53 protein-coding genes (2 of these 53 only partly in view) are annotated in these 56,548 nt (G+C 66.6%); 29 read left to right on the forward strand and 24 right to left on the reverse strand.

Annotated elements, in window-relative coordinates; genetic code table 11:
• The 7 genes from araD1 to BVG12_RS26825 all read left to right on the forward strand — a co-directional run.
• Positions 1–60, forward strand: partial view of an AraD1 family protein gene (gene araD1 / locus BVG12_RS26795; RefSeq protein ID WP_075795057.1) — the end only. Its footprint begins 933 nt before the window's first position; only the last 60 of its 993 coding nucleotides appear in the window; its start codon lies off the left edge, out of view; its stop codon occupies positions 58–60.
• Positions 57–1,631 (forward strand): aldehyde dehydrogenase (NADP(+)), encoded by a 1,575-nt coding sequence (locus BVG12_RS26800; RefSeq protein ID WP_075795058.1) that lies wholly within the window; start codon positions 57–59, stop codon positions 1,629–1,631. The genes araD1 and BVG12_RS26800 overlap by 4 nt, the downstream gene beginning before the upstream one ends.
• 65 nt (positions 1,632–1,696) lie before the next feature.
• Positions 1,697–2,464, forward strand: coding sequence for an SDR family NAD(P)-dependent oxidoreductase (locus tag BVG12_RS26805; protein ID WP_075795059.1), 768 nt, complete (start codon positions 1,697–1,699; stop codon positions 2,462–2,464).
• A gap of 209 nt (positions 2,465–2,673) precedes the next feature.
• On the forward strand, positions 2,674–4,227 hold the full coding sequence (locus BVG12_RS26810) for an alpha-N-arabinofuranosidase (protein WP_075795060.1): 1,554 nt from the start codon (positions 2,674–2,676) through the stop codon (positions 4,225–4,227).
• Between the two features lie 3 nt (positions 4,228–4,230).
• Positions 4,231–5,781 carry a glycoside hydrolase family 43 protein gene (locus BVG12_RS26815; RefSeq protein WP_075795061.1) on the forward strand — a complete coding sequence of 517 codons (1,551 nt, stop codon included), beginning with the start codon at positions 4,231–4,233 and terminating at the stop codon, positions 5,779–5,781.
• Between the two features lie 15 nt (positions 5,782–5,796).
• Positions 5,797–6,825: an arabinan endo-1,5-alpha-L-arabinosidase gene (locus BVG12_RS26820; protein WP_075795062.1), complete on the forward strand. Its 1,029-nt coding sequence runs from the start codon at positions 5,797–5,799 to the stop codon at positions 6,823–6,825.
• Complete coding sequence (locus BVG12_RS26825) at positions 6,822–9,185, forward strand: glycoside hydrolase family 127 protein (protein ID WP_075795063.1); 2,364 nt, start codon at positions 6,822–6,824, stop codon at positions 9,183–9,185. The genes BVG12_RS26820 and BVG12_RS26825 overlap by 4 nt, the downstream gene beginning before the upstream one ends.
• Positions 9,186–9,289: 104 nt before the next feature.
• Here the strand turns inward: BVG12_RS26825 and BVG12_RS34295 are convergent, their stop codons facing one another.
• Positions 9,290–9,436, reverse strand: a complete 147-nt coding sequence (locus tag BVG12_RS34295) for a hypothetical protein (RefSeq protein WP_156895750.1) — start codon at positions 9,434–9,436, stop codon at positions 9,290–9,292.
• Between the two features lie 499 nt (positions 9,437–9,935).
• Between BVG12_RS34295 and BVG12_RS26830 the strand changes: the two genes are divergently transcribed.
• From BVG12_RS26830 to BVG12_RS26875, 10 genes are all read left to right on the forward strand, one after another.
• Positions 9,936–10,898: an ABC transporter substrate-binding protein gene (locus tag BVG12_RS26830; RefSeq protein WP_075796579.1), complete on the forward strand. Its 963-nt coding sequence runs from the start codon at positions 9,936–9,938 to the stop codon at positions 10,896–10,898.
• An 11-nt stretch (positions 10,899–10,909) separates the two neighbouring features.
• Positions 10,910–12,427, forward strand: coding sequence for a sugar ABC transporter ATP-binding protein (locus BVG12_RS26835; RefSeq protein WP_075795064.1), 1,518 nt, complete (start codon positions 10,910–10,912; stop codon positions 12,425–12,427).
• 56 nt (positions 12,428–12,483) lie between these two features.
• A complete protein-coding gene (locus BVG12_RS26840) occupies positions 12,484–13,458 on the forward strand; it encodes an ABC transporter permease (protein ID WP_370662852.1) in 975 nt (324 codons plus the stop codon).
• Complete coding sequence (yjfF, locus tag BVG12_RS26845; RefSeq protein WP_075795066.1) at positions 13,455–14,438, forward strand: galactofuranose ABC transporter, permease protein YjfF; 984 nt, start codon at positions 13,455–13,457, stop codon at positions 14,436–14,438. Before BVG12_RS26840 ends, yjfF begins: the two co-directional genes overlap by 4 nt.
• Positions 14,439–14,618: 180 nt before the next feature.
• The gene (locus BVG12_RS26850; protein ID WP_075795067.1) at positions 14,619–15,572 is read left to right on the forward strand and encodes a glycoside hydrolase family 43 protein; all 954 of its coding nucleotides are present in this window, start codon (positions 14,619–14,621) and stop codon (positions 15,570–15,572) included.
• Between the two features lie 53 nt (positions 15,573–15,625).
• Positions 15,626–16,567 carry a LysR family transcriptional regulator gene (locus BVG12_RS26855; protein WP_075795068.1) on the forward strand — a complete coding sequence of 314 codons (942 nt, stop codon included), beginning with the start codon at positions 15,626–15,628 and terminating at the stop codon, positions 16,565–16,567.
• Between the two features lie 101 nt (positions 16,568–16,668).
• Entirely contained in the window at positions 16,669–17,367 is a 699-nt protein-coding gene (locus tag BVG12_RS26860; protein ID WP_075795069.1) for a fumarylacetoacetate hydrolase family protein, read from the forward strand.
• Positions 17,364–18,290 (forward strand): 2-hydroxyacid dehydrogenase, encoded by a 927-nt coding sequence (locus BVG12_RS26865; protein WP_075795070.1) that lies wholly within the window; start codon positions 17,364–17,366, stop codon positions 18,288–18,290. The genes BVG12_RS26860 and BVG12_RS26865 overlap by 4 nt, the downstream gene beginning before the upstream one ends.
• 85 nt (positions 18,291–18,375) lie before the next feature.
• Positions 18,376–19,404 (forward strand): M4 family metallopeptidase, encoded by a 1,029-nt coding sequence (locus BVG12_RS26870; RefSeq protein WP_075795071.1) that lies wholly within the window; start codon positions 18,376–18,378, stop codon positions 19,402–19,404.
• Complete coding sequence (locus BVG12_RS26875) at positions 19,404–19,694, forward strand: protealysin inhibitor emfourin (protein ID WP_229503936.1); 291 nt, start codon at positions 19,404–19,406, stop codon at positions 19,692–19,694. Before BVG12_RS26870 ends, BVG12_RS26875 begins: the two co-directional genes overlap by 1 nt.
• A gap of 2 nt (positions 19,695–19,696) precedes the next feature.
• Here BVG12_RS26875 and BVG12_RS26880 read toward each other — a convergent pair whose 3' ends face one another.
• From BVG12_RS26880 to BVG12_RS26900, 5 genes are all read right to left on the reverse strand, one after another.
• Positions 19,697–20,851, reverse strand: coding sequence for an HlyD family secretion protein (locus BVG12_RS26880; protein WP_075795073.1), 1,155 nt, complete (start codon positions 20,849–20,851; stop codon positions 19,697–19,699).
• Positions 20,852–20,855: 4 nt separating this feature from the next.
• Complete coding sequence (locus BVG12_RS26885; RefSeq protein WP_169926841.1) at positions 20,856–22,289, reverse strand: efflux transporter outer membrane subunit; 1,434 nt, start codon at positions 22,287–22,289, stop codon at positions 20,856–20,858.
• A gap of 24 nt (positions 22,290–22,313) precedes the next feature.
• Positions 22,314–23,816, reverse strand: a complete 1,503-nt coding sequence (locus tag BVG12_RS26890) for an MDR family MFS transporter (RefSeq protein WP_075796581.1) — start codon at positions 23,814–23,816, stop codon at positions 22,314–22,316.
• 26 nt (positions 23,817–23,842) lie between these two features.
• Positions 23,843–24,289, reverse strand: a complete 447-nt coding sequence (locus BVG12_RS26895) for a MarR family winged helix-turn-helix transcriptional regulator (RefSeq protein WP_075796580.1) — start codon at positions 24,287–24,289, stop codon at positions 23,843–23,845.
• Positions 24,290–24,504: 215 nt separating this feature from the next.
• Entirely contained in the window at positions 24,505–25,554 is a 1,050-nt protein-coding gene (locus BVG12_RS26900) for an asparaginase (RefSeq protein WP_075795075.1), read from the reverse strand.
• 2 nt (positions 25,555–25,556) lie between these two features.
• Here BVG12_RS26900 and BVG12_RS34300 point away from each other — a divergent pair, with 2 nt between their 5' ends.
• Together BVG12_RS34300 and BVG12_RS26905 are read left to right on the forward strand one after the other, a co-directional pair.
• Positions 25,557–25,781 (forward strand): hypothetical protein, encoded by a 225-nt coding sequence (locus tag BVG12_RS34300; RefSeq protein WP_156895751.1) that lies wholly within the window; start codon positions 25,557–25,559, stop codon positions 25,779–25,781.
• A 102-nt stretch (positions 25,782–25,883) separates the two neighbouring features.
• Positions 25,884–26,249 (forward strand): hypothetical protein, encoded by a 366-nt coding sequence (locus BVG12_RS26905; RefSeq protein ID WP_075795076.1) that lies wholly within the window; start codon positions 25,884–25,886, stop codon positions 26,247–26,249.
• A gap of 66 nt (positions 26,250–26,315) precedes the next feature.
• Here the strand turns inward: BVG12_RS26905 and BVG12_RS26910 are convergent, their stop codons facing one another.
• Positions 26,316–27,170: a pirin family protein gene (locus BVG12_RS26910; RefSeq protein ID WP_075795077.1), complete on the reverse strand. Its 855-nt coding sequence runs from the start codon at positions 27,168–27,170 to the stop codon at positions 26,316–26,318.
• A 116-nt stretch (positions 27,171–27,286) separates the two neighbouring features.
• On the opposite strand from BVG12_RS26910, the gene BVG12_RS26915 reads away from it, so the two are divergent.
• The 6 genes from BVG12_RS26915 to BVG12_RS26940 all read left to right on the forward strand — a co-directional run bounded on the left by BVG12_RS26915 (position 27,287) and on the right by BVG12_RS26940 (position 37,037).
• On the forward strand, positions 27,287–28,822 hold the full coding sequence (locus BVG12_RS26915) for a dipeptidase (RefSeq protein WP_156895752.1): 1,536 nt from the start codon (positions 27,287–27,289) through the stop codon (positions 28,820–28,822).
• A gap of 347 nt (positions 28,823–29,169) precedes the next feature.
• Positions 29,170–30,264: a galactose-1-phosphate uridylyltransferase gene (galT, locus tag BVG12_RS26920; RefSeq protein ID WP_075795079.1), complete on the forward strand. Its 1,095-nt coding sequence runs from the start codon at positions 29,170–29,172 to the stop codon at positions 30,262–30,264.
• The gene (locus BVG12_RS26925) at positions 30,261–31,385 is read left to right on the forward strand and encodes a M24 family metallopeptidase (protein ID WP_075795080.1); all 1,125 of its coding nucleotides are present in this window, start codon (positions 30,261–30,263) and stop codon (positions 31,383–31,385) included. Before galT ends, BVG12_RS26925 begins: the two co-directional genes overlap by 4 nt.
• A 1-nt stretch (position 31,386) precedes the next feature.
• Complete coding sequence (gene galK / locus BVG12_RS26930; protein ID WP_075795081.1) at positions 31,387–32,487, forward strand: galactokinase; 1,101 nt, start codon at positions 31,387–31,389, stop codon at positions 32,485–32,487.
• Complete coding sequence (locus BVG12_RS26935; protein WP_075795082.1) at positions 32,474–34,282, forward strand: glycoside hydrolase family 2 protein; 1,809 nt, start codon at positions 32,474–32,476, stop codon at positions 34,280–34,282. Before galK ends, BVG12_RS26935 begins: the two co-directional genes overlap by 14 nt.
• Before the next feature lie 169 nt (positions 34,283–34,451).
• On the forward strand, positions 34,452–37,037 hold the full coding sequence (locus BVG12_RS26940) for an NAD(P)-binding protein (RefSeq protein ID WP_075795083.1): 2,586 nt from the start codon (positions 34,452–34,454) through the stop codon (positions 37,035–37,037).
• Positions 37,038–37,055: 18 nt separating this feature from the next.
• Here the strand turns inward: BVG12_RS26940 and BVG12_RS34305 are convergent, their stop codons facing one another.
• The 7 genes from BVG12_RS34305 to BVG12_RS26980 form a co-directional block, all read right to left on the reverse strand.
• Positions 37,056–37,745, reverse strand: a complete 690-nt coding sequence (locus tag BVG12_RS34305; RefSeq protein WP_156895753.1) for a hypothetical protein — start codon at positions 37,743–37,745, stop codon at positions 37,056–37,058.
• 155 nt (positions 37,746–37,900) lie between these two features.
• Positions 37,901–38,302 carry a VanZ family protein gene (locus BVG12_RS26955; protein ID WP_075795086.1) on the reverse strand — a complete coding sequence of 134 codons (402 nt, stop codon included), beginning with the start codon at positions 38,300–38,302 and terminating at the stop codon, positions 37,901–37,903.
• A gap of 103 nt (positions 38,303–38,405) precedes the next feature.
• Entirely contained in the window at positions 38,406–38,705 is a 300-nt protein-coding gene (locus BVG12_RS26960; RefSeq protein WP_229503724.1) for a hypothetical protein, read from the reverse strand.
• A gap of 572 nt (positions 38,706–39,277) precedes the next feature.
• Positions 39,278–40,039 (reverse strand): SDR family NAD(P)-dependent oxidoreductase, encoded by a 762-nt coding sequence (locus BVG12_RS26965; RefSeq protein ID WP_075795088.1) that lies wholly within the window; start codon positions 40,037–40,039, stop codon positions 39,278–39,280.
• An 82-nt stretch (positions 40,040–40,121) separates the two neighbouring features.
• Entirely contained in the window at positions 40,122–40,631 is a 510-nt protein-coding gene (locus BVG12_RS26970) for a TPM domain-containing protein (RefSeq protein ID WP_075795089.1), read from the reverse strand.
• Positions 40,631–41,497 carry a TPM domain-containing protein gene (locus BVG12_RS26975; RefSeq protein WP_075795090.1) on the reverse strand — a complete coding sequence of 289 codons (867 nt, stop codon included), beginning with the start codon at positions 41,495–41,497 and terminating at the stop codon, positions 40,631–40,633. Before BVG12_RS26975 ends, BVG12_RS26970 begins: the two co-directional genes overlap by 1 nt.
• A 9-nt stretch (positions 41,498–41,506) precedes the next feature.
• Positions 41,507–42,118, reverse strand: coding sequence for a LemA family protein (locus BVG12_RS26980; RefSeq protein WP_075795091.1), 612 nt, complete (start codon positions 42,116–42,118; stop codon positions 41,507–41,509).
• A gap of 121 nt (positions 42,119–42,239) precedes the next feature.
• Here BVG12_RS26980 and pyrF point away from each other — a divergent pair, with 121 nt between their 5' ends.
• Positions 42,240–43,061, forward strand: a complete 822-nt coding sequence (gene pyrF / locus BVG12_RS26985) for an orotidine-5'-phosphate decarboxylase (RefSeq protein WP_075795092.1) — start codon at positions 42,240–42,242, stop codon at positions 43,059–43,061.
• Here pyrF and BVG12_RS26990 read toward each other — a convergent pair.
• From BVG12_RS26990 to BVG12_RS27000, 3 genes are all read right to left on the reverse strand, one after another.
• Positions 43,042–44,277: an MFS transporter gene (locus BVG12_RS26990; protein WP_075795093.1), complete on the reverse strand. Its 1,236-nt coding sequence runs from the start codon at positions 44,275–44,277 to the stop codon at positions 43,042–43,044. The two genes, pyrF and BVG12_RS26990, sit on opposite strands and share 20 nt — an antisense overlap.
• 59 nt (positions 44,278–44,336) lie before the next feature.
• Complete coding sequence (gene sbcB, locus BVG12_RS26995; protein ID WP_075795094.1) at positions 44,337–45,785, reverse strand: exodeoxyribonuclease I; 1,449 nt, start codon at positions 45,783–45,785, stop codon at positions 44,337–44,339.
• A gap of 104 nt (positions 45,786–45,889) precedes the next feature.
• A complete protein-coding gene (locus BVG12_RS27000) occupies positions 45,890–46,843 on the reverse strand; it encodes a GGDEF domain-containing protein (RefSeq protein WP_075795095.1) in 954 nt (317 codons plus the stop codon).
• A gap of 109 nt (positions 46,844–46,952) precedes the next feature.
• Between BVG12_RS27000 and BVG12_RS27005 the strand changes: the two genes are divergently transcribed.
• Complete coding sequence (locus BVG12_RS27005; RefSeq protein WP_075796582.1) at positions 46,953–47,765, forward strand: helical backbone metal receptor; 813 nt, start codon at positions 46,953–46,955, stop codon at positions 47,763–47,765.
• Positions 47,766–47,804: 39 nt separating this feature from the next.
• On the opposite strand, the gene BVG12_RS27010 is transcribed toward BVG12_RS27005, so the two are convergent.
• The 5 genes from BVG12_RS27010 to BVG12_RS27030 all read right to left on the reverse strand — a co-directional run bounded on the left by BVG12_RS27010 (position 47,805) and on the right by BVG12_RS27030 (position 52,229).
• Complete coding sequence (locus BVG12_RS27010; protein WP_075795096.1) at positions 47,805–48,179, reverse strand: HPF/RaiA family ribosome-associated protein; 375 nt, start codon at positions 48,177–48,179, stop codon at positions 47,805–47,807.
• A gap of 74 nt (positions 48,180–48,253) precedes the next feature.
• A complete protein-coding gene (locus BVG12_RS27015) occupies positions 48,254–48,952 on the reverse strand; it encodes a DUF1345 domain-containing protein (protein ID WP_229503725.1) in 699 nt (232 codons plus the stop codon).
• A complete protein-coding gene (locus BVG12_RS27020) occupies positions 48,952–50,220 on the reverse strand; it encodes an MFS transporter (protein WP_075795097.1) in 1,269 nt (422 codons plus the stop codon). The genes BVG12_RS27015 and BVG12_RS27020 overlap by 1 nt, the downstream gene beginning before the upstream one ends.
• A gap of 114 nt (positions 50,221–50,334) precedes the next feature.
• On the reverse strand, positions 50,335–51,078 hold the full coding sequence (locus tag BVG12_RS27025; protein WP_075795098.1) for a class I SAM-dependent methyltransferase: 744 nt from the start codon (positions 51,076–51,078) through the stop codon (positions 50,335–50,337).
• 122 nt (positions 51,079–51,200) lie between these two features.
• Positions 51,201–52,229 carry a CDP-6-deoxy-delta-3,4-glucoseen reductase gene (locus tag BVG12_RS27030; protein ID WP_075795099.1) on the reverse strand — a complete coding sequence of 343 codons (1,029 nt, stop codon included), beginning with the start codon at positions 52,227–52,229 and terminating at the stop codon, positions 51,201–51,203.
• A gap of 12 nt (positions 52,230–52,241) precedes the next feature.
• Between BVG12_RS27030 and BVG12_RS27035 the strand changes: the two genes are divergently transcribed.
• Positions 52,242–53,135, forward strand: a complete 894-nt coding sequence (locus BVG12_RS27035) for an NAD-dependent epimerase/dehydratase family protein (RefSeq protein ID WP_075795100.1) — start codon at positions 52,242–52,244, stop codon at positions 53,133–53,135.
• A gap of 159 nt (positions 53,136–53,294) precedes the next feature.
• Complete coding sequence (locus tag BVG12_RS27040; protein WP_075795101.1) at positions 53,295–53,558, forward strand: hypothetical protein; 264 nt, start codon at positions 53,295–53,297, stop codon at positions 53,556–53,558.
• Positions 53,559–53,678: 120 nt separating this feature from the next.
• Here BVG12_RS27040 and BVG12_RS34310 read toward each other — a convergent pair whose 3' ends face one another.
• Together BVG12_RS34310 and BVG12_RS27050 are read right to left on the reverse strand one after the other, a co-directional pair.
• A complete protein-coding gene (locus BVG12_RS34310) occupies positions 53,679–54,710 on the reverse strand; it encodes a glycine-rich domain-containing protein (RefSeq protein WP_075795102.1) in 1,032 nt (343 codons plus the stop codon).
• Positions 54,711–55,005: 295 nt separating this feature from the next.
• Positions 55,006–56,548, reverse strand: partial view of a sensor histidine kinase gene (locus BVG12_RS27050; protein ID WP_075795103.1) — the 3' portion only. It continues 311 nt past the right edge of the window; only the last 1,543 of its 1,854 coding nucleotides appear in the window; its start codon lies beyond the right edge, outside the window; the stop codon is at positions 55,006–55,008.

Raw genomic sequence — 56,548 nt, forward strand, 5'->3', positions numbered from 1 at the left:
GCGCTGCGCAACAAGCTCACCGTCCATGCCACCCAATTTGCGAAAGTGAAGACCTTATGACCATCGCACAGATCACGGGCGAAGCCCTCATCGGCGGCGTCGCCCGGCGCGGCGCCGGCAATTCGTTCAAGGCGTGGAACCCGGCCGCGCGCGAGCACATCGAGCCCGCCTTCCACATGGTCGACATCGACCAGATCGACCAGGCATGCAGCCTGGCCGGCGAGGCGTTCGACGTCTTCCGCAACACCACCGACGAAGAACGCGCCGGCTTTCTGGACACCGTCGCCGACCAGATCATGGCCCTTGGCGACGCGCTCGTCGAGCGCGCGATGGCGGAAACCGGCCTGCCGCGCGGCCGCATGGAGGGCGAGCGCGCCCGCACGTGCAACCAGCTGAAACTGTTCGGCAGCCTGCTGCGCGAAGGGTCGTGGCAGGATCCGCGCATCGATCCGGCCCTGCCGCAGCGCACGCCGCCACGTCCGGACCTGCGCAGCCGCCTGATCGGCGTCGGCCCCGTCGCCGTGTTCGCCGCATCGAACTTCCCGCTCGCGTTCTCCGTCGCCGGCGGCGACACGGCATCGGCCTTCGCGGCCGGCTGCCCGGTCGTCCTGAAGGCCCACTCGGCCCACCCCGGCACGTCGGAACTGGTGGCGCGCGCCGTCGTGAAAGCCGTCGAGCTGTGCGGCCTGCCGGCCGGCACGTTCGCACTGCTGACCGGCAACGGCATCGGCCAGGCATTGGTCGCGCATCCGGCGATCCAGGCCGTCGGCTTCACCGGCTCCCGTTCGGGCGGCACGGCGCTGATGGCCGTCGCCGCGGGCCGCCAGCAGCCGATCCCGGTCTATGCCGAGATGAGCAGCATTAACCCGGTGTTGCTGCTGCCGCAGGCGCTGGAACAGCACGCCGAGCGCATCGGCCGCGAATTCGCCGCGTCGCTGACGCTGGGCGTCGGCCAGTTCTGCACCAACCCCGGCCTCGTGCTGACGATCGACGGTCCGGGCCTCGCGACGTTCTGCGCAGCCGCCACGGCAGCGCTGAACGACACGCAGCCGGCAACCATGCTGTCGGCCGGTATCGCATCGAGCTTCCGCCGCGGCGTCGCCGCGCTGGGCAGCAACGAAGCGGTGACGACCTTGCTGCGCCTGGAGCACGAAGACAACCAGGGCCACGCCGCGTTGTTCCGTGTCGACGGCGCCGACTTCCTGGCCCGCAAGGAACTGCACGAAGAGGTGTTCGGCCCGGCCTCGCTGCTGGTCGTGTGCCGGGACGTCGAGCAGATGCGCGCCATCGTCGAACATCTGGAAGGCCAGCTGACGGCCGCGATCCACCTGGAAGAGGGCGACATCGAGGCGGCGCAGGCACTGCTGCCGACGCTGGAGCGCAAGGTCGGCCGCATCCTGGCCAACGGCTTCGGTACCGGCGTGGAAGTGACGCACGCGATGGTGCACGGCGGTCCGTTCCCGGCCACGGCCGACGGCCGCAGCACGTCGGTGGGCACGGGCGCGATCTTCCGCTTCCTGCGCCCGGTGGCGTACCAGAACCTGCCGCAGGCGCTGCTGCCGGCGGTGCTGCGCGACGAGAATCCGCGCGGCATCTGGCGCCGCCGCGACGGCGCGCTGGGCAAGGAATAAGCACGAAAGACGGCGGCGCCGGGCCGTTCCCGGCGCCGCCTACAATAAGATTTTAGGAGACGACGATGGGTACTTTAGCCAAGTACGGTAGCCTCGAAGGCAAACGGGTATTCGTGACGGGCGGCGGCAGCGGGATCGGCGAAGCGATCGTCGCCGCGCTGGCGGAGCAGGGCGCGCTGGTCGGCTTTGTCGACATCGTGCGCGACGCCAGCGAGGCATTGGTCGCGCGCCTGGCCGCTGCCGGCCATAACGCACCGATGTACCGTTACTGCGACATCACCGACATCCCGAGCCTGCAGGCCGTGATGGCCGAGATGGCCGCCAAGCTGGGCGACTTCGACGTTATCGTCAACAACGCCGCCAACGACCAGCGCCACCAGATCGGCGACGTCTCGGTCGAGTACTGGGACGAACGCATCGCCATCAACCAGCGCCCGATGTTCTTCACCGTGCAGGCCGCCTTGGCCGGCATGAAGCGCCGCGGCGGCGGGTCCGTCATCAACTTCAGTTCGATGTCGTGGCATGCCAAGAATCCGAACTATCCGATCTATGCGACCACGAAGGCGTCCGTGATCGGCCTGACGCGCTGCCTCGCGCGCGACCTCGGACAATTCAACATCCGCGTCAACACCGTGACGCCGGGCTGGGTGATGACCCAGCGCCAGATCGACCTGTGGCTGGACGAGGCGGGCGAAGCCGAGATCGCGCGCTCGCAGTGCCTGCCGGGCAAGCTGATGCCCGAGGATATCGCCGCGATGGTGCTGTTCCTGTCCGCCGACGACAGCAAGATGTGCACGGGGCAGGAATTCATCGTGGATGCAGGGTGGGTGTGACGGCAATACCGTCGCATCGTTGATTGCGCGCGTATGCGCCGTGTGATCGTCGTTTTTCCGCCGCCTCCAAAACCGTCATTCCCGCGCACTCGGGAATCCATGCCGCGCCTCTCCGGCACGCGGCCTATGGATTCCCGTTTTCGCGGGAATGACGGGTTCTGTTCTTCACCAACAAAACTACCCCATCGACCAAAATAAACGGAGACCCCATGAAACCATTCCAACCCACCATCCTCGCCCTCGGCATCGCCGCCGCGTTCTGTGCCGGCACCGCGTTCGCCCAGGTGAACGTCACTGTCGACACGACCAAGCCGGGTGCGGTGATCGACAAGGACGTCTATGGCCAGTTCGCCGAACACCTCGGCACCGGCATCTACGGCGGCCTGTGGGTCGGTCCGGATTCGAAGATCCCGAATACGCGCGGCTGGCGCAACGACGTCGTCGGCGCGCTGAAGGACATGCACGTGCCGCTGGTCCGCTGGCCGGGCGGTTGCTTCGCCGACGAATACCACTGGCGCGAAGGCATCGGCCCGCGCAACAAGCGTCCGGTGAAGGTCAACACGAACTGGGGCGGTGTGCCGGAAAACAATGCGGTGGGCACGCACGAATTCTTCGACCTCGTCGAGCAGCTGGGCGCGGACGCCTACGTCAACGGCAATCTCGGTACCGGCACCCCGCAGGAAGCGGCCGAGTGGATCGAGTACATGACGTCGGAAGGCAAGTCGACGCTGGCCGAACTGCGCGCGAAGAACGGCCACCCGGCGCCGTTCAAGGTCGCGTATTTCGCCATCGGTAACGAGTCGTGGGGCTGCGGCGGCAATATGCGGCCGCAGTACTACGCCGACCTGTACCGCCAGTGGAACACGTTCCTGAAGGCGCCGCAGCACCTGCGTCCGAAGATGATCGCCAGCGGCGGCACGGCCGACGACACCACCTGGACCGACGTCCTCTCGCGCGACCTGAAGGGCCGCACCGACGGCATCAGCTTCCACTACTACACGCTCCCGACCGGCAACTGGGAGAAGAAAGGCGCCGCCACCGGCTTCCCGGAGTCGGAATGGTTCTCGACGATGTCGCAGACCCTGCGCATGGAAGACTTCGTCCGCAAGAACGTCGCGATCCTCGACAAGAACGATCCGGAGAAGAAGATCGGCTTCGACGTGGACGAGTGGGGCACCTGGTACGACGTCGAGAAGGGCACGAACCCGGGCTTCCTGTTCCAGCGTAATACGATCCGCGACGCCGTCGTGGCCGCGCTCAACTTCAACATCTTCCACGCCTACGCCGACCGCGTGCGCATGACGAACATCGCGCAGATGGTCAACGTGCTGCAGGCCATGATCATCACCGACAACGAGAAGATGCTGCTGACGCCGACGTACTACGCATTCAAGATGTACGCGCCGTTCCAGGGCGCCGCGTCGCTGCCGGTTGCGCTGTCGAACAACACGACCTACGCCTCGAACGGCCAGGGCGTGCCGGGCATCAGCGCGTCGGCCGCGAAGGGCAAGGACGGCAAGACCTATGTCGCCCTCGTCAACACGAACCCGCATGAAGCCACCGACGTCGTCCTGAACGTCGCCGGCCAGAACGTCGGCGCCGTGCGCGGCCAGCTGCTGACCGCGGATGCGATGGACGCCCACAACACGTTCGAGCACAAGGACGCCGTCAAGCCGGTGCCGTTCAGCGCCAACGCGGGCGGCGGCAAGCTGACGATCAAGGTGCCGGCCAAGTCGGTGCTGGTCGTGGCCGTGGAAGGCTGATCCATGGCGCACGCTCTCACCCCGCGTGCGCTGGCTACCGCCGTCGCCGCCGCGTTCGTCCTCGCCGGTTGCGGCGGGGGCGGTGGCGGCGGTAGCACGGCGGTGAGCACGCCGGTCGCCGCCACGCCGTCGACTCCCGCGGCGACAGCCACCGACACCCCGGCCCAGGCCGCGGTCACTTTCGCCAACGTCTCCGTGCACGACCCGGCCGTCATCAAGGTCGGCGACACGTGGTACGCGTTCGGCTCGCACCTGGCGGCCGCGAAGACGACGGACCTGATGAACTGGACGAAGATCGCCGACGGCGTCAACGACGGCAACCCGCTGTTTTCGAAAGTGACGACGGCGCTGGCCGACACGTTCGCGTGGGCCCAGGTCACGGACCTGTGGGCGCCGGACGTCATCCAGCTCGACGACGGCAAGTTCTACATGTACTACGATGCCTGCAAGGGCGATTCGCCGCGTTCCGCGCTGGGCGTGGCCGTCGCCGACAAGATCGAAGGCCCGTACGTCAACAAGCAGGTGTTCCTCAAGTCCGGCATGTGGGGCGAGGTCAGTCCCGACGGCACCGTTTACGACGCGCTGAAGCATCCGAACGTCGTCGACCCGAACACCTTCCGCGACGCGGCCGGCAAGCTGTGGATGATCTACGGCTCGTATTCGGGCGGCATCTTCATCATGGCGATGGATCCGGCCACCGGCCTGCCGGTCGCGGGCCAGGGCTACGGCAAGCATCTCATGGGCGGCAACCACGCGCGCATCGAGGGCGCCTATGTGATGTACAGCCCGGCGACCAAGTACTACTACCTGTTCACGTCGTTCGGCGGACTCGATGCCACCGGCGGCTACAACATGCGCGTGGCGCGCGCGACGAACCCGGACGGCCCTTACCTCGACGCCTCCGGCAAGGACATGGCCGACGTGAAGGCCGACCCAAGCAAGCCCCTGTTCGACGACGCGAGCATCGCGCCGTACGGCCAGAAGCTCGTGGGCAGCCACCAGTTCGCGCTGGCGGCCGGCGAATCCGGCACGCCGCTCGGCTACGTGTCGCCGGGCCACAATTCGGCGCGCTACGAAGCCGCGACGAACCAATACTTCCTGATCTTCCACACCCGCTTCCCGGGCCAGGGCGAATACCACGAGATGCGCGTGCACGAGATGTTCATCAACGACGACGGCTGGCCGGTGGCGGCGCCGCTGCGTTACGTGCCCCTGTCGAAGAGCGCGACGACGATCTCGTCGACCGTCACGAGCGCGGACACGGCCGGCGCGTACAAGATGGTCAACCACGGCAAGGACATCTCGGCCACGGTCAAGCCGTCCGTCGCGGTCCGGCTGGACGCTAACGGCACGGTGAGCGGCGCAGGATCGGGCAACACCGGCGGCACCTGGACGCACAAGGGCAACAACAACGTCGCCATCGTGATCGACGGCGTCACCTACAGCGGCGTGCTGTCGCGCCAGTGGAACCCGAATGCGAACGCGTTCGCGGTGACCTTCACGGCGCAGTCGAAGACCGGCGTGTCGCTGTGGGGCATCCGCACCGGCTCGTGATCGAAAGGATGAAGCATGCGTAAAGCGACGAAATTCGCGGCCGCGCTCGGCGCCGGCGTGATGGCGCTGGCCCCCGCGCTGGCGGCCCAGGCATCCCAGGTCAGCGTGCACGACCCCGTGATGGCCAAGGAGGGCAGCACGTACTACCTGTACAGCACGGGACCCGGCATCACGTTCTACTCCTCGATCGACATGGTGCACTGGAAGCCGGAAGGCCGCGTGTTCGCGGGCGAACCCGCGTGGGCGAAACGTGCGGCACCGACGTTCAACGACCATATCTGGGCGCCGGACGTCCACCGGCACAACGGCCGCTGGCTGCTGTATTACTCGGTGTCCGGCTTCGGCAAGAACACGTCGGGCATCGGCGTGACGACCAATGCGACGCTCCACCCGCGCGCGCCCAACTACCGCTGGGAAGACCAGGGGATGGTCGTGCAGTCGGTGCCGGGCCGCGACATGTGGAACGCCATCGACCCGAACGTCGTCGAGGACGACAAGGGGCAGGGCTGGATGACGTTCGGTTCGTTCTGGGGCGGCATCAAGCTCGTGAAGCTGGACGACAGCTGGACGAAGATCGCCGAGCCGCAGGAATGGCACACGATCGCCCGGCGCGAACGTCCCGCGTTCACGCCGGACGAGCAAGCGGCGCCGGCCGAGATCGAAGGGCCGTTCATCTTCAAGAAGAACGGGTATTACTACCTGTTCGTCTCGTGGGGCCTGTGCTGCCAGGGTCCGAAGAGCACGTACCACGTCGTCGTCGGCCGCGCGCGGGACGTCATGGGACCGTACCTCGACCGTCAGGGCAAGGACATGGCACAGGGCGGCGGCTCGCTCGTGATCCAGGGCGACAAGGACTGGAAGGCGCTGGGCCACAACAGCGCCTACACGTTCGACGGCAAGGATTACCTCGTGCTGCACGCGTACGAGACGGCCGACCGTTACAAGCAGAAGCTCAAGGTGATGGACATCCGCTGGGACAAGGACGGCTGGCCGACGGTCGACCCGAAAGACCTCAATCGTTACGTAAGCGAAGAAGTCAAATGACACTGACCCGCATCGCCGCGCTGTTGTTCACCCTGGGCGCGACGTGCGCCCAGGCCGCCGATCTGTTCCCGCTGCAGGACGTGCGCCTGGGCCCGAGCCCCTTCCTCGACGCCCAGACGACGGACCTGAACTACCTGATGGCGATGGAGCCGGACCGCCTGCTGGCGCCGTTCCTGCGCGAAGCGGGGCTCACGCCGAAGCAGCCCAGCTACGGCAACTGGGAATCGTCGGGCCTCGACGGCCACATGGGCGGGCACTACCTGTCGGCGCTGGCGTTGATGGTTGCGTCGACCGGCGATGCGGAGGTCAAGAAGCGTCTCGACTACTTCGTCGCGGAGCTGAAGCGCGCGCAGCAGGCCAACAAGGACGATGAGATGCGCGGCTATGTGGGCGGCGTGCCCGGCGGCCGCGCCGCGTGGCGCGACGTCGCCGCGGGCAAGCTCCATGCCGACAATTTTTCCGTCAACGGCAAATGGGTCCCGTGGTACAACCTGCACAAGATCTACGCGGGCCTGCGCGACGCCTACCGCTATGCCGGCAACGAGGATGCGAAGGCGATGCTGATTGCCATGGCCGACTGGGCGCTGCGCCTGACGAGCCATTTGACGGACGAGCAGATGCAGCAGATGCTGAAGGCCGAACATGGCGGCATGAACGAGGTGCTGGCCGACGTCGCCCAGATGACCGGGGACTCGCGTTACATGGACCTCGCGCTGAAGTTCTCGCACCAGGCCATCCTGCAGCCGCTCGAAAAGCACGAGGACAAGCTCACGGGCCTGCACGCCAACACCCAGATCCCGAAGGTCATCGGCTTCAAGCGCATCGGCGAACTCACGGGCCGCAAGGACATGGCGGACGCCGCCGCGTTCTTCTGGCAGACCGTCGTCGGCCACCGCACGGTGGCCATCGGCGGCAACAGCGTCAGGGAGCACTTCCATGACGACAAGGACTTCAGCCCGATGATCGACGAGGTCGAGGGGCCGGAAACCTGCAACACGTATAACATGCTGAAGCTGACGGAGATGCTGTTCGAGACGTCGGACAAGGCCAGCTACGCGGACTATTACGAGCGCGCGCTGTACAACCACATCCTCGCCTCCGAACATCCTGGCACGGGCGGCTTCGTCTACTTCACGCCGATGCGTCCGAATCACTACCGCGTGTATTCACAGGTGGACCAGGCCATGTGGTGCTGCGTCGGCTCCGGCATCGAGAGCCATGCCAAATATGGCGAATTCATCTACGCGCACGAAGGCGATGTCTTGTTCGTCAACCTGTTCATTCCGTCCACCCTCAACTGGCGCGAGAAGAACGTCAAGATCACGCAGGCGAACAACTTCCCGGACCAGGCCAGCACGCGCATCACCATCGACGGCGATGCAAAGTTCGCGCTGAAGATCCGCTATCCGGCCTGGGTCGCGCCGGGCAAGCTCGCGCTGAAGGTGAACGGCAAACTCGTCAAGGTCGATGCGAAGCCGGGCGGCTACGTCAGCGTCGATCGCGCGTGGAAAAAGGGCGACCGCGTCGACGTGAGCCTGCCGATGTCGATGCGCCTGGAGCAGATGCCGGACAAGTCGAATTACTACGCGGTGCTGTACGGCCCCGTCGTGCTGGCGGCGAAGACGAACCCGTTCCCGACCGAGCACCTGAACTTCCTCGCGGACGATTCGCGCATGGGCCACAGCCCGTCCGGCCAGGTCTGCCCACTGGAGGCGGCGCCGACCTTCGTCTCGGACAGCAAGGATTTCACGCGCCGCTTCAAGCCCGTGAAGGGCAAGGCGCTGACGTTCACGGCACCCGGCGTCGTGCAGGGCGGCGCGGGGGCGTCGACGGAGTTCATTCCGTTCTTCCGCCTGCACGACTCGCGCTACATGATCTACTGGCAGCAGAGCACCCCGGCCGAATTCGCGCGCGTGAGGCAGGAGAACGCGGAGAAGGAAGCCGAGCGCCTGGCGCTGGACGCGCAGACCATCGACCAGGTGGCGCCGGGCGAACAGCAGCCGGAATCGGACCACGGCTTCCAGGGCGAGGGCGCGGACGCGGGCCTCAACGGTGGCCGCCACTGGCGCCATGCGAGCAAGTGGTTCAGCTACCAGCTCAACGACCCGAAGCACGAGGCGAAGGCGTTGCGCCTGACGTTCGCGCGCGCGGACGCGGGCCGCAAGTTCGACATCGTCGTGGCGGGCCAGCGCATCGCGGAAGTCGAACTGCCGTCCGGCGAGGCGCAGGAATTCTATACGCGCGACTTCGCGCTGCCGCCCGCGCTGGTGCAGGGTGCGAACGGCAAGCTGGAAGTGAAGTTCGTCGCGAAGGAAGGGTCCATGGCGGGCGGATTGTACGGACTCCGGCTGTTGCGTTGACCCGGTTCCGTCGTTCCTGCGCAGGCAGGCCCCCAATTTGCACGCGTTATCGCAACCGACGCAGCACTTGGGGCCCCGCCTGCGCGGGGACGACGTCTCAGGCGCTAGCGCTTCGCCTGCGCCCGCGCCTTCGCCATCCGGTTCAACACCTTCCACTTCGACCGCGCGGCGATGCGGTCCAGCGGCGTGGCCGCCGCGTGCCGCACTTCGCGAAGCAGCTTGTGGTAGTTGCGCAGACGGTCCGCATCCACGACGCCGCGCACCGCGCATCCCGGCTCCTCCACATGCGTGCAGTCGTGGAAGCGGCAGCCTGCGGCCAGCGCGTCGATGTCGTCGAACGCCGCGTTGACGTCGTCCTCATCGGCGTCCGGCTGCGATGCGGCGCAGCGCCGCGATATCGAAATCGATCATGTCGTTGTGTTCCTGTTGAGAAGTGCGCGAGCGCGCACGGGCACGCCGCCGCAAGCGCGCGGTGGCGGGTTTCTGTCAGGGAACTCGGCGCGCTGGCGCGCCCGTTCACAACGTCTGCGGTCGACGGGAAGCGGTCAGGCAGCCGACAGGCGGGCAATATCCGGTTGGTTCATGGCACGCTCCTGTGGGGGAATGAAGCGGCCAGTATAGCTCGACCGATCCGCAGAGGGAACCGACGCTGAGATGTCAAAATGGGTATGGATTCCGTCAAAAAAATGATTGGATGAATATGTCAGTTCTGTCATAGTATCCATGCACAACAATTCCGGAGACAAAGTGATGACCGTCACCCGCAGAACCCTCCTGGGCGTTGCCGCCGCCGTCGCGTGCGCAACCGCCATCCCGGCATTTGCCGCTAAACCCCTCACGATCGGCTTCTCGCAGGTCGGCGCCGAAAGCGAGTGGCGCACCGCGAACACCGCCTCGATCAAGGACGCCGCCAAGAAGGCCGGCGTCAACCTGAAATTCGCCGACGCCCAGCAACAGCAGCAGAACCAGGTCAAGGCCATCCGTTCGTTCATCGCCCAGCGTGTCGACGTGATCGCGTTCTCGCCCGTCGTGGAAACCGGTTGGGAGACCGTGCTGCGCGAAGCGAAGAACGCAAAAATCCCCGTGATCCTGACCGATCGCGCCGTCAAGGTCAGCGATCCGTCGCTGTACGTCAGCTTCATCGGTTCCGACTTCGTGGAAGAAGGCCGCCGCGCCGGACGCTGGCTGCTCGACTACGACAAGAAGATCGGCGGCAAGCCGCTGAACATCGTCGAACTGCAGGGCACGACCGGTGCCGCGCCGGCGATCGACCGCAGGACCGGATTCGCCGAAGTCATCGCGGAGAATCCGAAGCTGAAGATCATCCGCTCGCAGACGGGCGACTTCACCCGCGCCAAGGGCAAGGAAGTCATGGAAGCGTTCCTGAAGTCCGAAGGCAAGAACATCAACGTGCTGTTCGCGCACAACGACGACATGGCCATCGGCGCGATCCAGGCCATCGAGGAAGCGGGCCTGAAGCCGGGCAAGGACATCATCATCATCTCGATCGACGGCGTGAAAGGCGCGTTCGAGGCCATGAAGGCCGGGAAGCTGAATGTCACGGTCGAGTGCAATCCGCTGCTCGGCCCGACCCTGATCCAGACCGCGCAGGACGTCGTGGCCGGCAAGCCGGTCCCCAAGCGCATCGTCGTGAACGAGGGGGTGTTCCCGGCTGAGGTGGCGGCGAAGGAACTCCCGAACCGCAAATACTGATCGGATCGAGCATGGTCGATTCGAAACATCCGGTGCTGGAAGTCACCGGCATCCATAAAGCCTTCCCCGGTGTGAAGGCGCTGTCCGACGCCGGACTGCGCCTGTTCCCCGGCGAAGTCCACACGCTGATGGGCCAGAACGGCGCGGGCAAGTCCACGCTGATCAAGGTCCTCACCGGCGTCTACCAGCCGGACGCCGGCAGTATCGTGCTGGAGGGCCGGGCCATCCACCCGCGCTCCACGCAGGATGCGCAGAACCTGGGCATCAGCACCGTCTACCAGGAAGTCAATCTGTGCCCGAACCTGTCGGTCGCGGAAAACATTTTCATCGGACGTTATCCGCGCCGTTTCGGCATGGTCGACTGGCGTTCGATGCGCAAAGAGGCCGCCGCGCTGCTGGAGCGCCTGCAGATCCACGTCGACGTCAGCAAGCCGCTCGCCGACTATCCGCTCGCGATCCAGCAGATGGTCGCCATCGCGCGCGCGCTGAACACGGAATCGCGCGTGCTGATCCTCGACGAGCCCACGTCCAGCCTGGACGAGGCGGAAGTGCAGATGCTGTTCTCGGTACTGCGCCGCCTGCGCGAAGAAGGGATGGCGATCCTGTTCGTCACGCACTTCCTCGACCAGACCTATGCGATCTCGGACCGCATCACGGTGATGCGCAACGGCGAGCGCGAAGGCGAGTACGCCTGCGCGGATCTGTCGCGCCTCGCGCTCGTCAACAAGATGATCGGCGCGCCGGCCGACGCGGAACACGCGGCCGGGACGGCGACGCAGGGCGAAGCCAACGAACACGGCGACGTCTTCCTGCGCGCCCGCGGCATCGCGCGCAAGGGCGTCTTGTCGCCGGTCGACCTGGAAATCCGCCGCGGCGAATTGCTGGGCCTTGCCGGCCTGCTGGGCTCCGGCCGCACGGAAACCGCGCGCCTGCTGTTCGGCGCGGACAAGGCGGACGCCGGCAGCTTCGACATCGACGGCAAGCAGGTCAGCTTCTCGAACCCGCGCGACGCGATTCGCGAGGGCATCGGCTTCTGCTCGGAAGACCGCAAGCACGAAGGCGCGATCCTCGCGCTGTCCGTGCGCGAAAACCTGATCCTCGCGCTGCAGGCGAGACAGGGCATCTTCCGCGCCATCCCCTTCAAGCGCCAGCAGCAGCTGGCGCTGGACTACGTCAAGTGGCTGGGCATCAAGACGGCCAGCATCGAGACGCCGATCGGCACGCTCTCCGGCGGCAACCAGCAGAAGGTCTTGCTGGCGCGCTGGCTCGCGACCGATCCGCGCCTGATGATTCTCGACGAACCGACGCGCGGCATCGACGTGCGCGCCAAGCAGGAAATCATGGATTACGTCAGCAACCTGTGCCGCAAAGGCATGTCCATCCTCTTCATCTCGTCCGAGCTGCCGGAAGTGTTGCGCGTGTCGGACCGCATGGTCGTCATGCGCGACCGCAAGGCGTGCGGCGAATACCGGCGCGGTGAGCTCGACGAGACCACCGTGCTGCACGTGATCGCGGGAGAGACGGCATGAGCACGACCGGCGCTACCGTCAAACCGGCCGCGCAGGCGGGAGCAGCGCGCGCGGCAATGCTGCAGCATCCGCTCGTGCGACCGCTCGGCGCGCTCGTCGCGCTGCTGCTCGTCGACGCATTCCTCGTGCCCGGCTTCTTCCACCTGGAAGTCAAGGAAGGGCACCTGTACGGCGCGATCATCGACATCCTCAACCGCGCGGCGCCGCTGATGCTGGCGGCGCTCGGCATGACCCTCGTCATCGCCACGCGCGGCATCGACATCTCGGTCGGCGCGGTCGTCGCGCTGTCCGGCACCGTGTCCGCGATGCTCATCGGCGGCGACACGCCGTCCACGTCGATGGCGGTCGCGCTGGCGGCCTCGCTGGGCGTCGCGCTGCTGTGCGGCCTGTGGAACGGCGTGCTCGTGGCCGGCATCAAGCTGCAGCCGATCGTCGCCACCTTGATCCTGATGGTCGCGGGGCGCGGCCTCGCGCAGCTGCTGACGGACGGCCAGATCGTCACCGTGTACTACCAGCCGTTCTTCTTCCTGGGCGGCGGTTATCTCGCCGGCCTGCCGTTCTCGCTGTTCGTCGTGACGGCCGTGTTCGCGGCGACGCTGCTGCTGGTGAAGAAGACGGCGCTCGGCCTGTTCATCCAGGCCGTCGGCATCAATCCGGTGGCGGCACGCCTCGCGGGCCTGTGCACGGCGACCCTGATCACCTTCGTGTACGTGTTCTGCAGCGCCTGCGCGGGCCTGGCCGGCATGCTGATCACGTCGAACATCAAGAGCGCGGACGCGAACAACGCCGGCCTGCTGCTGGAGCTGGACGCGATCCTCGCCGTCACGCTCGGCGGCACGTCGCTGGCCGGCGGTAAATTCAGCCTGGTGGGCAGCATGATCGGCGCGCTGATCATCCAGACGCTCACCTACACGATCTACTCGCTGGGCGTGCCGCCCGAAGTGAACATGGTCGTCAAGTCCATTGTCGTCTTCGTCGTCTGCATCTCGCAGTCGAGCGAATTCAAGAACATCCTGCGGAGGTCCGCATGAGCGCGGTCGCAACTGGTACCCGCGGCGTGACGAGTGCGCCGTGGTTTACGTCCCTGGTCACCGTGGTCCTGCTGGTGGCGATGCTGGGCATCGGCGGGTCGGTGTACCCGGGCTTCCTGTCGCTGCAGGTGATCTTCAACCTCCTGATCGACAACGCGTTCCTGCTCGTGATCGCGGTGGGCATGGGCTTCGTGATCCTCTCGGGCGGCATCGACCTGTCGGTCGGCTCCGTGCTGGCGCTGTCGACGATGATCTCGGCCTGGCTGCTGCAGCACGCGCATTGGCCGCCGGCCGCCGTCATCCTGCTCGTGCTGCTGCTGGGCGCGTGCTTCGGCGGCGCGATGGGCACGATCATCCACCTGTTCAAGCTGCAGCCGTTCATCGTCACCTTGGCCGGCATGTTCCTGGCGCGCGGCCTGTGCTACCTGATCAGCGTCGAATCGATCACGATCGACGATCCGGTGTTCACGGCGATGTCGCAGACCCAGGTGCCGATCCTGGGCGGCTTCCTGTCGCCGGGCGCGATCATCGCCCTCGTCGTGCTGCTGGTCGCCATCTGGCTCGCGCACTTCACCGCGTTCGGCCGCGCCGTGTACGCCGTCGGCGGCAACGAGCAGTCGGCCGCGATGATGGGCCTGAACGTGGGCCGCACGAAGGTCCTCGTGTACGCGCTGTCGGGCTTCTGCGCATCGCTGGGCGGCGTGCTGTTCGCCTTCTACATGTTGTCCGGCTACGGCCTGCACGGGCAGGGCACGGAACTCGACGCCATCGCGGCCGTCGTCATCGGCGGCACGCTGCTCACGGGCGGCTACGGCTATATCGCGGGCGCGCTGTCGGGCGTGCTGGTGCTGGGCGCCATCCAGACGCTGATCGCCTTCGACGGCACGCTCAGCTCGTGGTGGACCAAGATCGTCATCGGAGCGCTGCTGTTCGTCTTCTGCGTCGTGCAGAGGGTGATGGGTGGGCGTTCGAAACAATAACGGGTCGCGTCAATATCAACTCGGTATGGAGGAATGGTGCCAGTGGCACTATTCCCGCGTGCGCGGAATGACGGCACGTTCGGACGCTGACAATAGCACGTCATTCCCGCGCAAGCGGAATCCATAAGCCGTACCCGGCGCCGCCAACGCCGGTGATCCACAAAAGACAACGGAGACTACATGCTCAAACCCACGCTCGGCGCGGCCCTGGTCGCGACGGCGGCGCTCGCCCACGCCGCCAATCCCATCACCAGCAAGATCTTCACGGCCGATCCCGCGGCCCTCGTCGACAACGGCCGCGTGTACCTGTACGTCGGCCGCGACGAGGCGCCCGTCGGCGGCAAGGATTACCTGATGAACGAATGGCGTGTGTTTTCCAGCTGCGACATGCAGCACTGGACCGCGCACCCGGACGGCGTGCCGTTCTCCACGTTCAAATGGGCCGCCCGGGACGCGTGGGCCAGCGACATCACGAAGCGCAACGGCAAGTACTACCTGTACGTGACGGTCGAACACAAGACGATCCCCGGCAAGGCGATCGGCGTCGCGGTGTCGGACAGCCCGACGGGTCCGTTCGTCGACGCGCGCGGCTCGGCCCTGATCACGAACGACATGACGCACGAGACCGAGATCAGCTGGGACGACATCGACCCGGCGATCTTCGTCGACGACGACGGCCAGGCCTATCTGTACTGGGGCAACACGGTCATGAAGTACGCGAAGCTGAAGCCCAACATGACGGAGCTGGACGGCCCGATCCACACGGTGGGCCTGGAAGCGTTCACGGAAGCGTCGTACCTGCACAAGCACGCCGGCAAATACTACCTGTCGTACTCGCGCAAGTTCCCGGAAGAGACCGTATACATGACGGGCCCGACGGCCACCGGTCCGTGGTCGTACGGCGGCGTGATCATGGAGCAGAACACGAACGTGAAGACGATCCACCACGCGATCGTCGATTTCAACGGCAAGTCCTATATTTTTTATCACAACGGCAAGCTGCCGACGGGCGGCGAATTCCGCCGTTCGGTCGCCGTCGAGGAATTGCACTACGGTCCGGACGGCAAGATCCTGCCCGTGGCGCAGACGGCAGAAGGCCCCGCCGCGAATCCGTCCACTGCGTGCAAGCGATGACAGTTTTGCATAAATTTCCGTTAAAGCAATATCGATAATGATATGATGTATTGATGGACACGACCAACCCGAACTGGTTTCTCAAGGCCCGCCTCAAGACGCGCCAGCTGCTGCTCTTGATCGCGCTCGACGACTACCGCAACATCCACCGCGCCGCGGATGAGCTGCACATGACGCAGCCGGCCGCCTCCAAGCAGATCAAGGACCTGGAGGAGATGCTGGACGTCAAGCTGTTCGAGCGCCTGCCGCGCGGCATGGAGCCGACGATCTACGGCGAGACGATGATCCGCCACGCGCGCATGGCGCTGACGAGCCTCGCGCTGGCGCACGACGACATCGTCACGCTCAAGGCGGGCCTCACGGGCCAGGTCGAGGTGGGCGTGATCATGACGCCCGCGATGGCGCTGCTGCCCCGGGCGATTGCCCGCGTGAAGGAAGAGGCCCCGCTGCTGCGCATCGGCGTGCAGCTGGAGACCAGTAACCTCCTGCTGGATAAGCTGCAGCACGGCATGCTGGACTTCATGATCGGCCGCATCTTCGACACGGGCGACACGTCCGGCCTGATCTACGAAGAGCTGACGGAAGAGCCGGCGTGCGCCGTCGTGCGTCCCGGCCATCCGCTGCTGGAACGGAAGGACCTGACGCTCACGGACATCGCGCCGCTGCCGTGGATCGTGCCGCCGCACGGCAGTATCCTGCGCTACCGTTTCGACATGATGTTCCGCCGCGCCGGCCTGGAACCGCCGGCGAACGTCGTCGACACGACGGCCATGTTGATGATCACGGCGCTGCTGCAGCAGACGGATTCGCTGCACGTGATGCCGATCGAGGTGGCGCAGTACTACGCGTCGCTGAACGTGATGCGCATCCTGCCGATCGAAATCCCGTGCAAGATGGACGCGTTCGGCATCATCCGCCACCAGGACCACCTGCTGTCGCCGGGCGCCGATCTGCTGCTGCGCGCGGTGCGGGCCGCGGCCAAGGAGATCTACTGAGCCGGGGCGTATTGCCCGTTCCTCCATAGCGTGATTGTGTTAGGCTGTTCGATGCGTCCGGCTCGCCGGATGCCATCGCAACCGTCTTTGCAAGGATACGCATGACCGGCTTCGTCATTACGCCTCCCGCCGTCCCGGCCCTCGCCGTGGCCGGCTCCGACCAGGTTTTCCCGCTGCGCCGCGTGTTCTGCGTCGGCCGCAACTACGCCGCCCACGCGCGCGAGATGGGCGCCGATCCGAACCGCGAACCGCCGTTCTTCTTCACCAAGCCCGCCGACGCCGTCGTGCCGGCCAGCGGCACCGTGCCGTATCCGCCGGCCACGCGCGAGCTGCACCACGAGGTCGAACTGGTCGTCGCACTGAAAGGCGGCGGCACCGACATCGCGCCGGACCAGACCCTGGATCTCGTGTGGGGCTATGGCGTGGGCCTGGACCTGACGCGGCGCGATATGCAGGCCGTCGCCAAGAAGGATGGCCGCCCGTGGGACATGGCGAAAGGCTTCGACGCGTCCGCGCCGTGCAGCCCGCTGGTGCCCGTCGAACGCACCGGCCACCCGCAAGAGGCGCGCATCTGGCTCGAAGTGAACGGCCAGTTGAAACAGGAAGGCAATCTGAACGAGATGATCTGGCCCGTGGCGGACGTGATCGCCGCGCTGTCGCGCCTCGTCGCGCTGGCGCCGGGTGACCTGATCTACACGGGCACGCCGGCCGGCGTCGATGCGCTGAACCCCGGCGACAAGGTGCGCGGCGGCGTCGACGGCGTCACCACGTTCGAACTCGGGATCGGCGCGGGGGCATGAGGGTCGTCCTGCAGATCGGCGAATTCGCACCCGAGATCCAGGCCCGGCTCGACACCGAATTCCGCTGCGTGAACCTGGCCGATCTCGAACGCGAGCCCGGCCTGGCGATTGCCGTGAGCGCCATCGTCACGCGCAGCAACCAGGACGTGCCGGAAGACGTCGTGCGGCGCCTGCCGGCCCTGGAGATCATCGCCACGTGCGGCGTCGGCTACGACCTGATCCCGCGCGCGCTGGCGGCAAGCCGCGGCATCGTCGTCACGAACACGCCGGGCGTGCTGAACGCGGCCGTGGCCGAGCTGTGCATCGGCTCTCTGCTGGCGCTGTTGCGCCGCCTGCCGCAGGCCGACCGCTTCGTGCGCGAAGGCCGCTGGACGGCAGCGGGCTTCCCGCTGGCGACGAGCCTCGCGGGCAAGCACGTGGGCATCGTCGGCATGGGCCGCATCGGCAAGGAGATCGCGTGCAGGCTGGAGATGTTCGGCGTCGCGCTCGCGTACCACGGGCGTACCGACCAGCAGCTGGCGTGGCGTTACGAGGCCGACCTGCCGGCCCTCGCGCGCGACTCCGACATCCTCGTCGTCGTGGCGCCCGGCGGCGCGGACACGCGGCACCTGATCGACGCGCGCGTGCTCGATGCGCTGGGACCCGACGGCTACCTCGTGAACGTGGCGCGTGGCTCGCTCGTCGACGAGCAGGCGCTGCTCGCGGCGCTGGAGCGGGGCGGCATCGCCGGCGCGGCGCTGGACGTGTTCGATAACGAGCCGGACATCGACCCGCGCTTCTTTGCGCTTCCCAACGTGCTGCTCACGCCGCACCTGGGCAGCGCCACGCACGAGACGCGCGCGGCGATGGCGCAGCTCATGCTGGACAATGTGCGCAGCTGGTTCCGCAGCGGCAGGGCGCTGACGCCGGTCGAGCCGGACTGACGCGGTCCGCGCGGCTATTGTGCGCCGCCACGCCGGCGCGTGGATTACGCTCTTCAATACGAGCGCAAACCGCAATGGAGGTCCCATGCACATCCACACGCCCGCGTGCACCTGCTTCATCATCCCTTCGTCCATGCTGCGCAAACTGGCCGTCCAGGCGGACGGGGCCGAGCGCCAGCGCCTGCTGGAACAGGTCGAACGCTCGGCCTTCCTGCGCGGCCAGCGCGCCGCCAGCGGCCTGGCCGCGCCGGGCCTGCTGGTGGCGCCCGGCGTCAAGCATCGTACCGTGTATGATGCGCACCACGGCACCCGCCTGCCCGGCAAGCTCGTACGCACGGAGACGGCGGGGCCCGTGCCCGACACCGCCGTCAACGAGGCGTTCGACGGCGCCGGCACCACGTACGACTTTTACCAGCAGGTCCTGCAACGCAATTCCATCGACGGCCGCGGCATGGGCATCGATTCGAGCGTCCACTACAGCAAGAGCTTCAACAACGCGTTCTGGAACGGCCGCCAGATGGTCTACGGCGACGGCGACGGCAAGCTGTTCACGGGGTTCACCCGCGCGCTCGACGTGATCGCGCACGAGCTGACGCATGGCGTCACGCAGTACACGGTGCCGGGCGGAGGCCTCGTCTACGACGGCCAGAGCGGGGCGCTGAACGAATCCATCTCCGACGTGTTCGGCTCCGTCGTCAAGCAATGGCACCTGAAGCAGACGGTCGAGAAGGCCGACTGGCTGATCGGCGCGGGCATCATGACGCCCGCCGTCGGCCATGCGCTGCGTTCGATGGCCGATCCGGGCAATACGTCCCTCACGTGGTCGGGCGACGATCAGCCGGGCACGATGAAGGGCTATGTGGAAGGCGGGGACGTGCACACGAATTCCGGCATCCCCAACCACGCGTTCTGCCTCGCGGCAATGAAGCTGGGTGGGCACAGCTGGGACAAGGCGGGACCGATCTGGTATCAGGCGCTGTCGCTGCTGCATCCGGATGCGACGTTCGCGGATGCCGCCCAGGCCACCGTCAAGGCGGCCGAGCTGCGCCACGGCGTGGGCTCCGCCGAGGCCGCGGCGGTGCAGGGCGCATGGCACGAGGTGGGCGTCGTGTGATGCGCCTGTCCCTGCACTGCGTGGGCGGTTTCACCGGGCCGGCGGGGGCGCAGACGCGCAATGTGGACGTCGACAGCCTGCCGGCGGCGGAAGGCGCGCGCGTGCGCTCGCTCGTGCAGGCGCTCGACCTGGCGCAACTGCCGGCGACCTTGTTGAAAGCGCGGCCGCAGCCTTGGGATTTCACGTACACGCTGACGGTCGACGGCCACCAGGTGCGCTTTCACGCCGACGCCGCGCCGGCGCCGTTGCGGGAGCTGGTCGAGATCCTCGAACAGCACCCGCCCGGGTGACGTCAATTCGCCATATTCCTGGCGACGATGGCGTCCGTCGCCGCTTTGGCCTGCTGCAACGGCTGGTTCAACACGGTGGTCGTGTACGCGGGCGCGGGCGCGGCCACGGTGCCGAGCGCGCTGCCGCCCGGATGGCTGGTGTCCACGTCGACCGTGGCCGACAGGCCCACGCGCAGCGGATGCGCGGCCAGCTCCTTCGGATCGAGCGAGATGCGCACCGGCACCCGCTGCACGACCTTGATCCAGTTGCCGGTCGCGTTCTGTGCCGGCAGCAGCGAGAACGCGCTGCCCGTGCCCGCGCCGAGGCCGACGACCTTGCCGTGGTAGACCACCTTGCTGCCGTAGATGTCGGCCTCGATGGTGGCCGCCTGGCCCACGCGGATGTCGCGCAATTCCGATTCCTTGAAATTGGCGTCGACCCACAGCTGATCCAGCGGTACGATCGACAGCAGCGGCGCGCCCGGTGCGATGCGGCTGCCGACCTGCACGCTGCGCTTGGCGACATAGCCCGACACCGGCGCGACGATCGCGTTGCGGCGCGCGGCCAGCCATGCGGACAGATAATCCGCCTTCGCGGCCAGCACGTTCGGGTGCTCGGCCGGCGACACGCCCGCCACCGTCACGCGCGCGGCCGCCAGCTGTTTCTGCGCGACTTCCAGCGCGGCCTTCGCATCCTCGACGGCGCGACGGGCGTGCGCCACGTCCTCGCCGGAGACGAGGTTGTCGGCCGCCAGCGGCGCGCGCCGGGCCAGGTCTTCCTGCTTCGCCCTGAGTTCCACGCGGCGCTGGTCGACGAGCGCCTCGTACTGCGCGACGTTCGTGTAGCGCTCGCGCTGCTGGCGCACGGCCGTGCCCAGGCGCGCCTCGGCCTGGGCCAGCGCGACTTCCGCGTCGGACGGATCGAGGCGGACGATCTCGGTGCCGGCCTGCACGAGTTGCGTCTCGTCGGCGCGGATCTCGACGACGCTGCCCGTCACCTGCGACGAAACATTCACGAGGTTGCCACCCACGTAGGCGTTGTCCGTCTCGACGCGCTTGGACAGCACGAGCGCGTAATAGGCCGCGTAGGCCGCGCCGGCGGCGAGGAAGGCGACGGTGATGCCGGCGAGGACGACGCGGCGTTTCTTATTGGCGTTGGGTTGGGTCTCGGTGCTCATGGCTTTACTTGGTGTTCGATTGGGTGAGGGCAGGTGCGGTGGCGTGATAGCCGCCACCGAGTGCGCGGACGAGGGCGACCTGCGTCTGCAGGCGCGCGTCCGTCAGCTGCAGGTCGACGTCGCGCTGGCGCAGCGCGGCCATGCGCGCCTGCTGCACGGCGGCGCGGTCGGCGAGGCCGCGCTTCATGCGCGCCTCGGCGTTTGCCGCCAGGCGCAAGCTCGCGTCCAGCGTGGCCGCATGCGCTTCCGCCTCTTTCGCGATGCCTTGCAGGGTCGCGGCTTCGCGCGCGACGTCGCGCACCGCATCCAGCACGGCCTCGTTGTACTCGGCCAGCAATTCGTCGCGGCTCGCGCGCGCGCTGCCCAGCTGGGCGTGCAGGCGGCCGCTGTCGAACAAGGGCAGGTCGAGCGTGGCGCCGAGCAGCGGCGTGCGGCTCGGATAGCGCAGCAGCTTGCCCAGCGACGTTGCGTCGAGGCCGATGACGGCGGCCAGGTTGATGTCGGGCCGGAACGCGGCTTCGCTGGCGGCCACGCGCCCCAGCTGCGCCTCGACGCGCCAGCGCGCCGCCTGCAGGTCGGGACGCCGCGCCAGCAGTTCCATGCCCAGTTCGCGCGGCACGGCATCGATCGCGGGTGCCGGCTGGAAGCGCGCGAGATCGTTCAGCGCGGCCGCGTCGCCACCGATCAGCGCGCGCAGGCCTTCGCGTTCGCGCGTGGCGTCCGTGTCGTAGCGGGCCGCCTGTTCCTGCAGGCTCGCGAGGTCCTGCTCCGCGCTCTGCAGCGCATCGGCGCTGATCAGGCCATGCGCCATGCGGGTCTTGCGGCCGGCGACGATGTCGCGCTGCACGGCGATCAGGGCACGCGTGTTGTCCTGGCGCGCCCACAGCATCTGCAGGCGCAGATAACTTTGCACGACGGATGTGGCCAGCGTCTGGCGGACCTGCGCGCTTTCCGCGGCCGCTGCGTTCGTCTCGCCCAGCGCGGCGGCGATGAGGGCGCGGTGCTTGCCCCACCAGTCGAAGTCGTACGAGGCGCGCAGCGACACGGACGCGTCGTTGAACCACGCCCCGCCGATCGGCGGCGGGAAGAAGCCGTTCGACGAATAGCGCTGGCGGTTCAGGCTTGATGCCAAGTCGACGCGGCCGCCTTCGTTCGCCACTTCCGCCGTGACCCCGGCACGTGCGCGCGCGACGCGCGCGGCGGCGACCGTCAACGTCGGGCTGTCGCGCAGGGCGCGCGCGACGAGGCCGTTCAGCTGCGGGTCGTGGTAGTCGAGCCACCACTGATCGGAGGGCCAGGCGTCGGCCGGGAGCCGGATGGCAGGGGCATGCTGCGCCTTGGCGAAGTCGGGACCTTGCGCCTTGTTCGTGTCGGGCGGAACGCTGATGCAGCCGGACAGCAGGGCCAGCGCGGCGACCGCGATGGGGATGAGTGTCAAGTGTCGCACGATGAGTCTTTCAAATTATTCGAGAGCGGCGTGGTCGATCTGTGCCGGTGCGGCGGATGCCTTCGGCGGGCGGATCATCAGCAGCATCGGGATCACGGCCAGGGTCAGGAGCATCATCAGCCAGTAGTCGTCGACGTAGGCGATCATCGACGCCTGGCGCGTGACTTCGTTGTTGACGAGGGCGGGGCCGGCCTGCGTCGCCATGTCGTAGAGGCTCATTGGATCGCGCACGGCCGGATTGGCGGCGTTCACTTGCGTGGCCAGCGACGCGTGCGCGATCTGCGTGTTGCGCACGAGGAGGGCCTGCACGAGGGCGATGCCGATCGACGAACCGATATTGCGTACGAGGCTGTACAGCGCCGTGCCTTCGGCGCGCATCTGCGGGGACAGCGTCGCGAACGTGGCGGCCGACAGCGGCACGAACACGAGGCCCAGGCCCACGCCCTGGATCACGCCCGGCCACACGATGTCCGACTGCGACAGCACGAGCGTGTAATGCGTCATCTGCCACAGCGAGAACGCGGTGATGGCGAAGCCGACGCCCAGCAGCAAGCGGAAATCGACCTTGCCCGTGAGGCGTCCGACGATCATCATCGCGGCCATCGTGCCGAGGCCCGACGGCGCCGTGACGAGGCCCGCGAGCTTGGCCGGATAGCCCATCAGGCCTTGCAGCATCGTCGGCATCAGCGCGCGCGTCGCGAACAAGACCATGCCGACGATGAAGATCAACAGGAGGCCCGTGACGTAGTTGGCGTTCTTGAGCAGGCGGAAGTCGACGAACGTCTGGCCGGCGGGACGCGTCAGCGTGTGGCCGATGAAGTAGGCGAAGGCCAGCGCGGTCAGGATCAGTTCGACCCACGTCTCGATCGACGCGAACCAGTCGTTCTGCTCGCCGCGGTCGAGCAGCATCTGCAGCGCGCCGATGGCGACGGACAGCGTGACGAAGCCGAAGGTGTCGAAGCGGACGCGCCGCGCCGGATCGGTCGCGTGGATGTAGCGCCAGATCCCCCAGAAGGCCATGGCGCCGATCGGCACGTTGATGAAGAAGACCCAGCGCCAGCTGTAGCTGTCCGTCAGCCAGCCGCCCAGCGTGGGTCCCAGGATCGGCCCGATCATCACGCCCATGCCCCATACGGCCATCGCGGAGCCGTGCTTTTCGCGCGGGTTGATGTCGAGGAGGACCGACTGCGACAGCGGCACGAGCGCCGCGCCGAACACGCCCTGCAGCATGCGCGCGATGACGATTTCCGTCAGCGTGGCCGAGATCCCGCACAGCACCGAGGCGAGCGTAAAACCCGCGACGGACACGAGGAACACGTTTTTCAAACCGAAGCGGTCGACGAGCCAGCCGTTCAGCGGCGTCGCGATCGCGGCCGCCACGATGAACGACGTCAGCACCCACGTGATCTGGTCCTGCGACGCCGACAGCGATCCCTGCATGTGGGGCAGGGCGACGTTGGCGATGGTGCCGTCCAGCGCCTGGATGATCGTCGCCAGCATGATCGAGATCGTGATCATGGTGCGGTTGAGGGGCGCCGCTGTGGTCACAGGCCGTCCTCGAGGCGTTTCTTCAGGGTCTCCAGCAGGACGGTCGCCGCGGCCAGCACCTGCGGATCGAGGCCGGTCAGCAGGTCGGCGCGGAACGGCGCCGCTTCGTGGAGGACTTCGGCGTAGACGGTCTTGCCGGTGTCGGTCAGGTGCACGAGTTTCACGCGACGGTCAGTGGGAGAGGGCGCGCGCGTGACGAACCCGTCGCGCTCCAGGCGGTCCAGCATCGACACCATCGACGGCCCCTCGACGCCGACCAGGTCGGCCAGCGCCCGCTGCGACATCGGCTCGCCCGACTTGGCGATCATCGCGATGGTCATCCAGCCGGACTGGCCGATGCCCAGATGCTTGAGGCGCTTGTCCAGCGCAAGCCGCCACAACCGTGCACTCGTGTGCAGGGCGGCCGAGAAGCGTTCCTCGACCGATTCGGGTAGCTTACTCATCATTAGTCATAAAATAGATAGGAATCTATCGATTTTATGCTGCGCAACCAAACTGCGCAAGAGACAACACCGGGGTCAGAGCCCTTTTTTGAGCAATTGATCGCGCAGGCAGGACATGGGCACGCGGCCAGCGTCGCGATGGCCGTGGCGCCTGTCAGGGTGATGTTGATGCGGAGCTATGTCCAGAAAAAGGGCTCTGACCCCGAATTTGGCCGTCACACCGGCGAGTCCGCCTTTTCCAAGGTGAACACGGCGTGGACATCGCCGGCCACGATGCCGCGCGCGTTCTTGATCGGCGGGGCGCGGTAGGGCTCGAGGTGGGCGCGGCGTCGTTCGTCCAGCAGGCCCAGTTGATCGAGCACGGCGAACGTGGCCGGGTGCAGCGCGCGCGGGGCGCCGTCGGCCACCTTGATGGCGATGCCGATGCCGGCCGAGCGGATGCCGATGGCTTGCACGGCGTCGGCGCCGATCTTGGCCACCCAGTCGCCGCCGCCGGCCTGCATCCAGGCGAGGTCGGTGCGCGAGTCGCCGGACACCATGTCCGGGTGCGCCGTCATCGCATCGAACAATTCGCCCAGCGCGCCGCCGAGACGGGCGTCCGGCCCCGGCTGCGCGAGGCGCGCGTACAGGTGCGCGAGGCGCGCCAGTGGCATCGCGTAGTTCGGCGCGGAGCAGCCGTCGATGCCCATCGGCAGCGTGTCTTCCGTCATCTTCACGCAATCGGCCAGCGTCGCGCGGATGGCCCGCTGCAGCGGGTGCGCAGGATCGACGTAGCCGTCCAATGGCGCGCCGTGCAGGCGGCACCAGGCGAGGAAGCCGCTGTGCTTGCCCGAGCAATTGTGGTGGACCGTGCGCCAGCGCCGCCCGGCCGGCACGGGCAGGCCGACGGCGTCGTAGTACAGCGGCGCCGCGCAGCCGCAGGCGAGGTGGCTTTCGTCCACGCCGATCTTGTCGAGGATGGAGGTCACGCCCACCAGATGCTTTTCCTCGCCCGAGTGGCTGGCGCACAGCAGGGCCAGTTCGGCGCGGGTGAATCCGAAGCGGGCCGGGCCGTCGTCCAGTACGAAGGGCAGGGCCTGGAACGGCTTCAGCGCGGAGCGGGTGAAGGTCATGATGTCGGGATCGCCCGCCGACCACAGCAGGCGCCCGGCCACGTCGACGACGGCGATCGAACCGAAGTGGATGTTCTCGACCGCGTAGCCGCCGGCATGGTCGCGGTCCTGCGGATAGCCACGCGTCGTGGCCACCAGGGGCACTGGATGCATCGGTGTCTCCTTCATTGAGCTGGGCTTTTGAAGCCGACACTGTAGCGGATATCGGCCACACGGCGCGCCCCGAAGCCCTGCGGAACGATGCCAAAAACTATATGCATCCGCTGCATTTCGGGCCGGGTTTTCGACAGTTCATCCCCAGTTTTCGACGGTTTGGCGTTTCGCCGATGACGCTGGCGCACGCGCTTCCTACACTGTCATCACTCGCCGCCCATTATTGAGGCGGCGATATGAAAAACGGTGGGCCCCTTGAGCGTCTGACGATCCTTTTGAAATCGAGCTCACGGTCCGTTCTATATTTCGTATCTTACTCTGGAGCAATCATGCGTATCCAACAAGCCCTGGCCTTCATCGGCGCCGCCACCCTGTCCCTGTCCGCGTTTGCCGACCCGTCCGTCGCACCGATGTCGGCCACCGCCAGCAGCGTGCTCGTCCAGGGCGCATCGCACGCCTACCGCCTGACCCAGGACGAAGCCGAGCACATGCGCGGTTCGTTCCGGCTCACCGACGGCCGCACGATCAAGGTGACGAACAGGATGAACAAGCTGTACGTCGATCTGGATGGCAAGCGCGAAGAACTGGTCCCGATCGCTCCCAAGAAATTCATCACGCGCGACACGGGCGCCACCGTCGCCTTCAACCAGGTGCCGTTCGCCGACGAGGTCGTCGTCAACCAGGCCGCGCGCTGATGCGCGGCGCCGAACCTGCCGGCCTGGCCGATGCGGTCCGGGCCGGCGCCTTTTGACGTTGCAGACTCAGATCGGCGCGCCGAAACGCCCGGCCTGATAATCGATGATCGCCTGCTGGATTTCCTCGCGTGTATTCATCACGAACGGCCCGTGCGCCACGACCGGTTCGCGGATCGGCTCGGCGTGGCCCAGCAGCAGGATGCTGTCGTGGTCGGCCCGGATCTCCAGTTCGTCGCCCTGCGGTTCGAACTCGGCCAGGTGGAACGCGCTCACCGTCTCCGGCATGCATTCGATCACGCCGCGCACGACGTACAGGAACACGTTGCGATCCAACAGGCCGTCCACGTGCAGGCGCGCGCCCGCTTGCATCTCCACCGTGCACAGCGACACGCCCGTCAGCGATTCGATCGGGCCCGTCACGCCGCCAACCGTCCCCGACACGAGATGCACGCGCACGCCGTCGCCGCGGTCCACGACCGGTATCCGGTCGCGTTGCAGGCCCACGTAGCGCGGCGCCGTCATCTTGAGCGCAGGCGGCAGATTGACCCACAGCTGCAGGATCTCCAGCGCGCCGCCGCGTTCCATGAATTCGTGCGGCGACACTTCCGCGTGCACGATGCCGCGGCCGGCCGTCATCCACTGCACGCCGCCGGGGCCGATCACGCTCTCGTGCCCCGCGCTGTCGCGATGCGCGAGCAAGCCGTCGAGGATGAACGTCACGGTCTCGAAACCGCGGTGCGGATGCGGCCCGAACGGCAGGCCGCGGTTGTGCGGCGGATAGACCTGCGGGCCGTGGTGGTTGAGGAACAGGAACGGATCGATCTGGTCGAGATGGCGGTTCGGCACGGGCCGCCGGGTGATGAGGTCGCCGATGTCGTCGCGCAGCGCGGGATGCACCCGGCGGATGATTTTATGCGTCATGCCGTCTCCTTTGTCGAGGCCATAAGATTAGCCGATTGCGGGCCGAGGGGTCGCCAGCGCGGTTCCCGCAACCCTGCTAGACTCGTTGCGCTATTGCAATCATGGAGACGCTAACGATGAATACGAAGACATGCGCACGCAACCTGGCCGCGGCCATCAGCCTCGCCTGGGCGGCAAGCGCGATGGGGGCGCCGACCGCGGCCCCGGCCGTGCCGGGCGAGATGGCAATCAAGGCGGCCAAACATGCCGTCACCGCTTACCGCGACGACGTCGTCGAGACCTTGGCCAAGCTCGTCAGCTACAACACGGTGGCCGACAAGAACTTCCCGTGCGAACGCAACCCGCGCCACCAGGCGTTCAAGGCTTACCTGAAGCAGGAAGCGGAGCGCCTTGGCCTCGACTTCGCCGATTACGGCTGCGTGGCCGTCGTCGGCCTCGGCAAGGGCGACGAGCGCGTGGGCCTCGTCGCGCACGGCGACGTGCAGCCCGTCGATGCGAGCAAATGGAAGAAGTCGCCGTTCGAACTGGACCGCACGAGCGAACCGGGCCGCCTGCTGGCGCGCGGCGCCGAGGACGACAAGGGCCCCATCGCCACCGCGCTGTATGCGATGAAGTCGCTGAAGGACCTGCAGGTGCCGCTGTCCAAGCGCATCGAGCTGTACGTCTACATGGCGGAGGAATCGGACTGGGCGCCGCTGGAAGCCTTCATGAAGACGCACACGCTGCCGCAGATGAACATCACGCTCGACGCGGAGTATCCGGCCGTGACGGCGGAGAAGGGCTACGGCACCCTGGCCGTCACCATGCCGAAGACGGCCGCCGCGCCGCCGGCGGGCACGCCCTTCGTGAAGGCATTCAAGGGCGGCTTCTTCGGCAGCCAGATCCCCGAGGATGCCGAGGCGCTCGTCGCCAACGCGACGCCGGCGCTGGAAGCGCAGATCCGCGCGCGCGCCGACAAGCAGGCCGGCATGCACTACCAGTTCGACCGGCAGGACAAGGACCTGCACGTCACGGCCAAGGGCCTGTCGGCGCACTCGTCGAAACCGGAAGACGGCGTCAACGCCATCAGCATGCTGGCCGACGCGCTGGCCGTGCAGCCGTGGCCGGACACGACCGCGGGCGCCCTGGTCAACTTCCTCAACGAGATGGTGGGCACGGGTTACTTCGGCGAGAAATTCGGCAGCATCGCCTACCGCGACGCGTTCATGGGCCCGATGACGTTCGCCCCGACCGTGATCCGCCAGAAGGACGACGGCGGCATCGAGGTGGCGATCAACATCCGCCGTCCGCAGGGCAAGACCGCGGAACAGCTGACCAACGAGATCAATGCCGCGCTCGCGCAGTGGCAGGGCGCGCACGTGCAGCTGGCGAACGTCGCCATGCAGATCGGCGACCCGTGGGTGCAGAAGGATGCGCCGCAGCTGCCGGTGTTGATGAAGACGTTCGCGTACTTCACGGGTATCAAGGATCCGAAACCGGTCGCGATCGGCGGCGGCACCAATTCGCGGCTGTTCCCGCATGCCGTCAGCTTCGGTCCGGCCATGCCGCACACGGTCTATACGGGCCATTCGGAGCACGAGTTCATCACCAATAAACAGTTGCTGCTGAACCTCGAGATGTACACGGCGGTGCTGGCCGAGCTCGCCAAGTAAGCCGCTTTTCACGACACATTCAAGCGCCGCCCGCGTCCGCTCGCGGGGGCGCTTCACGATTTTGGTCGCTCGGCCGTCGTGTAGGCCCCTTTCTCGCCAAAATGTGTAAATCCTTCCATAAGTTTTGTAGGTTTGGGCCTACACGACGCCCATCTTCATAGGGAATAAATGCCCCATCGGCGGCGTTTCCCTAGGAGAGACAGCAGACCGGGCCACGGTCCCCGGACAAGCCTCCGCGCGGCCCGTTGATTGTCGGAAAATCAAGTGCTGACCGCAAGAAAATGTGGCGAAAACGCCATGATAGGATCAGGCCTGACGTAAGGAGCACTGCCTGACCTGTCGATGCCATGCACAGCCAAGACCTGATAAAACCTGACGGAAGACACCTGACGCTGTACAGCAACCGGCCCATCCCGGACGGCATCGTCGCGACCAGCCCCTTCGCCGAGCCGCAGCACGCCAACCCGCATCTGCGCTGGCACCCGTTGCGCGGCGAGTGGGTCACGTATGCCGCGTTCCGCCAGAACCGCACCTATCAGCCGCCGCCGCAATACAACCCGCTGGCACCCACGCGCGACCCGGCGCACCCCACCGAGATGCCGGCCGGCGATTACGAGATCGCCGTGTTCGACAACCGTTTTCCATCGCTGGCGCTCGATGCGCACGAGCCGCCCGCGTTGACCGTGCCGACCGCGCCCGCCAACGGCCTGTGCGAGGTCGTCGTGTTCACGCAGGACCCGCAGACGTCCCTCGGCCGCCTGCCGCTCCCGCGCATCGAATTGCTGCTGGAAGTGTGGGGCGACCGCACGCGGCGCGTCGCAGGGCAGCACCACATCCAGTACGTGCTGCCGTTCGAGAACCGCGGCGCCGAGGTGGGCGTCACGCTGCACCATCCGCACGGCCAGATCTATGCGTACCCATTCGTGCCGCCCGTGCCCGCGCGCCAGCTGGCGCAGGAGCGCGAGTACTACCTGCAGCACGGCGCGAGCCTGCTCACCGACATGGCGCGCGAGGAAGCGGAGGACGGCAAGCGCGTGCTGTACCAGGACGAACACGCGATCGCATTCGTGCCGGCCTGCGCGCGCTATCCGTACGAGGTGTGGACGATGCCGACGGCCCCCTGCAAGGATTTCGCCGCGCTCACGCCGGAACAGCGCGGCAGCCTGGCGCGCGCGCTGAAGACCGTGCTGCTGAAATTCGATACCTTGTGGGAGCGCCCGTTCCCTTACCTGATGGTGTGGTACCAGGCGCCCACGGACGGCGCGGATCACCCCGAGACGCAGCTGCACTGCCAGTTCTATCCGCCGTACCGCACGCGCGACCGCCTGAAATACCTGGCCGGCACCGAGATCGGCGCCGGCATGTTCGCGATGGACGTGTTGCCGGAAACCACCGCGTACGAATTGCAGCAGGTCGAGGTGCGGTTGGAGGCCCCGGCATGAGTACGCTGCCGGATACCCGCCCCGCCGAAGTCGCGGACAAGCTCGCGCTGCTGCGCGCCGCGTTGGCCGAATCCGGCGCGGGGGCGATACGCCTGCGCGGCGTGGACTGGTTCGCGTGGGCGACGGCGGGCGGCGACGCGGCCGTGCTGCTGGTCGCCGACTGCGGCGTGGCCGAGGTGCTCGTCACGCGCGACGACGCCGTGATCCTCACGGACGCCATCGAAGCCGAGCGTCTGCGCCTGGAACAGGTGCCGCCCGGCTTCACGTTCCACATCGCGCCGTGGGCCGAGACGGAACTGCGCGACACGTATGTGCTGGGCGCGGCCGCCGGCGGCGCCGTGCTGTCCGATCGCCCGCGCCATGGCAACGGCAACGGCAACGGCGAACAGCCTTTGCCGGCGAGCCTGCGCCTGCGCCGCATGGTCTTGCAGCCGTCCGAACAGGAACGCTACCGCGCGCTGGGCCGGGACGCCGCCGGCGCGATGACGGACACGCTGCGCGCGGCGCGCCCGGAGTGGACGGAACTCGAACTGGCGGCCGCGGGCGCGCAAGCGCTGTGGCGGCGCGGGATCCAGCCGGCGCTCGTGCTGGCCGGCGGTAGCAGGCGCCTGCAGGCGTTCCGCCATCCCGTGCCGACGATGGAGCCGCTGGGCAGCCGCGCCATGCTCGTGTTCTGCGCGCGCCGCCACGGCCTCGTCGCGAGCCTGTCGCGCGGCGTCGCGTTCGGGCGTCTCTCGGACGACGAGCGCAATGCGCAAGCCGACCTGCTGCAGGTCGAAGCGACGGGGCTCGACGCCGTGCGGCCGGGCCAGTCGCTGGCCGCCGTGTATCACGCGCTCGATGCGGCCTACCGCCACGTCAACCGTGGCGAAGCGATCCGCGAGCACCACCAGGGCGGCATCGCGGGCTACCAGGCGCGCGAGATCGTCGCGAGCCCCAGCACGGCGACGGGCATCGAGACGGGCATGGCGTTCGCGCTCAATCCGAGCTTCGCCGGCATGAAAGTGGAAGACACGTTTTTACTCGGCGCCGGCGGACTGGACAACCTGACGCTGGATCCGGACTGGCCGGCAACGACAATCCAGGGCCGTGCGCGGCCCGTATGGCTGGAGGTGGCATAACATGAACAATCCCGAGACCTTCTTCGGCGGCGCGCCGGAAGCGCATGCATCGGCGCCCGGCCGCGTCAACCTGCTGGGCGAGCACACGGACTACAACGACGGCTACATGCTGCCCGTCGCGACGCCGCAGCGGACGGAGGTGGCGCTCGCGCACAGCCACGACGACCAGCACCACCTGTATTCCGGCACGCTCGACGGCAACGTCACGTTCGCCGCGAAAGGGGGCAGCGCGCCGCAGGGCTTCGGCAGCTATATCGAAGGCTGCATCCGCCTCGTGGAAGCGACTGGCGTCACCGTGCCGCCGCTGCGCGTCTTCGTGACGACGAATCTGCCCGTCGGTTCGGGCCTGTCGTCGTCGGCCGCGCTCGAAGTGGCGATGCTGCGCGCACTGCGCAACCTGCTCGGTTTCACGCTCGATAATGTAAAACTCGCGCAAATCGCGCAGCGCGCCGAGGTCGAATATGCGCGCGTCAACTGCGGCATCATGGACCAGATGGCGTCCAGCCTGTGCGACGAGCGGAACATGCTGTTCATCGACGCGCGCACGCTGGAGCACCGCCTCGTGCCGATGCCCCCCGGGACGGAGCTGATCGTCGTCGACTCCGGCGTGCCGCGCACGCTTGCCGCCAGCAAATACAACGAACGCCGCGCCGAATGCGAAGAGGCGTCGCGCAAGCTGGGCGTGCGTGCGCTGCGCGACGTGACGGATCCGGCGGCCGTGGAAAGCCTGCCCGAGCCGCTGCGCCGGCGCGCGCGCCACGTCGTGCTGGAAGACCTGCGCGTGCTGGAAGCGGCGCAGGGCGTGTCGGCCGAACGATTCGGCGAACTGATGAACGCGTCGCACGAGAGCCTGCGCGACGACTACGAGGTTTCGATTCCCGAGCTTGACCAGCTGGTGGCCGCGCTGCGTGCCGCCCCGGGCGTGCTCGGTGCACGCTTGACCGGTGCCGGATTCGGCGGCGCCACCGTGGCTCTGTGCCGCGCCGGCCAAGCAAGACAGGCAGCGGAAACTGCACTCTCCACCTACAACAAAGCAGGACGCCAGGGACGCATCTTGATCCCGGTCCCGACCCAAGGAAAGGAAAACAATGAGCCAGTTTGAGTATCCCCGCCCGCAGCTGGTCCGCGACAATTGGATCAATCTGAACGGAAAATGGCGCTTTCGTTTCGACGATGAGCTGGTCAACAAGATGCCGGACGGCGTGACCGGCTGGACGCACGAGATCAATGTCCCGTTCGCGCCCGAAACCGAGATGTCCGGCATCCAGGACACCGGCTTCCACCGCTTCTGCTGGTACGAGCGCGACTTCGAGCTGATGCCGGCCGAGGACCGTGTCATCCTACACTTCGGCGCCGTCGATTATTTTTCCCGCGTGTGGGTCAACGGCCAGCTCGTGGCCGAGCACGAGGGCGGCCATACGCCGTTCCGTGCCGACATCACCCCCGCCTTGAGAGCGGACGGCAGGCAGACCGTGACCGTGTTCGTCGAGGACGATCCGGCCGACCTGGCCAAGCCCCGCGGCAAGCAGGACTGGCTGCTGGAACCGCACTCGATCTGGTATCCGCGCACGACCGGCATCTGGCAGACCGTGTGGGTCGAGAGGGTGTCGCGCACCTTCATCCAGACCTTGCGCTGGACGCCGCTGTTCGAAACCTTCGAGATCGGTTGCGAAGTGTTTGCCGGCGGCGACATCCAGGAAGACATGTTTGTCGAGGTCAAGATTTGGCACGGCAAGCAGTTGCTGGCGGACGATAACTACAAGCTGCTGGCCGGCGAGGCGAACCGCAAGATCGCGCTGTCCGACCCCGGCATCGACGATTCGCGCAACGAATTGCTGTGGAGCCCCGAGCGTCCGACCTTGCTGGACGCCGAGGTGATTCTGCGCTGCGGCGACAGGATCGTCGACCACGTGAAGTCGTACACGGCGCTGCGCTCGTTCCACATCAACCGCGACCGCCTGCTGCTGAACGGCCGCCCGTATCCGCTGCGCCTCGTGCTCGACCAGGGCTACTGGAACGAATCGTTCATGACGGCGCCGTCGGACGAACACCTCAAGCGCGACGTCGAACTGGCCAAGCTGATGGGCTTCAACGGCGTGCGCAAGCACCAGAAGATCGAAGATCCGCGCTACCTGTACTGGGCCGACAAGCTGGGGTTGCTCGTGTGGGAAGAGATGCCCTCGGCCTACCGCTTCGCCCCGCGCGCGATCACGCGCATGGTCAAGGAGTGGACCGAGGCCATCGAGCGCGACTACAGCCACCCCTGCATCATCGTGTGGGTGCCGTTCAACGAATCCTGGGGCGTGCCGAACCTGACGCTGACCCAGGCGCACCGCAACGCGGTCGAGGCGCTCTACCACCTGACGCGCACCCTCGACTCGACCCGCCCGGTGATCGGCAACGACGGCTGGGAAGCCTCGGCCACCGACATCCTGGGTATCCATGATTACGACTGCAACCCGGACAAGCTGAAGGCCCGCTACGAGGTCAGCGACCCCGTGCGCACGCTGTTCGATCAGCGCCGCCCCGGCGGACGCATCCTCACCTTGGACGGCTTCCCACACCGCGGCCAGCCCATCGTGCTCACCGAATTCGGCGGCATCGCGTACGACCCGAACGCGACGCCCGAAGACGGCACGTGGGGCTATACCCGTGCCCACACGGCCGAGAGTTATCACGCGCTGTACCAACGGCTGCTGAAGGTGGTCAACGAGACCTTCATGTTCAGCGGCTTCTGCTATACCCAGTTCGCCGACACGTTCCAGGAAGCGAACGGCCTGCTCAATGCGGACCGTACACCCAAGCTGCCGTTCGAGGTGATCAGCGCGGCGACGCGCAACGTCGCCCTCGAACCGAAGGACGTGGAAGAGGAGGGAGACAAGCCGGGCAACGTTTGACGTCACGCGCCGCCCGGCGCGCTCCGAACCCTGTCGCGAGCACGGCACCCACAGGGCGCCTGCCTCCACCGCTGCGCGGTCACGCTTGGCCGCGCTGACGGACGGACACGTCCGTCCGCAACGTATTTCGATCAACCGACCGCCCGCAGCGGGCGACAAGGAGCTCATCATGTCCACGATCGTCGTTTTCAGCCACCTGCGCTGGGATTTCGTCTTCCAGCGGCCGCAGCATCTGCTGTCGCGCCTGGCCCAGCATTATCCGGTCCTGTTCGTCGAGGAACCCGTGTACGACGACGGCGCGCCGTTCATGGAACGATCCAGCCCCGCACCGAACGTGACCGTGTGCCGCGCACACACCCCCATCCATGCGAACGGTTTCCACGACGAACAGCTGCGGCTGCTCCAGCCGATGGTGGCGCAGCTGGCACCACCAGGAGAGGAAGTCGTCGCCTGGTTCTACACGCCGATGGCCCTGCCGCTGCTGCAATCGCTGCGGCCCGCGCTCGTCGTGTACGACTGCATGGATGAATTGGCTGCATTCAGGAATCCTCCCAAACAATTGCTGCAGCGCGAAAGCGCGCTGCTGTCCATCGCCGACCTCGTGTTCGCGGGCGGTCCCAGCCTGTACGAGGCCAAGCGCCACCGCCACCCGAATGTCCACTGCTTTTCCAGCAGCGTGGACGTCGTGCACTTCCAGCAGGCGCTGGACCGCACGCGATCGCATCCGCAGCAGGACGCCATCCCGCACCCGCGCCTGGGCTTTTATGGCGTGCTGGACGAGCGCTTCGACCCCGACCTCGTCGGCGCCGTGGCGGAAAGCCATCCCGAGTGGCAGATCGTGCTGGCCGGACCGATCGTCAAGATCGATTCGGAGCGTCTTCCACGCCGCCCCAACATCCATTACCTGGGGCAGCAGCCGTACACGGCCTTGCCCGACCTGCTGGCCGGCTGGGACGTCTGCCTGATGCCGTTCGCCATCAACGAGGCGACCAAATACATCAGCCCGACCAAGGTGCTCGAATACATGGCGGCCCAGTTGCCGATCGTCAGCACGCCGATCGCCGACGTCGCCAATCCGTACGGCCACGTCGTCGCGATCGCCGCGACTCCCGACGAATTCATCGCCGCCTGCGAAGCGGCACTTGCGCAGACGTCGGAACAGCGCCGCCACATGATCGCCGCGATGCAGGCCGTCGTCGCCGCGACGTCGTGGGACAACACGGCCGCGCGCATGCGCGAGCTGATCGACACGGCGCCACCGCACACGGACCGGCGCGCCACGCCGCGCAGCCCGGACGGGGCCAGCGACGGCGGCACCAAGATCAATCCGCTGCGCGCGCACGAGCCGCACGTGGGCACGATCGTCATCGGCGGCGGGCCGACGGGCCTGTCGGCGGCGTACCACCTGGGCGCCGATACGCTGCTGCTGGACCGTAACGAGAGCATCGGCGGCTGGTGCCGCTCGATCGAGGACAATGGCTTCACGTTCGATTACGCCGGCCACATCATGTTCTCGAACGACCCGTACGTCCTCAAGATGTACGAGGTGCTGCTGGGCGATAACGTACACTGGCAGAACCGCGAGGCGTGGGTCTACAGCAAGGGCGTCTACACGCGCTATCCGTTCCAGGGTGCGCTGTATGGCCTGCCACCGAAAGTGATCACGGAATGCGTGATGGGCGCCATCGAAGCCCGCTACGAAAGCGCGGAAGGCAAGACGGCCGCCGCGCAAGCCATCGACGATTGCTGCGCCGACGGCACGACCGACGTCTGCAACACGGACCGCGCCGTGAAGGGCGAGGTGCGGAACTTCGAACAATTCATCTACAAGGTATGGGGCAAGGGCATCGCGAAACACTTCGCGATTCCGTACAACCGCAAGATCTGGACCGTGCCGCTGTCCGAGATGGAAACGTCGTGGCTCGGCGGCCGCGTGCCGCTGCCGAACCTGGAAGAAATCATCCAGGGCGCACTGGAGCCGTCGCCGAAACCGCTGGGGCCGAACGCCCGCTTCGGCTATCCGCTCAAGGGCGGCTTCCAGGCCTTGATGAACGGCTTCCTGCCTCACATCAAGGGCAAGATCGAGCTGAGTGCGGACGTCGTGAAAGTCCTGCCGCGCGAACACATCGTCGCCCTGCGCGACGGCCGCCGCTTCCGCTACGACGATCTGATTTCCACGATGCCGCTGCCGGAATTGATCAAGGCGATCGGCGACGAGGCGCCGGAAGAGGTGAGGGCGGCCGCGAAGGGCTTGCGCCACGTGTCGATCCGCTGCGTGAACATCGGCATCGACCGCGTCGCCACGGACAAGCACTGGATTTACTATCCGGAAGACACGATCTTCCACCGCATCTTTGTGCAGGGCAATGCGAGCCCCGGGTGCAATCCGCCGGGCGGCTTCGGGTTCACCTGCGAGATTTCGTACTCGCCGTATAAACCGCTGCCCGTCGACGGCGACGCGCTGATCGCACGCGCCATCGCGGATTGCCGCAAGGTCGGGATGATCCAGGAGGGCGACAAGATCCTGGCCGCGAACCAGGTCGACATGCCCTACGCCTATGTGCTGTACGACCACGCGCGCGCCCGTAACGTCGAGACATGCAAGGCCTGGCTGAAGCAGTTCGACATCACGCTGGTCGGCCGCTACAGCGAGTGGGAATACTACAATTCCGACCACGCCCTGCTGGCCGGCAAGCGCGGCGCGGACATCGTGCGTGCCAAGCGCACGCAGGCGCAGCAGGTCGGGACGGAATAATAGCGCGCGGACGCGCGCTCAGTGCTGGATGACGCCGCTCGCCAGGCTTACCCGGTCGCCGGTGCGGAAATCGGGCGTCGTCTGCTGGGTGACGACCTGGGTGCTGCCGTCGTCCATGCGCAGCGTGATGCGATAGACGCGGTCGGCGGAACTACCGGTCGTGCCGCCGGCGCTGCTACCTTGTGCCATGCTGGCGCCGCTGCTGCTTTCGCCTTCGGCGGTGGCGCTGCCCGATCGCGGCATGACTTCGATGGCGGCGACGGTGGCGTTCGGGCTCGTGGCCGCGGCACTGGCGCCGCGCTCCTGCATCATGCCGGCGCTGCCGGACATCCCGGAACTGCTGGACATCCCGGAACTGCTGGACATCCCGGAACTGCCGGAGGTCCCGGAACTGCCGGAGGTCCCGGCGCTGCCCGAGGAGCCCGAGCTGTCATAGCCGCTCGAGCCGGACGTGCCGGACGTGCCGGAGGACCCCGAACTGCCGCCGCCCCAGCTGCCGGATCCTTGCGAGCCGGTGCCGCCGCCCGTGCCGGACATGCCGCCGCTGTTCGATGTGCCGGTGGCCGTGCCGCTGCTGCCGGTCTCGCCGGCGGTACCGCTGCTGCCGCTGCTGCCCGTGCCGCCGCCGCGCCAGGAACTACACGCGGACAGCCCGACTGCGAGCGCCAGCAAGCCCGCCAGGAAGACGCTCTGGTGTTTTTGCTTCATGATCAACTCCTTCTGATGGGATAGTGTCAGGTTAGATGAGTGACGATGCCGCGTGCCACTTTGGTAAGAGGCCTGTTCAGAATCGGCGTTCAAGCTGCCTGCCGTTGAGCATGAGCCATGTCAAAGCCATGGCGATTAGTGCGGGCGCTACGGGGTCAGTGTCGGGCGTCGACGGGGGCGCGCGACGCCAGCAGGGCGAGCACGCTGCTGATGACGATGGCGGCGCTGACGTCGACGGCCCAGTCGCCGATGGAGGCGCCGCGATAGGGGAAGAAACTTTGCACGAATTCGTCGCCGGCACCCATCACGGCGACGGTCAGCACGGCCTTGCAGGCGCGCGCGAACGCACTGCCGCGGCTGCCGACGAACCACAGCGAGGCCAGTACGGCGTAGGCAATCGAGTGCAGGACCGCACCGGGCGCATAGGCGCCGATGTCGGCCCGGGCGCCCGGGATGTTGCCTGTCGTGATGATCGTCAGGTACATCACGACGGCGGCCGCGAGGCACAGCGGGCGGCGGCGCGGATGGTGCAGGAACGTGGACAAATACGAGGTCATGACAAGGCCGGGCTGAAAAAGGCTCACCTTACCATGTGCGTCGTGCGTGTGCAGGACGCATCGGACCACGGCGCCGCCCCGCCGGCGCCCGGGCGCCCGGGCGTCAGATCGTGAGTGCTGGCGCGCCGTTCGGATAGTGGGCGTCGAAACAGCTGGCGCAGTCGGCGCAGAACAAATGGGCCATGCGGACGGCCGACTGGCGCAGGACCAGTTTCAAGTGGCCGCTCTGGCATTTGGGGCAGATCTCTCGGACCGTGCCGAACGTCATGACGTGAAGGGGTTGCCCTTCATCGTCGATATGGTCGACCACCATGCGCGGGTTGAGCTCGCTGAGAACCAGGCAGTCTTCCGGTTCCGGGTGGCGGCGGCGCGATGGCGTGAAGTGCTCTTGGGGTGGCGACATCGTCTCAGGTACAGGTAAAGTCATTGGACCGGCTCCATTCTGTGTTTGGATTGTCTTGTCCCCACGCGAATGCGAAAAGACGCGAGGCGTGAATTTCATGATAGCGGAATCGGGAGATGGTTCAAGCACAACAGCGATCAATTGTGCGGTGTGTAGCAGACACCACAATAAGAATACGGAACAAAAAAAAATGCCCGCCAACGGAGGACGGGCACAACCCAAGATCGGGCCAAGAGACGCAGAATTCGGTGCGGTGTGCCGCGAGCAGCACACCTTCTGCGATCACGCATATCGGTTGCGTGTATCCAGATGAACCCAGTATAGGTACGGAATGTGACTTGGCCATGACACTCCTCAAGGGTGCGCGTCATTGTTCCGGAACGTTTATGGATGAGATTAGTCAGCAGGGCGGCGGCAAAAAAAAAGCCCGCTGGTTGAGCGGGCTTCAAACTATTTTCTTGGAGGAGAATAGTGGAGACAGGTGCATTATGCTGCGCTGCGATATATCTGTCTAATGATGAATTCCCATACCGGATATCAGCCTGCGTAATAATGGTCGAGCCCGCTTGTCATCAGTCCTTGACCGGCACCGTGTAATTCAGCGCCATGCGGCCGCCGTCCGCATACAGCGTCTGGCCCGTGATGTACGAGGCGTCGTCGCTGGCAAGGAAGGCGGCGATGCCGGCGATCTCTTCCGGTTCGCCGCAACGGCCCAGCGGCGTGCGCGACAGGACCTTGTGGCGCGCGTCAACGCTTCCCAGCACGGCCTGCTTGGCCAGTTCCGTCAGGATCGTGCCCGGGCCGATCGCGTTGACGCGGATGCCGTGCGGGGCCAGGCTGACCGAGGTCACGCGTGTGAGCTGGTTGACGCCGCCCTTCGACACGACGTACGGAATCTGGTTAGGGATCGTCAGTTCCGCGTTCACGCTCGACATGTTGATGATGCAGCCGCTCTGGCGTTTCACCATCTCGCGGGCCACGGCCTGGCTGCACAGGAACATCGACTTGAGGTTGATGCGCAGGACGCGGTCGAAATCGTCCTCGGCGAGGTCGAGGAAATCGGCGGCGTGGGTCACGCCCGCGTTGTTGACGAGGATGTCGATGTGCCCGAACGCGGCCAGCGTGGCCGCGACCATCGCGTCCACCTCGGCCTTCACGCTCACGTCGGCGCGGAAGAACCGTGCCGCATCGCCCAGCGCTTCGGCGGCGGCGCCCTCGGGACGCACGTCGGCGAGCATCACGCGCGCGCCCTCGCGCACGAGGCGTTCGGCGCACGCATGGCCGATGCCCTGGCTGGCGCCGGTGACGATGGCGACTTTCTGGCTGAGTTTCATGGGATATCCTCGCTGCTGCAAAATGAAAAGGCCGCCATTGTAGCGGCCGCCATGTGTCGGCCGGCGTATGCCGGCCAGACATTCAGAGCATCACGGGCCGATCAGGCAATTCATTCGGCCGCGCGCCGCCGGACGGAAAATGGCTGCGCAGCAATTGGTTCACCTGGGCGATTGCGGCCAGGGTCGCGGCGCGGAATTCGCCGCGGGCGAAGCCGCGCGTCATCGTGTCGCAGACGCCCTGCCACGTGGCGGCCGGGATCTTGCGGTCGATGCCCCGGTCGGCAATGATATCGACCTTGCGGTCTGCGAGATTTACGTAGATCAACACCCCGCAATTGTCCTCGGTGTCCCAGATGCCGTAGTCGGCGAACAGGGCGATGGCGCGCTGACGGTTCGTCACGCCGGCCCAGGCGAGCGACAGCGGCAAGCCCTTTTCGACGATCAGCCGCACTTCGCCGCGGTGCGTCTGTTCGCCCGCCGTGATGGCTTCCGTGATGGCGGCGAGGGTGTCGGGCGGGAAGGCGCGCTCGGCTTCGTTGCGCGTGCTGAACAGGTGGCGCAGGGCGCGCCGCAGGCGGTTCGGTTCGTCCATCACCAGTCTCCCGAGGCGCCGCCGCCGTCGAAGCTGCCGCCGCCACCGCCGGAGAATCCACCGCCGCCGCCGTCCGAAAACCCGCCGGAAAATCCGCCGCCGCCGCGCCAGCGGTCGTCGTCGCTGTGATGGTGGGCCGCATTGGCCAGGATGTTGCCGAGAATGAAGCCGGTGGTGCCGCTGTCCCAGCCGGCGCCGTAGCGGCCCGGTTGTGCAAGCCGCGCGCCGCGCGGGCGGAAGAACGAGCGCAGGACGACGATGCCGACGAGGATCAGGAAGATGCCGACGACGACGTTGGGGCCGTCGTCCCCCTGCTGCTGCGCCGGCGTCTGTGCCTGCGGCTGAGGCGCCGGGAATTTTTCCTGGTCGAGCAGGGTGGCGATGGCGCCCACGCCCGCGACGAGCCCGCCGTACCAGTCCTGCTGGCGGAAGTGCGGGGCGATCGTGTCTTCCAGGATGCGTTTCGATTGCGCGTCCGTGAGGACGCCCTGCACGCCGCGTCCCGCCTCGATGCGCAGGCGACGCAGCGCTTTCGGGTTGTCCTTCGCGACGACCAGCAGCACGCCGTCGTCGACGCCCTTGCGCCCCAGTTTCCATGCGTCGGCCACGCGGATGCTGTACTGCTCGATGGCTTCCGGCTCGGTCGACGCCACGAGCAGCACGGCGATCTGGCTGCCCGTCTTCGCTTCATAGTCGGCCAGCACGCTTTCCAGTTTGCGGCGCTGGTCCGGCGTCAACATGCCGACCTCGTCGGTGACGCGCGCGCGCAGCGCCGGCACCGCTTTGAATTGTCCTTGCGCATGGGCCGAGCAGGCCAGCAGCACGGTCAGCATCCAGGCCCACAGCAGACGGGGCAGGGCGTTCATGGGATGGCCTTATTTGCCGAAGTTGACGGTCGGCGCCGTCGATATGGACTTCTCGTTCTCGACCGTGAACGATGGCTTGGCCTGGTAGCCGAACATCATCGCGGTCAGGTTGGTCGGGAAGCTGCGGACCGTCACATTGTAGTCCTGGACCGCCGCGATATAGCGCTGGCGCGCCACCGTGATGCGGTTTTCCGTCCCTTCCAGCTGCGATTGCAGGTCGCGGAAGCTGGCATCGGCCTTGAGCTGCGGATAGTTCTCCGACACGGCCATCAGGCGCGACAGCGCGCTCGACAACTCGCCCTGCACCTGCTGGAATTTCTGGAAGGCTTCCGGGTTATTCAGGACTTCCGGCGTGATCTGGAAACTGGTCGCGGCGGCGCGCGCCCGCGTGACGGCTTCCAGCGTATCCTTTTCGTGCGACGCATAGCCCTTGACCGTGTTCACCAGGTTGGGAATCAGGTCGGCGCGGCGCTGGTACTGGTTGACGACCTCGGCCCAGGCGGCCTTGGTGGCCTCGTCCTTGGCCTGGAACTGGTTGTAGCCGCAGCCCGACAGCAGGGTGGCGGTCAGTACGGTGGCCAGCAACATGCCGGCCCACCGCGTGAACAAGGATGGTTTCATCTGACGAATCCGTAACAAGTTGTCGAATGGCCAAAATATACCCGAAATGACATTGTATTGGCGAGACAAGCCGGGCAGGGCGCTACAATAGCGGGTTTGCAATCAGATCAGAGAGGCCGCCATGAACTTCATCGACAAACTCAACGCCGCCTGGAGCCGCAACGATTCCCTGCTGTGCGTGGGACTCGACCCGGACACGGCCCGCTTCCCCGCGCACCTGCGCGACCGCCCGGACGGCATCGTCGAGTTCTGCAAGGCCATCGTCGACGCCACGGCCGACCTGGCCTGCGCCTTCAAGCCGCAGATCGCCTATTTCGCCGCCCTCGGCGCGGAAGACCAGCTGGAAGCCATCTGCCGCTACCTGCGTGAAAACTACCCGCACATCCCGCTGATCCTGGACGCCAAGCGCGGCGACATCGGCGCCACCGCCCACCAGTACGCGCGCGAAGCCTTCGACCGCTACGGCGCCGACGCCGTCACCGTCAATCCGTACATGGGGTTCGATTCCGTCGAACCGTACATGGAATGGGCCGACCGCGGCGTGATCGTCCTGTGCCGCACGTCGAACGCGGGCGGCTCCGACCTGCAGTTCCTGGACGTGGGCGGCCAGCCGCTGTACCAGCACGTGGCGCGTCTCGTCGCGGAAAAGTGGAATAAAAACGGCCAGTGCGCCCTCGTCGTGGGCGCCACGTTCCCGGAAGAGCTGGCGCAGGTGCGCGCCATCGTCGGCGACATGCCGCTGCTCGTGCCGGGCATCGGGGCGCAGGGCGGCGACATCGAGGCGACCGTCAAGTCGGGCCGCACGGCCGCCGGTGCGGGCATGATGATCAATTCCTCGCGCGCCATCCTTTACGCGCAGCCGCAGGGCGACGAAGACTTCGCAGCAAGCGCGCGCCGCGTGGCACTCGAGACCCGCGACGCCATCAACCGCTATCGCGGCTGAGCGACGTCGACGATCGCTGGCGGGCGATGGCCAGGTAGCGCATCCCGACCGCCAGCGCCGCAAACCCGGACGCGGCGGCGACACCCAGCGCCCAGCGCGGGCCGGCGTGGTCGGCCACCCAGCCGACGATCGGCGCACCGATCGGCGTCGTGCCCAATGCGATGCCGAGCCGCAAGGCCATCACGCGGCCGCGCATCGCGGGTTCGGTGGACAGCTGGATCAGGCTGTTCGATGTGTTCGTGAAGGTCAGGGCGGCCACGCCCGTCAGCGCCAGCGCGACGGCGAACCACAAATAGCCCGGAGACATTGCCGCCAGCAGGCAACCGATGCCGAACACCCCGGCGCCCACGACGAGCGCGGAAAAGCGCGTGCGCTCGCGGCCGGCGGCCAGCAGCGCGCCGATGACACTGCCGACGGCCATCGTCGACGACAGCAGGCTGTACCCGCGCGCATCCGTATGGAACACGGACACGGCCATCGTGCCGATGAAGATCGGGAAATTCAGACCGAACGTGGCGATCAGGAACAGCATGGCGAGGAGCGCCATCAGGTCCGGCCGTTTCCACACATACCGCACGCCGTCGAGCATCCCGCGCCCACTGCCGCCGCCGGACGCGCGCGCATGCAGTTCGCTCTTGCGCAACCACGTCAGCGAACACAACACCGCGGCATACGACAGGCCGTTGACCACGAACGCCCACCCGGTGCCGAGGCCGGCGATCAAGAGGCCGGCGGCCGCGGGGCCGATCATCCTGGCGGCGTTGAACGACGTCGAATTCAGTGCGACCGCGTTCGGCAGCTCGGCGTCGCCGACGAGCTGCGCCACGAAGGTCTGGCGCACGGGCGCATCGAAGGCCGACGCGCAGCCGAACAGGAAGGCGAACACGTACACGTGCCATAGCTGGACGCTGCCTCCGATCGTCATCAGGCCCAGCGCCAGCGCGAGGATGCCCATGGCGGCCTGGGTGACCATCATGAGCTTGCGCTGGTCGATGTGATCGGCGGCCCAGCCGGTCCAGGGCAGGAGCAGCAATTGCGGGCCGAACTGCAGCGCCATGACGGTGCCCACGGCCGAGGCATTGTGGTGCGTCAGCTGGGTCAGCACGAGCCAGTCCTGGGCGGTGCGCTGCATCCAGGTGCCGACGTTGGAGACGAGGGTGCCGACGGCCCAGATGCGGTAGTTGAAGCTTTTCAGTGAACGGAATGCGCGGACCATCGGATTTTCGTAGGGTGGGCGGAGGGCCGCCCACCCTACCGAATCGCCTTCGCCAACGGTCAATACCTGCTTGGCGCGATCATTTCCGCATAATCATACAACGCCCCGAGAATCTCCTCAGCCCGCTCGTCCGCCGTCTCGGACAGCGCGTCGATCTCGGCGAATAATTGATCGATCGTGCGTGCCCCGCCGGCGCCGTCGAACAGGCGCGCGGCCCGGTGTTCTTCCCACGTCTGCTGTTCCTCCTCGCCGAGGGTGTGCGGGAAGTTGCGGGCGCGGTAGCGGAACAGCAGGTGCGACAGGCGCTCGTCCTCGAACGACGGGCGCAGCGTCGCCAGCTTCGGTGCGGCCTCGGTCCGCAGCGATTCCAGCCGGCGCCGGTCGCCGTTCGAGACGAAGCCGCCATACAGGTCCTCGTCGACGTCGACCGCGACCGCGCTCGCTTCGCGCTGGAACACTTTCTGCCAGACGGCCGCCATGTCCGGCCCGCTCGCCGCGATGCGTGCGTGCGCGAGCCCCTGGTCGATGTCCAGTTCCCAGCGCGCCGCCATCTGCGTGCTCAAGGTTTTCAGGTTGCCGACCAGCATGGGCGACTTGTTCAGGTGCACGCTCTTGATGGGCAGGCGCGTCATGCCCTCGGGCATCTCGGCGGCACGGGTGAACAGGCGCTGGCGGATCGCTTCGACGTTCAGGTTGAACAGTTCGGACGGATCGTGGCGGCAGTCCCACACCAGGACTTCGTTCTTGTTGGTCGGGTGCGTGGCCAGCGGCCAGACCATCGCGAGACAGCCGCGCTCGGCCGGGAACATGCCGGAGACGTGCAGGAAAGGCTGGCGCAGCGCGCGGTCCAGGTGCAGGCCCATCTGCTCCGCGACCTTGTCCTTGCGGCGCAGTTCCAGGCAGAAGTCGAACAGTTTCGGCTGCTTGCTGCGCAGCAGGCGCGCCAGCGCGATGGTGGCGCGCACGTCGGACAGCGCGTCGTGCGCCGCGTCGTGCACGAGGCCGTTGTCGCGCGTGAGGTGTTCGAGCTTGAAGCTGGGGCGGCCGTCGGCGTGGCGCGGCCACGTGATGCCGTCCGGGCGGAGCGCATAGGCCATGCGCACGACGTCGAGCATATCCCAGCGGCCGCAGCCGTTCTGCCATTCGCGCGCATACGGGTCCATCAGGTTACGCCACAGCAGGAAGCGGGTGACTTCGTCGTCGAAGCGGATGGTGTTGTAGCCGACGCCGATCGTGCCCGGCTCGGAGAACGCCGCGCAGATGCGGGCCGCGAATTCGTGCTCGGGCACGCCGTGTTCCAGGCAGTGCTGCGGCGTGATGCCGGTGATCAGGCACGCTTGCGGATCGGGCAGGTAGTCCGGCGCGGGCTGGCAGTACAGCATGATCGGCTCGCCGATCTCGTTGAGGTCGGCGTCGGTGCGGATCGCGGCGAACTGCGCGGGACGATCGCGGCGCGGTTCGGCGCCGAACGTCTCGTAATCGTGCCAGAGGAAGGTGTGGGTGCTCATTGTGATGCCGGAGGCGCGGCTGAGTTGCGACGCGCCATTCTAACTTGCATGATCGGCACGGCCTAGCCTCCGCTCAATCCGCCTTGCGGAACCAAACGCGGCGCTCAGGTGCCGATGCGGTCGCGTCCGGCCTCCTTGGCGCGGTACAGCGCGGCGTCGGCGGCCTCGATCAAGCCCCGTTCGTCCTGGCCCGGCAGCAAGGTGGCGACGCCGAACGAGCCGGTGACGTGGGGCAGCGGCAGGCGCATGTCGTCGAACACGACGGCTTCGCGCATGCGCGCGCACAGGCGTTCGGCGACCATCATCGCTTGCTGCTGCGGCGTGGCGGGCAGGATCGCCATCATCTCTTCGCCGCCGTAGCGCACGGCGAAATCGGTCGGCCGCAGGCCCGCGCGGATCACGCCGGCGGCCGCGCACAGGGCGCTGTCGCCCGCCATGTGGCCGTGGGTGTCGTTGAAGCGCTTGAAATGGTCCAGGTCGATCATCACGAGCGACAGCGGGCCGCTGTCCTGGCGCGCGCGGGTGACGAGCTTGGGCAGCGCGTCGTTCAGCCACGCGCGGTTGTACAGGCCCGTGAGGCCGTCGTTGAACGACAGCTGGCGGTAGAACTCGCCCAGCTTCTGGCGCCGGCGCAGGCGCGCGTTCGTCGCGCGGATGCGGAACGACAGCAGCCGCAGCAGGTTGCGCGCCACGCCGTTGTGGCCGTCGATTAATTGCCACACGCGGTCGGGCTCGATCACCAGCAGTTCGCTGTCTTCCAGCGCGACGATGGCGTCCAGGTTGGCGGCATCGTCCAGCACGGATTGCTCGCCCACGCTCTCGCCGGGCAGGATGCGGTCGACGTTGCCTTCGCCCAGCGCCGCCTCCACGGCGAGGCTGCCCGCGAGCAGGATGTACAGGCGGGCCCGCAGGCCGTCCTCGAGCGCTTCGCCCTTCGGCAGCCGCACCAGCTTGCAATCCGCGAGCGCCTGCGCGACGGCGGTGGCGTCGGCGTCGCGGAAGAGCTGCAGGTCGCGGATGCGGTAGGAGGATGCACCGAAGGTGCCGGTCACGATCATGGATTTAAAACTTCTGGGCGACAACTTATATTGACAAGCTCGCATGATACCTGAACGAAACACCGACGCGATGCTTGGCGCCGATAAACAACAGTGTTTCAATGTCGGCATGAACACCGCTACCGATTCCCTCCTGACCGACGTGCTCGGCAACCGGCACGCGCCCGCGCCCGATGCGCGCATCGTCTGCCTCGTGCCCTCCATTACCGAATTGCTGTGCGACCTGGGCCTGGCCGGCCAGCTCGTCGGCCGCACCGGCTTTTGCATCCACCCGCGCGACGTCGTCGCCGCCATTCCCAAGGTGGGCGGCACGAAGGCCGTCAACATTGAAAAAATCCGCAAGCTGGCGCCCACGCACGTCGTCGTCAACATCGACGAGAACGAGAAACCGACCGTGGAAAAGCTGGCCGAATTCGTGCCGCACATCGTCGTCACGCATCCGAACGCGCCGCGCGACAACCTGCACCTGGCGCGCCTGATGGGCGGCATTTTCGGCGCGGAGGACGCCGCCGCGCGCTGGTGCGCCGACTTCGAGGCCGAGTACGCGGCGCTGCAGGCGCTGCCGAAAGCACCGGCGCGCACCGTGCTGTACTGCATCTGGCAGGATCCGTGGATGACGGTGTCGAAGGACACCTATATCGCCAGCATGCTCGCGGAACTGGGCTGGCGCGTGCCGGACCTGGGTGCCGACCGTTATCCGCGCTTCGCGTGGTCGCAGGAGCGCGTCGACGGGCTCGATGCCGTGCTGCTGTCCACCGAGCCCTACCGCTTCACGGAAACCCACGCGGACGCGCTGGAAAAGCAGCTGGGCATTCCCGTCTTTCTTGTCGACGGCGAGATGATGTCGTGGTACGGCAGCCGGGCGCTGGCCGGGTTGCGCTATCTGCGCACGGTGCGGGACATGGTCGAAGGGACCGGCTGAAGCGCGGGCCCGGCGCGGGCCGGGCCGGGATCGCGCGATTCAAGAACCGCTGGTCAGGTCTTTATCGGACTCGGCGTCGATGGGCAGCGGTTCGCGCTTGTTCTTGTCGTTGAGGCGGCCGATCGCGCTGTCCAGAGCGCGCTTGAGCTTGGTGACGGCGCTCGAGATGGACGACTGCAGGTTTTCCGCATGCGCATGCACGACGACGGGCGCATAGCCGGACACGAGCGCTTCCATCATGCAGTAATTGCTGCCGTCTTCGTGCTTTTCCTTGTTTTCGTTGGAGAGGTGGACGTCCACGCGGCGCACGTGGTCGCCGAAACGGCTGATGGCTTCTTCGACTTGCGTGCGGACGCGCTCGTCGAGGCCCTGGTGGCGCTGGATGGTGTTGTCTGTGTTGACATTAACTTCCATAAACTCCTCCAAAAGTGGTCATATTTGCATCGATATTACACACTTCGGAGAAAGTCCGGCGTTCGCATGGGGCCTCAGGTGTTGACGAGGCTGGCCGCGATGTTCACCGACAGGCCCAGGATGACGAGGTTGAAGAAGAACGCCAGCACGCAGTGGCCCAGCACCAGCTTGCGCATGTCGCGCGTCTTGACCGTCACGTCCGACGTCTGGACGGCGACGGAGAGCGTGAACGAGAAGTACAGGAAGTCCCAGTAGTTCGGCTGCGTGTGCAGGTCCGGGAAGGCCAGCGGCAGCGCGTGCTTGTTGGCCGTGTAGTAGAGGTGCGCGTAATGGAAGCAGTACATGACGCCGACCAGCAGCCAGGAGCCGACCACCGTCAGCGCCGTGAACGCGTAGTGCAGGGCCTTCACATGCTCGGACGCCTCCTTCATGTTGGCCAGTTCCGTGACGATGGCGTACACGCTCAGGATCGCGCCGACGATCATGGCGGCCAGCACGACGCCGCCCCGTTCATCCTGTTTTTCGGCGATGGCGCGCACGCGGCTGTGGTCGGCGCGGAACATCGCCCACGACATCGTCAGCAGGTACGACCACACGCCGCTGTTCCAGCCGATCAGGGCGCGCCGCAGCCCGTTGTAATCGCCCGGGACCAGGAGCCCGACCGCGACGCCGAGCGCCAGCGCGCCGAGCAGGTAGGGGCGGCTGCGCATGAAGCGCACCATGAAACCCGCTTGCTTCGGGGTGCGGGCGTCGTGTGGGAAGGGGTTGTTCATCATCCCACCTTGACCTTGACGTTGGCTGCGCTTTCCGCTTCGTGGTGCGGGAAGCGGTCCATGCGCGACAGCACCGGGAACAGCTTCATCCACGTGCCCGTGACGACGAGCGTCGCGACGCCGCCGAACACGATCGCGCGCACGAGGCCGAACCAGCTGGCCGTGAGGCCGGATTCGAATTCGCCCAGTTCATTCGACGCGCCGATGAACACGGCGTTGACGGCGCTGACGCGGCCGCGGATCTCGTCCGGCGTCTCGTACTGCACGAGCAGGTGGCGGATGTAGACGCTCACCATATCGCCGGCGCCCAGCAGGAACAGGGCGGCGAGGGCGATGGCGAAGCTGTGCGTGAGGCCCATCGTCACGGTGGCCGCGCCGAACAGGGCAACGCCGCCGAACATCCAGGCGCCGACCTTGCGCGTGATGGGCCAGAACGCCAGCGCGATCGAGCACAGCGTGGCGCCGGCGCCGGGCGCCGTGCGCAGCAGACCCAGGCTCGTCGGGCCGGCCTGCAGCACGTCGTGCGCGTACGCGGGCAGCAGGGCCGTGGCGCCGCCGAACAGGACGGCGAACAGGTCCAGCGAGATGGCGCCCAGCACGATCGGGCGCGACCACACGAAGCGCAGGCCCTCGAGCAGCGTGTGCCAGCTGACGGGCGCTTTGTTCATGGCCTGCGGCGCGCTCTGCGTGCACGCCATCAGCAGCACGGCGACGGCCAGCAAGGTGCTCGACACGGCGTAGACGACGTTCGGCCCGAACACGTACAGCAGGCCGCCCAGCACGGGGCCAACGATCACGGACACCTGGAACGTGGATGAACTCAATGCCACGGCCTGCGAGAAATCCCGGGTGGAGACGAGGTTGCGCAGCACGGCCTGCGAGGCCGGCTGCATGAAGGCGCGCGCGCTGCCGAACAGCACCAGCACGGCGTAAACGGGCCACACGGTCGTGCTGCCGGACAGCGTGAACGCGACGAGCAGCAGGCTGCACAGCAGTTGCGTGGCCATGCACGCGAGGACGATCTTGCGGCGGTTGTGCGTGTCGGCCACGTGGCCGGCCCACAGGATCAGCAGCAGGAAGGGCGCGAACTGGGCCAGGCCGATGAGGCCGAGGTCGAACAGGCTGTGGGTGATCTGGTAGACCTGCCAGCCGACGGCCACGCTCTGCATCTGGACGGCGAGCGTGCCGAGGAAGCGCGAGGACAGGTAGAACGAGACGTTGGGGCTGCGCAGGACTGCCAGGCGGCCTGTCGGGGAAAGGACGGACATAGGTTGGGCGAGGATGGCGGGAATGCAACCCTCATTGTGCCTGATGTCCGGGAAATGCGCTGTCTTGACGGCGGCGCATGGTGGGCGGCCTCCGCCCACCATGCATGCCGCAATTTATTTCTTGACGAAGCGAATCGCGAACTTGTCGTCCGGCGCGCCCTTCATCTCGAAGAACGGCTGCTCGCGCGGGTCGGACGGCGCGCGCAGGTAATCGCTGCTGGCGTCGACCTTGAAGCCGGCTTTCGTCACCTCGTCGACGACCGTGTCTTCGTCGATGCGGTGCAGCGTCTTCGTGGCCGAGAGGCCGCTGCCCTTCTTGGCCGCGTTGTCGATGATGACGAGATGGCCGCCCGGCTTGAGTGCGTCGTACAGGCGCTTGTTCATCGCGGCGCGGTCGGTCGGGGTATTCGCGATGTCGTGGTACGACATGTTGATCGTGATGAGATCCAACGGCGGCGTGCCTTTGGGGACCGGGTCGTTGAAGTCCGCCACGACGGCGTGCAGGTTCGGCAGCGTGGCCTGGCCCAGGCGCTGGTCCAGCTTGGGATTCGGCTTGGCGTTCTGCGCCCAGACCTCGCCCTTGCTGCCCACGGCCGCCGTCAGCAGGGCCGCGGTGGCGCCGCCGCCGGAAGCGATGTCGAACACCTTCTGGCCGGGCTTCACTTCGGCGAACGTCAGGAACTCGCCCGACTTGCGGTGTTCGTCGGCCTTGCGGTCGTCGTCGGTGCGGAGCGGGCTGGCGAGGACGGATTGCCAGTGCGTGCCGGCCGGTTCGGCCGCGTGGGCGGGGAGGGCGCCCGTCAGCAGGGCGGCCGACAGGGCGAGCAGGACAGGGGCACGGCGGAGCGTCTGATGCATGTTGTTGACCCTTTCTTGTTTGGGAACCGGCCGGGCGTGGCCGGGGCAAACGGGAACATACCGCAAATCCTTGTCGAGATATACAGGAATCGTATCTGCATACCGTCCGCCCGTGCCGGGACTCAAGACTGGGCCAGGTCGGCTTCCGTCGTGAACGCGTCGGCGTAGAATTCGTCGGCCGGCAGGCCGCACCGGTCGACGTAGTCGCGCCGCGCGGAATCGACCATGATCGGCGCGCCGCACGCGTACACCTGGTGGTTCGACAGGTCGGGGATATCCTGCATCACCGCCGCGTGGACGAAGCCGGTGCGGCCCGTCCAGGCGTCTTCCGGCAGCGCGTCCGAGATGACCGGCACGTACCTGAAATGCGGCAGCTCGCGCGCCCATTGTTCGCACAGGTCGTGCATGTACAGGTCCTGCGGGCGGCGTCCGCCCCAGTACAGGGACACGGGGCGCTCCGACTTCAGGTGGATCATGTGTTCGACGAGCGCCTTGACGGGCGCGAAGCCGGTGCCCGAGGCCAGCAGCACAATCGGCTTGTCGGACTCTTCGCGCAGGAAGAACGTGCCGAGCGGACCTTCGAAGCGCAGGATGTCGCGCTCCTTCATCGTCGAAAAGACGTGATCCGTGAACACGCCGCCCGGCAAATGGCGGATGTGCAGTTCGATGGGGCCGCCCAGCGACGGCGCGCTGGCGATGCTGTACGCGCGGCGCTTGCCGTCCTTGAGCATGAATTCGATGTACTGGCCGGCGCGGTAGGCGAGGGCTTCGTTGGCCGGCAGCTGCAGGGTGAGGATGGCCACGTCCGGCGCGGCACGGCGGATGGCGATGACGCGGGTGGGCATCTTGCGCACCGGGTACTCGCTGCTGCCGCCCACTTCGCGCGCTTCGATCACCAGGTCGCCCTCGGGGACGGCGCAGCACATCAGCGCATAGCCCTGGAGTTTTTCCTGGTCCGTCAGGGCGCGCGCCTGGTGCGGCTTGTGGTGGATCGTCCCTTCGACGACCTTGCCCTTGCAGGAACCGCAGGCGCCGTTCTTGCAGCCGTACGGCAGGCCGATGCCGGCACGGATCGCGGCCGCGAGAACGGTTTCGTCCGCTTCGCAGTCGTAGTGATGGCCGCTGGGCTGGACAGTGATCTGAAACGTCATACAATCCTCGGAATGAATACAAAAAACAATGTCAGGTTCAACAAGCCGCGCCTCCTGATCGTGGGCTGCGGGGATGTCGGCATGCGTCTGCTGCCGCTGGTGCGTGAGCGCTTTCGCGTGTTCGCGGTGACGAGCCAGCCGGGCCGCGGTGCCGAGCTGCGCGCGGCGGGCGCGATTCCGGTCGTGGCCGACCTCGACCGGCCCGAGACGATGAAACGTCTGGCCGGACTGGCGCAGCGGGTCGTGCATCTCGCGCCGCCGCCGCAAGACGGTGCGCTCGATTTGCGCACGCGCAATTTGACCGCCATTCTACCCGAGGGCGCGCGGGTGGTTTATGTCAGCACCACCGGCGTCTACGGCGACCGCGGCGGCGCGGCGACCCCCGAGACGACCCCCGTGGCCCCGCGCAACGCGCGCGCGCGCCGCCGCGTGGATGCCGAGCGCGTCCTGCGCGCCTGGGCCGTCGCGAGCGGGGGCAAGGTCGCGATCCTGCGCGCGCCCGGCATCTATGCGGCCGACCGCCTGCCCATCGAACGCCTGCAGCGGGGCACGCCGGCACTGGCGCGCGACGACGACGTGTACACCAACCACATCCACGCCGACGACCTGGCCCGCCTGTGCGCGCTGGCGCTGTTCCGCGCGCGGCCGGGGCGGGTCTACAACGCGTCCGACGATTCGCGCATGAAGATGGGCGATTATTTCGATCTCGTGGCCGATGCCTTCGGCCTCGCCCGGCCGCCGCGGCTGGCGCGCGCCGAGCTGGAGAAGGCCGTGTCGCCGATGCTGTTGTCGTTCATGTCGGAATCGCGCCAGCTGGACAACCGCCGCCTCGTCACGGAGCTGCGCGCCCGCCTGCATTACCCGCGTGTGGAGGAGGCCGTCAGGGCGTTATCGCAGGCAAAATAAGGTGGTCTTAAGCAATTCGCAACTGATCCATGTATCATTTGGGTTCGCCGTAGAGCGACCATACAAATAATTCATATTTCCCAAAAACTGGCTGATTTTCCATTATCCGTCCTGGGTCGTGGAAAATTTCCCATGGATGTCACCAGCGAAAGAAGACCTATGCCCATCAGACGCCTGCCCGAGGGCGCCGAGTACGACCCGAACCGGGTACTCGATGCCATCATCAACAAGCTCAAGCTCAAGAACGACGCCGCGCTGTCGCGCGTGCTGGAAGTCGCGCCGCCCGTGATCAGCAAGATCCGCCACAACACGCTGCCGATCGGCGCCACGATCCTGCTGCGCATGCATGAGGAGTCGGACATCAGCATCCGCGAGCTGCGCGCGCTGATGGTGCGCAGGGACGGCGCGGCAGGCGCGGCCTGAACCGAAAAAAAATCCGCCCGGGGAACGGGGCGGATCGGACCGACGCGGCCCGTGAGGGGCGGCCGCGTCGGGAGGACTGCGAAACGTGGTGACGTCCTCGTGCCGTGACGTCCTCGTGCCTCAGGCGGCCTTGGCCGCGGTGTGCGGACCAGCGCAGAACGCGGTGTCGGCCTTGATCGCGCTGCGTTCCTTGGTGTGCGGACCGGCGCAGAAGGCGGTGTCGGCCTTGATCGCGCTGCGTTCCTTGGTGTGCGGACCGGCGCAGAAGGCGGTGTCGGCCTGGATCGCGCTGCGTTCCTTGGTGTGCGGACCGGCGCAGAAGGCGGTGTCGGCCTTGATCGCGCCGCGTTCCTTGGTGTGCGGACCGGCGCAGAAGGCGGTATCGGCCTTGATCGCGCTGCGTTCCTTGGTGTGCGGACCGGCGCAGAAGGCAGTCGCCTGTTTGTGCGGCCCGGCGCAGAAGGCGGTATCGGCCTTGATCGCGCTGCGTTCCTTGGTGTGCGGACCGGCGCAGAAGGCCGTGGCCTCTTTGTGCGGACCCGCGCAGAAGGCGGTGTCGGCCTTGATCGCGCTGCGTTCCTTGGTGTGCGGACCGGCGCAGAAGGCCGTGGCCTCTTTGTGCGGACCCGCGCAGAAGGCGGTGTCGGCTTTGATCGCACTGCCTTCTTTGATGTGCGGACCTGCGCAGAAGGCGGTCGCCTGGTCATGCGGGCCGGCACAGAATGCGGTGTCCGCACCGTCCAGTGCCTGCCCTGCCGCGTCGGTCGTGCCCGGATAGGCTTCGCCGAAGGTGGCTTCGTACAGTTCGCCCATGCGTTTGCCGCTGTCGAGGCGGAACTGCTCGTCCTCTTCGCCGCGCATGCCGACATACGGATAGTGGTGCAGGAAGTAGCCGAATGCCTGTTCGCAGTCGGCGGCGTATTTCATCGTATCGAGGATGTGGTAATGCCAGAACGTGTCGACGTCGACCAGCGGTGCGGTGTCCTCGTCCGGGTACAGCTTCATCAGGCACAGGAAGCGGCGGTATTCTTTTTCGACCGCATCGGCCTTTTCCGCACTCCAGCCTTCGCCGGATTCCACGTGCATCAGCTTCGTTTTGATCGGTTGGAGGTCGAGTTGCATCACGGCTTTGAACAGGTCATTGGCGTTCATGGTCATCCTCATTTGTAATGGTTAAGTACAGCAATCCCTAGTTATGGTGTGAGCGGTGAATCGACTGCCGGAAACAGTATTTCCTTGAAGCATATGATGACATCGGGCAACACACTTTCGGATTTGCAGACGTGTCTTACACGTAGTCAATTTAGTTGAGGCAATTCACCATGTTGTTGATGTTTGTCAAAGAAACAAGTTTTATGCTTAGTGGGCTACACGAAATACGATGGGCAGAGTAGGCCGGCTCAGAAAGAATATCCTGATAACACGACAGGAAGCGCGAGGAACAGCTTCAGATGACGGCCGAGCCTGAACTGTGCTCCTGCTGTTGGGAGAATGCCGGCTCGGGCCCGCCGATGACGGGCGCGGACACCATCACGGTCGTGCCGCCGTCCGGCTCGCTGAACACGGCGCAGGTGCCGCCGAGAATCACGATGCGCTCCTCGATACCGACCAGGCCGAACGAACCGTATTTGTTGCGCCCGCCCGGCGGCAGCCCGCAACCGTTGTCGCGCACCGTCAGCGACAGCCAGCCGCCGTTCAGGCGCAACTCCACCTTCACGCGCGTTGCGTTGGCGTGCCGGACGATGTTCGTGAGCGATTCCTGCAGGATGCGGAAAAAGGCCGTGGCGCAATGGTCGGCAAGGGCGATCTCGCCGTGGTCGTCCTGGATCTCGCACTGGATCCCCGTGCGCCGCTGGAACTGGTTGACCTGCCACTCGACGGCCGCCGACAGCCCGAGGTCGAGCACGGTCGGGCGCAGGTCGTTGATGATCTGGCGCACGCTCTTGATCGTCGTGTCGATCTGCAGCAGGGTGGCGCGCGCGCGCTTGTGCAGGTGGCTGTGCGTACCCCTGGTGCGTCCGGCCAATAGTTCGGCCTCGATGCGCAGTGCGAGCAGGCTCTGGCCGAGGTCGTCGTGGATTTCGCGCGCGATGCGCTTGCGTTCCATTTCCTTGATCTGGTACGCGTGGTCGGCCAGGCGCCTGAGTTTCTGGTGCGACAGTTGCAGCTTGCTCTGGCTCTCGCGCAGTTCGCTCGTCATCTCCTGGGCGAGCGCGAGCGCGGCGCGGCGCGACGAGGTCAACGTGTGCAGCAGGGCGTACAGCAGGATCGAGCCGAGGAAGCCGAAGGCCATCATCAGCTTCGGATAGTACGAGTCGAATTCCGTGTACAGCGCGGATTTGCGGACGCTGTAGACGGTCTTCCAGGGGCGGCCGTTGAAGTTCAGCGGCAACGTCGTCGTGAACACATCGTCGCCGCTGTCGAGCGCCGGCGCGGGATCGCTGGCGCTGCCGCGGCTGTCGAACAGCGCGAGCGCCCGTCCGCTGGTATCCCGGCCGTGGGTGTCGGTGCCGGGCCCGATATCGTACAGGGTCATGCGCATCCCGGAAATCGGGATCTCGTCGATGACGCCATGCAGCAGCTTCGGCATATTGAACGCGATCCCGAGCGAACCGACGTAGGCGGCGCGGCGCTCCTCGACCGTGTCGAGCGGCAAGCCGAAGTGGTAGACCGGCGTGCGCATCCCCAGGTAGATGTTGTTCGGCGAGGACAGTGGCAGAATCGGCGTGCCGGCCGCATAGAGCGTGCCGTTGTCGCGCGCATCCATCAATTGCTTGCTGAAGTAGCGGTTCATCGCGAGGTCGATGCCGTACAAGGCCGGATTTTTCGGGTCCGGTTCGAAATAGGCGATCAGGAGATAGTCGGGGCGGATGCCCGGCGGTGAAATGTCCATCTGTACGCCTTTGCCGAAGTGGCCCTGCATTTCTTCGCGCAAGTCGTCCATGAAGGCCAACCGGTCGGCTTCTCTCACATACGCGGCGAAATTCATG

Origin of the sequence: Massilia putida (assembly GCF_001941825.1) — a bacterium.
Classification (GTDB): Bacteria; Pseudomonadota; Gammaproteobacteria; order Burkholderiales; family Burkholderiaceae_D; genus Telluria; species Telluria putida.

What these genes read in the sequence shown, in the direction of transcription:
- BVG12_RS26990 (WP_075795093.1), bottom strand. Translation starts at nt 44,277, where the DNA reads ATGGTCCGCGCATTCCGTTCACTGAAAAGCTTCAACTACCGCATCTGG.
- BVG12_RS26970 (WP_075795089.1), bottom strand. Translation starts at nt 40,631, where the DNA reads ATGGACGAACCGAACCGCCTGCGGCGCGCCCTGCGCCACCTGTTCAGC.
- pyrF (WP_075795092.1), top strand. Translation starts at nt 42,240, where the DNA reads ATGAACTTCATCGACAAACTCAACGCCGCCTGGAGCCGCAACGATTCC.
- BVG12_RS26870 (WP_075795071.1), top strand. Translation starts at nt 18,376, where the DNA reads ATGCACATCCACACGCCCGCGTGCACCTGCTTCATCATCCCTTCGTCC.
- BVG12_RS26895 (WP_075796580.1), bottom strand. Translation starts at nt 24,289, where the DNA reads ATGAGTAAGCTACCCGAATCGGTCGAGGAACGCTTCTCGGCCGCCCTG.
- BVG12_RS26825 (WP_075795063.1), top strand. Translation starts at nt 6,822, where the DNA reads ATGACACTGACCCGCATCGCCGCGCTGTTGTTCACCCTGGGCGCGACG.
- BVG12_RS27035 (WP_075795100.1), top strand. Translation starts at nt 52,242, where the DNA reads ATGAATACAAAAAACAATGTCAGGTTCAACAAGCCGCGCCTCCTGATC.
- BVG12_RS27040 (WP_075795101.1), top strand. Translation starts at nt 53,295, where the DNA reads ATGCCCATCAGACGCCTGCCCGAGGGCGCCGAGTACGACCCGAACCGG.
- BVG12_RS26975 (WP_075795090.1), bottom strand. Translation starts at nt 41,497, where the DNA reads ATGAACGCCCTGCCCCGTCTGCTGTGGGCCTGGATGCTGACCGTGCTG.
- BVG12_RS26890 (WP_075796581.1), bottom strand. Translation starts at nt 23,816, where the DNA reads ATGATCACGATCTCGATCATGCTGGCGACGATCATCCAGGCGCTGGAC.
- BVG12_RS26840 (WP_370662852.1), top strand. Translation starts at nt 12,484, where the DNA reads ATGCTGCAGCATCCGCTCGTGCGACCGCTCGGCGCGCTCGTCGCGCTG.
- BVG12_RS26860 (WP_075795069.1), top strand. Translation starts at nt 16,669, where the DNA reads ATGACCGGCTTCGTCATTACGCCTCCCGCCGTCCCGGCCCTCGCCGTG.
- BVG12_RS34305 (WP_156895753.1), bottom strand. Translation starts at nt 37,745, where the DNA reads ATGAAGCAAAAACACCAGAGCGTCTTCCTGGCGGGCTTGCTGGCGCTC.
- BVG12_RS26905 (WP_075795076.1), top strand. Translation starts at nt 25,884, where the DNA reads ATGCGTATCCAACAAGCCCTGGCCTTCATCGGCGCCGCCACCCTGTCC.
- BVG12_RS27000 (WP_075795095.1), bottom strand. Translation starts at nt 46,843, where the DNA reads ATGATCGTGACCGGCACCTTCGGTGCATCCTCCTACCGCATCCGCGAC.
- BVG12_RS26955 (WP_075795086.1), bottom strand. Translation starts at nt 38,302, where the DNA reads ATGACCTCGTATTTGTCCACGTTCCTGCACCATCCGCGCCGCCGCCCG.
- BVG12_RS26925 (WP_075795080.1), top strand. Translation starts at nt 30,261, where the DNA reads ATGAGTACGCTGCCGGATACCCGCCCCGCCGAAGTCGCGGACAAGCTC.
- BVG12_RS26915 (WP_156895752.1), top strand. Translation starts at nt 27,287, where the DNA reads ATGAATACGAAGACATGCGCACGCAACCTGGCCGCGGCCATCAGCCTC.
- yjfF (WP_075795066.1), top strand. Translation starts at nt 13,455, where the DNA reads ATGAGCGCGGTCGCAACTGGTACCCGCGGCGTGACGAGTGCGCCGTGG.
- BVG12_RS26865 (WP_075795070.1), top strand. Translation starts at nt 17,364, where the DNA reads ATGAGGGTCGTCCTGCAGATCGGCGAATTCGCACCCGAGATCCAGGCC.
- BVG12_RS34310 (WP_075795102.1), bottom strand. Translation starts at nt 54,710, where the DNA reads ATGAACGCCAATGACCTGTTCAAAGCCGTGATGCAACTCGACCTCCAA.
- BVG12_RS26960 (WP_229503724.1), bottom strand. Translation starts at nt 38,705, where the DNA reads ATGTCGCCACCCCAAGAGCACTTCACGCCATCGCGCCGCCGCCACCCG.
- sbcB (WP_075795094.1), bottom strand. Translation starts at nt 45,785, where the DNA reads ATGAGCACCCACACCTTCCTCTGGCACGATTACGAGACGTTCGGCGCC.
- BVG12_RS26815 (WP_075795061.1), top strand. Translation starts at nt 4,231, where the DNA reads ATGGCGCACGCTCTCACCCCGCGTGCGCTGGCTACCGCCGTCGCCGCC.
- BVG12_RS27020 (WP_075795097.1), bottom strand. Translation starts at nt 50,220, where the DNA reads ATGTCCGTCCTTTCCCCGACAGGCCGCCTGGCAGTCCTGCGCAGCCCC.
- galT (WP_075795079.1), top strand. Translation starts at nt 29,170, where the DNA reads ATGCACAGCCAAGACCTGATAAAACCTGACGGAAGACACCTGACGCTG.
- BVG12_RS26800 (WP_075795058.1), top strand. Translation starts at nt 57, where the DNA reads ATGACCATCGCACAGATCACGGGCGAAGCCCTCATCGGCGGCGTCGCC.
- BVG12_RS26835 (WP_075795064.1), top strand. Translation starts at nt 10,910, where the DNA reads ATGGTCGATTCGAAACATCCGGTGCTGGAAGTCACCGGCATCCATAAA.
- BVG12_RS27030 (WP_075795099.1), bottom strand. Translation starts at nt 52,229, where the DNA reads ATGACGTTTCAGATCACTGTCCAGCCCAGCGGCCATCACTACGACTGC.
- BVG12_RS26830 (WP_075796579.1), top strand. Translation starts at nt 9,936, where the DNA reads ATGACCGTCACCCGCAGAACCCTCCTGGGCGTTGCCGCCGCCGTCGCG.
- BVG12_RS27010 (WP_075795096.1), bottom strand. Translation starts at nt 48,179, where the DNA reads ATGGAAGTTAATGTCAACACAGACAACACCATCCAGCGCCACCAGGGC.
- BVG12_RS26880 (WP_075795073.1), bottom strand. Translation starts at nt 20,851, where the DNA reads ATGAGCACCGAGACCCAACCCAACGCCAATAAGAAACGCCGCGTCGTC.
- BVG12_RS27025 (WP_075795098.1), bottom strand. Translation starts at nt 51,078, where the DNA reads ATGCATCAGACGCTCCGCCGTGCCCCTGTCCTGCTCGCCCTGTCGGCC.
- BVG12_RS26805 (WP_075795059.1), top strand. Translation starts at nt 1,697, where the DNA reads ATGGGTACTTTAGCCAAGTACGGTAGCCTCGAAGGCAAACGGGTATTC.
- BVG12_RS26820 (WP_075795062.1), top strand. Translation starts at nt 5,797, where the DNA reads ATGCGTAAAGCGACGAAATTCGCGGCCGCGCTCGGCGCCGGCGTGATG.
- galK (WP_075795081.1), top strand. Translation starts at nt 31,387, where the DNA reads ATGAACAATCCCGAGACCTTCTTCGGCGGCGCGCCGGAAGCGCATGCA.
- BVG12_RS26965 (WP_075795088.1), bottom strand. Translation starts at nt 40,039, where the DNA reads ATGAAACTCAGCCAGAAAGTCGCCATCGTCACCGGCGCCAGCCAGGGC.
- BVG12_RS26900 (WP_075795075.1), bottom strand. Translation starts at nt 25,554, where the DNA reads ATGCATCCAGTGCCCCTGGTGGCCACGACGCGTGGCTATCCGCAGGAC.
- BVG12_RS27005 (WP_075796582.1), top strand. Translation starts at nt 46,953, where the DNA reads ATGAACACCGCTACCGATTCCCTCCTGACCGACGTGCTCGGCAACCGG.
- BVG12_RS26980 (WP_075795091.1), bottom strand. Translation starts at nt 42,118, where the DNA reads ATGAAACCATCCTTGTTCACGCGGTGGGCCGGCATGTTGCTGGCCACC.
- BVG12_RS26855 (WP_075795068.1), top strand. Translation starts at nt 15,626, where the DNA reads ATGGACACGACCAACCCGAACTGGTTTCTCAAGGCCCGCCTCAAGACG.
- BVG12_RS26910 (WP_075795077.1), bottom strand. Translation starts at nt 27,170, where the DNA reads ATGACGCATAAAATCATCCGCCGGGTGCATCCCGCGCTGCGCGACGAC.
- BVG12_RS26935 (WP_075795082.1), top strand. Translation starts at nt 32,474, where the DNA reads ATGAGCCAGTTTGAGTATCCCCGCCCGCAGCTGGTCCGCGACAATTGG.
- BVG12_RS26810 (WP_075795060.1), top strand. Translation starts at nt 2,674, where the DNA reads ATGAAACCATTCCAACCCACCATCCTCGCCCTCGGCATCGCCGCCGCG.
- BVG12_RS26850 (WP_075795067.1), top strand. Translation starts at nt 14,619, where the DNA reads ATGCTCAAACCCACGCTCGGCGCGGCCCTGGTCGCGACGGCGGCGCTC.
- BVG12_RS26875 (WP_229503936.1), top strand. Translation starts at nt 19,404, where the DNA reads ATGCGCCTGTCCCTGCACTGCGTGGGCGGTTTCACCGGGCCGGCGGGG.
- BVG12_RS26940 (WP_075795083.1), top strand. Translation starts at nt 34,452, where the DNA reads ATGTCCACGATCGTCGTTTTCAGCCACCTGCGCTGGGATTTCGTCTTC.
- BVG12_RS27015 (WP_229503725.1), bottom strand. Translation starts at nt 48,952, where the DNA reads ATGAACAACCCCTTCCCACACGACGCCCGCACCCCGAAGCAAGCGGGT.